Source organism: Lentibacillus cibarius (assembly GCF_005887555.1).
Lineage (GTDB): Bacteria > Bacillota > Bacilli > Bacillales > Amphibacillaceae > Lentibacillus > Lentibacillus cibarius.
On sequence record NZ_VCIA01000001.1, the window covers coordinates 2,651,297 to 2,708,967 of the forward strand.

The window sequence follows — 57,671 nt, forward strand, 5'->3', positions numbered from 1 at the left end:
AGACAATGGTTCAGCAGCTCCGTAGAAAACAAGTCCGATTCCCATCCCGGCCGAGAAAAGCATAGCAACCCATGTTGGTGTGGAGAAATCGGGTTCCTCATTGTCTTTGCCAAGACGAATTTGCCCGTATGGACTAAGTGCAATGAAAATGGAAAATATGACGAGAGCTGACATTAAGAGCATGTAATACCAGCCAAATCTTGTGGCTACAAATGATTTGATGTTTCCTGTTATTTGTTCAAATTGTTCGGGAAAAACAGCACCAAAAAAAACAGTTATAATAACGAGTGCAACCGTAACGTAGAAAACTCTTGAAACTTTCTTCATGAAACCCCCTGCATAAAATGTTTGACGTGATTGATGCGCATCATGCTAAACCGAACTATGTGCAAGTAGAGGTGTTAAGTAGAGGTTGTTAAAAGAATGGTATCGCCCCTTTCTTTTTTTACTAGTTTAATATTATACTTAATTTTAAAAAGAATTCAAGCGTCATTCATTTCTTTTTTCTTCTCATTGTCTCAATGGTTCTGTAAGCAGTGAAACGCTCGCTAGGAGCGATTTCCTTTCATTGCGGTGCCTGAAAAAGGCAATTGTCAATATTGAGGGCAACGAGATTATTTGATAAAGTAAAATTTCAGTCAGTGGACGCAGAGGTATAAAATCTAAGGTATTGGAGGGAAGAGGCGTATGTGGGAATTCAAATATGTCCTTTATGCATTTTTGCTGGGAATCATTGCGTTGTTCACAGGGGAAATAGTGACATTCATCATGCTTGGGTTTATTTTAGTAACCTTGACGAATATCAATAACACGCTGAAAACGATGCGGGACGGTAAGCCAAGCGAATGAAAAAAGAGAACCTCCTGATATAGGGGTTCTCCGTTAGTTGATTAATCCTCCATCATTTTCTTCCGCTGTTGTTCTTCAGACAAGAAATTGAAGAAGGTCTGCATACTGAATTTAGGTTTGGCTTTTACACTTTCAATATATTTATCTTTTGTATAGTCGTTGACGTGCTCACTTGTTTTAATTCGTTCTATGATGTGGTCCATCCCGATTTGCCGTATTTCTTTATTCACATGTCTGGACTCTTTATATAAGGCTGCTCCAACTGCTCCGACGAAGGCATAGATACCAATCGTAATTAGCATGTCCTGTGTGTAGCCATTGACGACAAGCATGAAAAATAGGTTGATGATGGACACACTGAGCAGTGGAATGGCGATGAATGTATACTTGGAACTCTTTTTTAACTTTGGTTTCACCAATTCGTTAATCGTTTCAAGTTCCCGTTCAATGAACGTTGGCATCCCCTTAGCCATATTGTTATTCATATGCATAATCCGCTCCTCAAAAAAGTAAATGATTCCTATAATCGTCCGACAGCATTTAATGTGATGCCGGGAAAATTCAAATCGTGAAAGAGATCTTATCGCTTTCTGATAGGTCTTGATGCTAAACATATGAATCCCTTATAGGAATATATGCTTATTTTTATTATATAATGATAACAAGTTTTTGTCATTCTAAATGCTTTCTTTTTATAAGGAAAAAAAGCAGGAGTTTGCTCATGTGTGACGAAATGTATTAATAAGGTGAAATTTCAATTAATTACATTTCCGTATATAGAACGTGTTAAACGGGTGTCCATGCAGAACGTCGCACATCGGGATTTTATCCATCATATATGTAATTGGAGGAGAACATCATGGCAACATTTGAAGATTTCATGGAGCTGGATATGCGTATTGGAACTATTTTGAAGGCGGAACCATTTCCGGAAGCAAAAAAGCCTGCAATTAAATTGGAGATTGATTTTGGTACGGAGATTGGTATCAAACAATCGTCCGCGCAAATCACCAACAGATATGAACCGGATCAGCTAATTGGACGTCAGGTAGTTGGTGTTGTAAACTTCCCGTCGATGCGGATTGCCGGATTCAAATCTGAAGTATTGGTACTCGGTGGTGTACCTGAAGAAGGAGATGTTGTGTTGTTGAAGCCAGATGAACCGGTAGAAAATGGCACAAACATTTCATGATATAATAGGGAAGCATGCGAAAGTTTTTGGCCTCTCGCGCGTATGATCGAGAACGTGCAAGTTGGTATCATTATTTTCAGAAGACGATACGTGGTAATGCTTGGCGCGGGAAAGGAATGGAATAATGGTTGATAATAAAGTCTGTTTATTACAGGAGCTGCAAGCGGAATTGGCTATGAGACTGGTGCAGCATTTGCTAGAAACGGTGCAACGGTTGTTTTGTCTGATAAGAATAAGGACAAAGTGGAACAGGTTGCTAATGAATTGGTAAATGAAGGTTATAGTTGCATTGGCCTCAGATGTGATGTAACCAATGAGGAAGAACTTAAACAAGCGATTGATCAAACGGTCGAAACATACGGCAGGCTGGACGTTTTAATCAACAATGCCGGATTGCAGCATGTGGCATCTGTGGAGGAGTTCCCAACAGAAAAGTTCCAGCTCATAACCAACGTCATGCTTGTCGCGCCGTTTATGGCGACCAAACATGTTTTTCCAATCATGAAAGAACAAGGCTTTGGACGAATTATTAATATGGCCTCAATCAATGGTCTGATCGGTTTTGCTGGCAAGGCTGCTTACAATAGTGCCAAACATGGTGTGATTGGATTAACAAAAGTAACTGCCCTTGAAGGAGCGGAGCATGGCATTACCGTAAACGCTATGTGTCCGGGGTATGTAGATACGCCGCTTGTTCGCAATCAGTTTGAGGACTTGGCGAAAAATCGTAATATCCCAGTGGAAAAAGTGCTTGAGGAAGTACTGTATCCATTGGTTCCGCAAAAACGGTTGCTGCAAGTGCAAGAAATAGCTGATTATACAATGTTCCTTGCCAGTGACAAAGCAAAAGGGGTTACCGGTCAAGCAATCGTCCTGGACGGCGGGTATACGGCGCAATAAAATCATTGGAGGAGAGAAAATGGAAAGTGTACATATTCTGGAAGGGGCGAGAACTCCTTTTGGCACGTTCGGCGGCAGTTTGAAAGATGCTGATCCGACAATACTTGGTGTAACGGTAAGTAAAGAAGCAATCCGGCGTAGTGGGGTGAATGAGGAAGATATCGATTTAACGGTCATGGGCAATGTCATTCATTCCGCCCAAAATGCCCCGTACCTCACGAGACATATCGCACTAAAGGCGGGCATCCCAATGGCAAGTCCGGCGTTGACCGTGAATCGGCTGTGCGGTTCAGGGCTGCAATCTGTTGTTTCTGCTGCCCAGTCAATCACGCTGGGTGATGGTGATGTCGCACTGGCCGGTGGTGTGGAAAACATGAGTCTGGCACCTTATGCATTGCGAGGGAGTCGGTTCGGAACAAAATTGAAAACACCACAAATTGATGACATGCTCTGGGCAACGCTAACAGATGAATACATCGGCGCTGGTATGGGTGTTACAGCAGAAAACTTGGCAGCAGCGTATTCTATTACGCGTCAGGAACAGGATGCGTATGCAACTTTAAGCCATCAGCGTGCGGCAGAAGCAAGAAATAATGGAACGTTCAGCGAAGAGATTACCCCAGTCGAACTAACTACTAGAAAGGGAACTGTAACGGTTGATACGGATGAACATATCCGGGAAGATACGACCGTTGATAAACTTGGTAAGCTGAAACCTTCGTTTAAACAGGATGGCACTGTCACCGGCGGAAATGCCAGTGGAATTAATGACGGTGCGGGAGCTGTGGTTATCGCAGGGGGGAGGATACGTGCAGCGACACGGGCTCAAGTCTGTTGCGAAAATTGTTTCTTACGGCATTGCAGGGGTGGATCCGTCCATGATGGGCATTGGTCCGGTCCCGGCTATGAAACAAGCTCTTACAAAAGCAGGAATGACGTTCGATGATATGGACCTGATTGAAGTAAATGAAGCATTCGCTGCCCAGTATCTGGCTGTCGAAAAGGAATTAGGGCTGGACCGTGATAAGGTTAACGTTAATGGTGGAGCTATTTCTCTTGGCCATCCTATTGGTGCTAGTGGAACGAGAGTATTGTACACCTTAATAAGAGAGCTGAAACGGCGGAATCAAAAATATGGCATAGCTTCTCTCTGTATCGGAGGAGGACAAGGAATTGCCATGGTTGTAGAAGTATAATAAGGCCGAATGGTCATTTGTAGATGGTGCGGTTGTTGCCTGTTGGGGCAGCGACGGCACCCTTTTTTTAAAAGTCCTTTATCTCCCGCGACGTGCAGGCGCAGTCCGTACGTCGCTACGACGCACAGGACGTCGCGTTCTTAGTCTGCAAGGACGCTTGCGCCTTTGTTCTCCATCTAGTAGTTTTTGACTTTATTGACTATTGCATTAAAATTCAAGTAAATTCCTGCTATAATGGAATAGAATGGAGGTTGGACATGCGAATTAACGTAACAAGTGTATTTGTAGATGATCAGGATAAAGCGCTTCAATTCTATACAGATGTTTTAGGTTTCCAGAAAAAGAGGGATATGCCGGTTGGTGATGGTGAATTTAAATGGCTTACCGTTATATCACCGGAAGATCCGGGTGGGGTTGAATTGCTTCTGGAGCCAAATGATAACGAAGCGGCTAAAACGTATCAACAGGCCATTTATGAACAAGGGATTCCCGCTATATCGTTCGTTGTGGATGACATTTGGGCGGAATATGAACGAATGAAAAACAGAAATGTGAACTTCATAGTTGAGCCAACCGATTCCGGGCCGGTGACATTTGCCATTTTCGATGACACATGCGGAAATCTGATTCAATTATCACAGGCCAGGTAAGCAAGTGTCTTCTAATAACGTCAGAAAATATAAAATATGGATAACCTTATAAGAAATCTTCCGCGTTCTCTATAGGGCGCGGCTAGGCCTGAGTTTTTCTAATAATAAAGGGGGAGCATGTTTATGCAGGATACAGCAAAACGAATGGAGTTAGTGGAAGCATTGCAGAAAGTGCTGGCAGCGGACCGTGTGACGATGAATGAAACCATACTCGAGCAGCACAGCTCGGACGAATCTTATCATAAAGCCCATTTGCCTGATGTTGTCGTGTTTCCGGAAAACACTGCAGAAGTAAGCGAGATTATGAAGTTGGCCACTTACTTTGATATGCCTGTTGTGCCTTATGGCTATGGATCCAGTCTGGAAGCCAGTGTCATCCCGCACCAAGGTGGTATCACGATTGATTTTGCCAACATGGCTAGTGTTTTGGAAGTACGAGAGAATGACTTTTTGGTCAGGGTGCAGCCAGGTGTGACACGGTCGCAACTGGAGAAGGAATTAAAAAAATACGGTCTGTTTTTTACCGTCGATCCCGGGGCAGATGCGACACTAGGCGGTATGGCTGCAACAAATGCAAGCGGAACAACATCGGTTAAATATGGCATCATGCGTGACCAGGTTCGTGATTTGGAAGTTGTACTGGCGGATGGGTCTATCATACATACCGGCAACCTTGCAGAGAAATCGTCGTCCGGGTATAATTTGAACGGACTTTTCGTTGGCTCGGAGGGTACGCTTGGCTGCTTTACCGAACTGACGTTAAAAGTGACGGGAATTCCGGAACACATCATGGCTGCCAGGGCTGAGTTCTCTACGGTTGATGATGCGGTCAATGCTGTTATCACCATCATACAGGCGGGGATTCCGATTGCCAGAGTAGAATTAGTTGATGAAGAAGCCATCAGACAAATGAATGTATACAGTGATACTACTTATCGTGAAGTCCCTACCTTATTTCTGGAGCTCCATGGAAATGAAGCAGGCTTGCAGCATGATGTCCAATTTATGGAAGAGATTGTGACGGATATGAATTGCCGGCAGATCGAGTTTGAGACAGATACAGCCGCCCGTAATAAGCTTTGGGAGGCTAGGCACCATGCCGCATATGCGTTTATTCACAATCATCCGGGCAGAAAACAGATGGTTACCGATGTCTGTGTACCGATTTCCGAGCTGGCCGGAGCGGTGAAAGATGCGCGTAAGGCGGTTGAGGCATCAGGTCTTTCCGGGGGAATTGTCGGCCATGTTGGTGATGGTAATTATCATATTCTGCTCATGCTTGACCCGAATGACTCCATCGAGGTTGAAAAGGCAAATAAAGTCAACGAGCAAATAGTTGGATATGCTTTGGAACGTGGAGGTACATGCACTGGAGAACACGGCGTTGGTACCGGCAAACAAAAATATCAGAAACAGGAACATGGTGATGCACTTCTAGTAATGCGAAAAATTAAACGCGCACTAGACCCGGATGATATTTTAAATCCTGGGAAGATTATCGAGTAGCTACGCAAAATTGAGCGTGTCATTACTACACTTGGATTCGGCCGGCAGATCAAAAGAAAATCAATTTGTATCAATTTTTCGTATAATTTGTTAAAATAAAAGAGAGTGGTCTACCAATTAAATGGGGATGATACATTGAGTAATTTGTTAGCCAATTATGCATGGTATGAACTGGTGGGGTTGGTCACACTGGTAGTCGCGGTGCTGCTCTGTTATTGGTATATCAACACAATTATTAAAGCACCTCATTACAATGTGACAAACAAGCAGAAGACGTATTTTTTTATAGCAGTTGGTTTGTTTTACCTTGTGAAAGGAACGCCGTTTGATGTCATTGCAGATGATTATTTGATCAGTGCGCTTGTGCTGCAGCTGTCTGTCATGTCCTTTGTTGCAGTCCCGCTTTTCATCCTGAGTTTGCCGGTTGAGTATTTGTCCGTATTTTTCTGGCGCTATAAACGTGCAAAAATTGCTAGGATGATATTTGCTCATCCCTGGCCACTAGCGGTTGTGTTTAATGGGCTAGTTACGTTGTTCCTTATTCCATCGATTTTTGATATCATTCACGCCAACGCTTGGCTGCAATTTCTCTATGAAGTTCTGTTAGTTACATTCGCTTTTCTGACGTGGTGGATTATCATTCAGCCATCCAGAGATATAGCCGACCACAGTTATTTTATGCGGGTCGCGTACGTATTTTTTACAGCTCTATTTCTAATGCCGATTGGTATTTTTCTACTGGTCGTACAAGATCCACTTTATACAGCTTACATGGACGTGGCAGGCGAACTGCTCCCGGCACTGTCCGCTGTTTATGACCAGCAATTGGCAGGTGCGCTGCTAAAAGTCCTTCAGTTGTCCAGTTACTCATTTGCCTTGTTTTATCTGTTGAAAATGTGGGGATTGAATGAGTGGGAAAATGAAGGGGAAGTTGATGATGATAAACGCGTTGTACAGGGCATCGTAATTCAATTGAACGACCGCAACAAACGGAAAAAGGGAAGAAAACGATAAGGAAAATAATGCTTTATACAAACAGCTTGCAGCGGTTTTCGGCAAGCTGTTTTTTCGTTGTTGGAAAATGATAGACTTCAGTTACTGTGGACAGCAGAAGTACCAAATCCAGCCGCACCCAGCTTCGATACATCAACGGATAAGGGTTGAACATCGACGGATTAGCGGCACACATCAACGGATTAGGGTGGAACATCGACGGATTAGCGGCACACATCAACGGATTAGGGTTGAACATCGACGCTTTAGCGGTACACATCAACGGATAAGGGTGGAACATCGACGGATTAGCGTCACACATCAACGGATAAGGTAGGAACATCAACGCTTTAGCGGTACACATCAACGGATTAGGAAGGAACATCAACGCTTTAGCGGTACACATCAACGGATTAGGAAGGAACATCGACGGATTAGCGGCACACATCAACGGATAAACGGTGAGGATCAACGGACCGTACTTCAGAAGGTTGCAGTCATGGCAGGTAGGTGTTGACGGTGAATTAACGGGCCTGATCAGCACCGTTCTGGAAACGACACGAAAGAACACACTGATTAAGCACCAATGTGTTCTTTTTCTTGACTGGTATCAATGTAACTTCTTGATGTTCTCTCTTTATAGAGGTATTGTGTCCGACGGATGTTCATGTTTAATAAGACATCAAGTTGCTGGCTGCATTTGATGGTTCGTCGGTCTGCTAACCCGTACTTTTCGCCGAGTTTAATCATTTCTTTTCTTTTTTTAGAAATCGCTATCCGCAGTGCAGGCATAATTACATACTTCCCTTCAATGTACTGATATGTATATAGATAACATGAGTCGTTTGTCTTAGAAGCACACGAAAACTATTATGTCTATTCATACATAAAAATGCAAGTTGTTCAGCAAACAAAGTCAAAAGAATACATAACTCGACAAAACATTTTTTTATCATGTTTCGCTAAACTGCGTGGGTAAACAAGCTGTAAGGCCCAATGGCAATGGCTTTAATGGTTTCGTGATGAATCGACGCTTCCAAGTTGCCCCAGCTGATTGGTGCTCAAGTCCTAGATGTTGGGAATGTATTTACATACTAATTTAAAGAATAACTGGCAATTTTCGGCATACAAGAAAAAAGCTGCCTGAATTGGCGCACAGGCAGCTTTGCTTTAATTATTTTGCGAGAACATCGTCAACGGATTGAAAATCAAAGCCAAGGTCATGTGCGACTGCTTCATATGTTATTTTGCCGTTTAGGACGTTGACGCCGGTTTTGATAGCCTGACTGTCGGTAATTGCCTTTTCTACACCCTTATTGGCGAGTTGTAGAGCATAAGGAATCGTTACGTTTGTCAGTGCAATAGTCGCTGTACGTGGAACAGCACCAGGAATGTTTGCTACAGCGTAATGTAGTACACCATGCTTTTCATAAATCGGATCATCATGTGTTGTGATATGGTCAACAGTTTCGAAGTTTCCGCCCTGGTCGATGGCTACGTCAACAACCACGGAACCTGGCTGCATAGATTTAACCATGTCCTCTGTTACCAACTTAGGCGCTTTTGCTCCCGGTATTAGTACGGCACCGATGACCAAGTCTGAATCTTTAACCGATGCAGCGATATTGGCTGGGTTAGACATTAGTGTTTGCACACTTCCGCCAAATATATCTTCCAGCTGACGTAACCGGTCTGGATTTAAGTCGAGAATAGTAACGTCTGCACCAAGACCTAACGCAATTTTTGCAGCGTTGGTACCAACCATGCCGCCGCCGACAACGGTGACTTTTCCACGGCTCACTCCAGGAACACCGCTTAGCAGAACGCCTTTACCACCTTTTGCTTTTTCAAGGTATTGTGCACCAAGCTGTGATGCCATCCGACCTGCTACTTCACTCATTGGTGACAGCAGTGGCAGCGTATTGTTGACGGTAATTGTCTCATAGGCGATGGCTGTAACACCTTTTTCGGATAGCGCCTTTGCCAGTTCAGGCTCGGCGGCCAGGTGAAGATAAGTAAAGAGAATTAGGCCTTCACGGAAGTAATCGTATTCGGATGGGAGTGGCTCCTTGACTTTCATAATCATATTCGCCTTTCCCCATACGTCTGAAGCGCTTCCAGAAATTTCAGCACCAGCTGATTTATATTCGTCGTCAGTGAAACTGCTTCCGACACCAGCATTGGTTTCAACGAGCACAGTGTGTCCGGCATTCACCAGGTTATCAACCCCGGCTGGTGTGATTGCAACACGGTTTTCATTATTCTTGATTTCTTTAGGTACACCGATAATCATTATAACTTCCTCCTAACAAATAAATTCTACAATTATTATACCCCTTTTAGATAAACGATTCATTAGTTGGAAACCAAAAAAGAGCAGGGCTGTTTGTTAACATTCACAAATAGCCCTGCTTCAATCATTTATTTTTTCAATTAATAAATCTAAGTATAGTGTAATTTTTTGGTTGGTGTCTTTTAAGTCAATTTCTCCAATGTCAGTAATGCGCTTCAACCGATAATTTAGCGTGTTAGTATGGACGTGTATCTGTTTGGCCGCATTGTGAACATTACTGTCACAATCCAGGTATGCATGAAGTGTTTTTACTAGCGCGGAGCCGTTTTTCTTGTCATAGGCCCTTAATCGTTCAATCGCGTCGTTTCGGTAATTATCACGATTCCTAATAGCGTTTAGATCTTGTAAAAATTGATATATGCCAAGTTCATGGTAGCCATAGACATGCTGTAATGAATCCGGTAACTGTTCTTTTAGTTCAAGAACCTTCATTGCCTGTCTGTAGCTGTCTTTCATATTTTCGGGTGAGTCGTAAGTGAGGCCGAAACCTCCCTTAACATGACCAATGTTTAGCCTTGCTGTCAACTTTTGTATAAAGTCCTGTATCAATGTTTTCAGTTTATTATTGGGATTGGGCGTGGATTCTAGGTTTACAAGCATAATTAGTTGATTCTCGTTGAAAATCCGGCAAACAGCATACGGTTGATATAATGTTTCAATTAAGTAATAGGCATGTTTTTCAATTGTCGGGGTAATATCGTAACTAATTTCAATCATGGCAATGCACAGGGAATTACCGAATGCTAGGCCAAAGCGTTTAGCTTGTTGGCTGATTTCACCTGGTTGCTGCAAATGGCCGACTAGCAGCTGCCAAAAAAATTCCTGATAGCTTTCCTCGGATTGTTTCTTTTTGAGGTGATGCTGGTGCAACTGATTTTTAACGAGTTTGGCAGCATCTTTCATTAGCGACATTTTTTCATTTGTAATTGTTGTATCATTTGTCTGCGCCCAGATAAAGCCAAGCACGTCATGATGCTTATGGACTGACACGGCAATGCGGTTTCCCAGACCAACCTTTTCAATTGCGGGGACAAAAACGGGGTCATTGCTTTCGAACAAACGTGACATGACACCACTTTCCCAGAGACTCGTAATGACATCTTCCGGTACACTTCTCCGCATAATCGTCGCTATTCTCGCCTCATCAACATTTTTATCATGTTTGCTGTACGAAATAATCCGGTGATTGGCGTCCTCGATAGTAATCGGGCATTCCAGTATTTCTGCAATGCGATCGGCCAGTCCTTCCGGTGAATCCAGTGTATCCCGAGATGTTTTTGAGTAATCGGCAGAATGGCTCATGAATATGTCTCCTTTATTCATGGAATACCCCTCCATCATACCACGGTCTTGTTCGCAAGGAAACTTTAATATTCTGGCGGAGTCATTTGGCACAGAGGAAATTTGCATTATTTTGTGTAATTAAACAAATAATTAACGTTAAGTTTTATCTATTTACTAAACAAAAGGTGAATCTATCGTGGTATACTAAAAATAGTATAAATTTTTCAATGAAAACGTTTTACCATAGTCAACTGGTTATCGGCATCTAAAGGGGGATACGATGAAAAAAATACTACAAATTGCAAGCGCTTTTATTGGAATTATTGTTGGAGCCGGGTTTGCTTCGGGGCAGGAAATTATGCAATACTTCACTAGCTACGGCTACCTTGGGACAATAGGTGCAATCGTTGGAACGGCTTTATTTGCATTTCTTGGGATGACTATCATGAGGGTTGGTACCCGAACACAGGCAGTATCACATAAAGAAGCTGTTTACACAATTAGTGGACGCTATCTCGGGGTGATTGTGGATTATGTTCTCATTTTCACATTATTTGGCGTAGGGGTAGTGATGATTGCCGGTGCGGGTTCGATACCAAGTCAGCAATTCGGGCTACCGTCAGCTTTCGGGATTATTGTGATGACTATTTTGGTTATTGCGGTTGTCATGATGCGAATTGATAGGGTAGTTAAAATCATTGGTAGTATAACACCGTTTTTAATATTTGCTGTATTGCTTATTTCGGCTTATAGCTTATTTACAATGGAGACACCGTTCAGTGGTCTTGTAGAAACAGCTAAAGAGCAATCGTCTGCTTTATCGAGTTGGTCTACTTCGGCTGTAAATAATTGGTTTATATCGGCTGTTAATTATGTTTCGTTCAACCTTGCAGTTGGTGCCTCCATGTCACTGTTAATGGCCGGGAATGAACGCAATGAAAGGGTTTCAGCCATTGGTGGTCTCTTGGGAGGTCTCGGCATCGGAATTCTGATTGTACTCAGCCATTTAGCAGTCTTTTCAAAAGTCGATGTTGTAGCAAGCTTTGATATGCCAATGCTGAAGATTGTTGACGATATTTCTCCAGTGTTGGGTAATGTTTATGCGATTATTTTATTTGGCATGATTTTCAATACAGCGGTAAGTATGCTATTTTCGCTGACAGCACGGTTCACAAGCGTGGGGACAAGCCGTCATAAACTATTCGCACTGATCGCCGGAGCTGTTATGTTCTTCTTAAGTTTTGCCGGCTTTAAAGACCTTGTCGCTTTCTTCTATCCACTAATCGGAGCGCTTGGACTATTCCTGATTTTAGCGTTAATTGCTGCATCGTTTCGAATGCCAGCGAAAAACGAACAGCAAAAAAGAGCTTCATCTTAATAAATAGACAGCGGATCTCTGCTAAATATGGATGAACTTAACTGAAATCAAAAGGTGTACCGATACGGTATGCCTTTTGATTTGCCTAATTGTCTATTCCGGCGGACAGGTAAGTATATTGAATGATGCGATCATAGTACCGTGATTCTTCTCCTGCGAAAGACCACACCTGCTGTTAACTTCATCTGGCATTATCCCATTCTTGAAGCACGTCGCCGATTTGCCGGTGATGAATGACTTTGTCGGCAAACTTGTCCAGCTCGGTCGGTTCGCGGTTGACAATCACCAGCTTTGCGCCATTGTCTTTAGCGATAAGCGGGAATTGATTGGCTGGTGTCACGCTGAGCGATGAACCGAGCACAATGAATAAATCAGCCTTTTCAGCCTCAGTGAGCGCCGTTTGAAAGGCTTGCTGCGGTAAGGTTTCCCCAAATAGCACGATGGAAGGACGCAATATCCCTCCACATTCGCAATAGTAATCACGATCGACGTATGCTTCACTGCTGTATTTGCGTCCACACGACTGGCAATGCAACTTTTGCAAGGTCCCGTGCAGTTCAGCCACATGCTTACTGCCGGCAACCTGATGAAAACCGTCTACATTTTGTGTGATGATGGACTGTATAAGCCCTTGGTTTTCCCAATCGGCTAGAATCTGATGGCCTTTATGGGGCTTATAATCTTTCACATTAAGAACGCGCGAACGGTAAAAGTCAATGAATGCATCCACATTATTATTTAATGCGTCCGTATTGGCGATTTTACTCGGATCCTGTTTATTCCACAGGCCATGGCTGGACGAGCGGAAATCAGGCAGACCGCTTTCAGTGGACATACCAGCACCGGTGAAAATGACCGTGTATCGTGATTGATTAAGCCAATCGTTCATTATGTTCGAGCCTCCATACATAGGTTTTTAACTAAATATATCATGTTACAGGATGGTCATAAAGTTTGGCGTTTTTATCGTAAACTTTGGCGATTTGAACGCTCTACAGTCCAAACTTCCGCATTCGGTATTGTAAGCTTTGTCTGCTGATGCCAAGTTTTTTTGCGGTGTGAGAGATATTATTCTTGTTCTCGATCAGTGCTTGCTGAATATAAAATTTTTCCGCTTCGGCCATTTTTTCTTTTAATGGACGATTTTCGACACCCTCACCACTCAGGTTTAATAGGCTGCTTGGAAGTTTGTCCGCGTCTTGCTGATATTTTTTCCGGAATTTCATGGGTAAGTTACCTACAGTAATGGAATCCTCGTCAAGAATAAGGTTCATGGCGCCTTCAATAGTATGCTCTAGTTCACGCACGTTACCAGGCCAATCATGCTCGTGAAGAATCTGCCTGGCTTCGGAGCTGATACCTTTTACATCCATTTTAAATAGTTTGTTGTATTTTTCGATAAAGTGCTTTGTTAACAAGTCTATATCTCCTTTACGCTCGCGCAATGGCGGTACAAATAGAGATACCACACTCAGTCGGTAAAACAAGTCTTTTCGTAAATGGCCGCTGGAAATAGCGTCGATGGGGTCTTCATTAATAGTTGTGATAATACGGACGTCGACTTTTTTGTCTTTCAGGTCTCCAATTCTTCTGATTGACTTTTCCTGAATGACTCGTAACAGTTTTGCTTGCAGAGAGGGATCAAGCGAGTTGATCTCGTCCAGCAGCAATGTGCCGCCATCCGCTTGTTCAAAGAGTCCCGGTCGATCAGTCGCTCCGGTAAACGCGCCCTTTTTCGTGCCGAACAGAAGACTTTCCATTAGGTTATCCGGAATAGCGGCACAGTTTTGCGAAATAAAAGGTGCGCTTGAGCGTGCGCTGCCATTGTGGATACTTTGTGCGAACAATTCTTTCCCTGTGCCAGTTTCGCCGGCGACCATGACGGATGACGTCGTTCTTGTCGCCCGTTTTGCCTCGTCGATGACAGTAAGCATTGGTTCGCTATGTCCGATGATTTTGTCAAAAGTAAAGTTTGTGTTTTGTTTATTTAATACGTTTTCCTTAATAACATGTTCCAGTTGTGTTACATCACGGGCGATTTCGACAGCACCTGTAATTGTGCCGTTTTCGATAATTGGGAATGAGTTGTTGATGGTTGTGATTTCTTTTCCTTTATAGTTAAAATACGTTTGCTTCGTATTTTTGGTAGATTTACCAGTCGTTAGTGCCTGTACAAGTGTACTGCTTTGGCTATCCCTGAACTTGAAAACATCGAGTAAGTTTTTTTCAAGAACATCCTCGCTTCCCATGGATTCAATCTCCATCATTTTTTTATTATAAATAATGGTTTCACCGTTTTTATTAATGACATGAATCCCTACGTCAACGGCATCGAGCAGCTGCTGATAAAGAGCATTCATGTTAATTGGTGTCTGGACATCTCGTTGATTATTAATCGGCATGCTATCACCTCATTTATTTATAGTTTACTAGATACCTAGACAAATCGCAAAATTTATTTGCATGAAGTATCGTTAACCCCGCCTTATTGCAAAATTAATTTGCACAAAATTCCTTTTTATTTTCTGGAAATCCTACTATTACAATGTTTGATATGTTGGCATGGAATTTGCATATTATATGGTGGAAGAACATTTAGGAGGTTATGTGATGAAAGTAAATACATTCAATCAAACAGAGGAAATTATTGAACAAACTGACCAGTATGGTGCGAGAAACTATAAACCGCTTCCTGTTGTTGTATCTGAGGCAGAAGGAGTCTGGGTAACCGATCCGGAGGGTAACCAGTATATGGATATGCTTAGTGCCTACTCTGCAGTGAACCAGGGGCACCGTCATCCGAAAATTATGGAAGCCTTTAATCGTCAGGCAGGACGTGTTACACTGACATCACGTGCATTTCACAATGACCAGCTAGGGCCATTTTATGAAAAGGTTTCCAAGCTGACGAATAAAGACATGGTACTGCCAATGAATACAGGGGCTGAGGCAGTTGAAACAGCTATAAAAGCTGCACGCCGCTGGGGGTATGACCAAAAAGGCATTGCAGATGATCAGGCCGAAATCATTGCGTGTGAAGGTAGCTTCCATGGCCGGACAATGGCTGCGATTTCCATGTCAGCAGATCCGGATAACAAACGTGGCTTCGGTCCAATGCTACCGGGGATTAAAATCATTCCTTACGGTGATATTGACGCGCTGAAAGAAGCAATTACGCCAAACACCGCCGGATTTATCATGGAGCCAATTCAGGGTGAAGCAGGTATTATCATGCCCCCTGAAGGTTTTCTGAAAGAAGCTTCTGACGTTTGTCGAGAAGAAAATGTCCTGTTTATTGCTGATGAAATTCAAGCAGGTCTCGGACGTTCCGGTAAAATGTTTGCTTGTGACTGGGAAGGTGTGACACCGGATATGTACATCTTGGGCAAAGCGCTTGGTGGCGGTGTGATGCCAGTTTCCTGTGTAGCAGCGAATGAAGGGGTGTTAGGCGTGTTCAACCCTGGATCCCACGGGTCTACATTCGGCGGGAATCCATTGGCATGCGCGGTGTCCATTGCAGCACTGGATGTCATTGAAGAGGAAGAACTGGCTGCACATTCCAACCGGCTTGGAGACTATTTTCAGAGCAAACTGAAAGAGATCGATAATCCTATCATCAAAGAAGTTCGCGGCAAAGGCTTATTTGTCGGTGTTGAGCTGGATGAACCGGCGCGACCGTATTGCGAGCAGCTTAAGGAAGAAGGACTGCTATGCAAAGAGACACATGACAATGTCATTCGCTTTGCACCACCGCTTATTATCAGTCAGGAAGAGCTTGACTGGGCAATCGAGAAAATTTATCAAGTTTTATCAAACTGAAGAACAATATGAAGCAAGGAAGTGAATGGAAAAATGGCAAAAGCAATCGTGAATGAACAAGCAGAAGAATCGTTGGATTTAACAGCGTCCACACAAGTGATTATCAAAGAGGCACTGGATCACCTAGGCTACCCGGATGAAGTTTTCCAACTGCTGAAAGAGCCGATGCGCAGGCTTACTGTAAGGATACCCGTTAGGATGGATGATGGCAGCATTAAAATTTTCACCGGCTTTCGAACCCAGCATAGTGATGCAGTCGGGCCGACAAAGGGCGGTGTCCGGTTTCATCCGGAAGTTACCGCGGAAGAAGTCGATGCGCTTTCCATGTGGATGAGTCTAAAAAGTGGTATACCGGACATTCCGTATGGCGGTGGTAAAGGTGGCATTATATGTGATCCAAGAGAGATGTCCTTTCGGGAGTTAGAGGGACTAAGCCGTGGATACGTTCGCGCCATCAGCCAAATTGTTGGACCAACGAAAGATATTCCGGCACCGGATGTGTTCACCAACTCGCAAATCATGGCTTGGATGATGGATGAATACAGCCGGATCAGTGAATTCGATTCTCCGGGCTTCATTACTGGTAAACCAATTGCACTGGGTGGATCTCATGGACGTGAAACAGCAACAGCTAAAGGTGTTACTATCTGTATAGAAGAAGCAGCTAAGAAAAAAGGCATCAGCATACAAGGTGCTCGTGTTATTATACAAGGGTTCGGCAATGCTGGCAGTTATCTTGCCAAGTTCATGCATGATGAAGGGGCAAGTGTCGTAGGTATATCTGATGCGTATGGTGCGATATATGACCCGGATGGGCTTGATATTGACTATCTGCTGGAAAAACGGGATAGCTATGGTACAGTTACCAACTTATTCAATCACACAATTACCAACGAGGAACTGCTTGTCAGCGATTGTGACATTATCGTGCCAGCAGCTATAGCCAATCAGCTGACAAAGAATAACGCCAATGATATAAAGGCGTCGATTGTTGTGGAAGCAGCAAATGGGCCGACAACCCTTGAAGCCACAAAAATTATGTCCGAACGTGGCATCCTGATCGTACCGGATGTCCTAGCAAGCTCTGGAGGCGTAACTGCTTCGTACTTTGAATGGGTTCAGAACAATCAGGGCTATTATTGGAGTGAAGAAGAAGTAGCGAAGAAGTTACGTAATGTTCTTGTCAATTCCTTTGAGAAAGTTTACAATGCTTCTCAAACGCATCAGGTGCACATGCGCCTAGCAGCATACATTGTTGGTGTGCGGCGCATGGCGGAAGCTGCTCGTTTCAGAGGCTGGGTTTAAAACGAAACGTAAATGATATTACATGTGCCCAAGATGTCCGGGTATCCGGAATGATTGGGCACAATTATATTTGATATGTGTTAAGGAGAGGGGCAAGTTGCAAATAGATGCCAATACGATAAAAAACTTAGCAGACTATGATAATATTTTAGTCGTTGATAAGGAAGGAAAAACCCTTTTTTATGACCTCGCTGATCTGAATGTGCTAAGTGAACTCGGCCAGCGTCCTGAGGAATTTATCGGCAAGCATGTTACTACTTTCTATCAGGATTTAACAGAGGAGAACAGTACTGTCATGAATGTTCTGCGGAATGGGAAACCGCTCAGCCGTGTCAGACAGGAAATGACGACAATCAAAGGAAATGAAATTATATCCATCAGTTCCACTTATCCGATTACGGAAATAGAACAGGTAGTTGGAGCAATCGAATTTTCGAAGCGATATTATTTAAAAGAAAATATTCAATCCCTACATAAATATGCAGGGCATAAAGTGTACCGAAAAAATAATACCATTTATACGATTGATGATCTTATTACCGCTAATTCACGTATGGAATCTATTAAACAGCACATCCGCAAAATCTCTCGCACCAGCTCATCGGTCCTCCTCAATGGTCGAACAGGCACTGGAAAGGAAATAGTGGCACAGGCAATCCATAACTTGAGTGACCGGTATGCACAGCAATTTATTTCACTCAACTGCAGTGCTGTCCCTGAAAGCTTGATGGAAAGTACGCTGTTTGGAACAACCAAAGGAAGTTTTACGGGCTCAGAGGATATGCCGGGTGTCTTTGAACAAGCAGATGGCGGTACATTGTTTCTTGATGAAATTAACTCCCTTCCAGTACCCTTACAGGTAAAATTGTTAAAAGCAGTAGAGGAAAAAGCGGTCAGAAGAATCGGCGGAAAAAAGCCAATACCGCTAAACATCCGAATTGTATCAGCAACAAATGAAGAGCCGGACAAACTACTTGCTGAAAAGCGTCTACGTGAAGATTTATTTTACAGGCTCAGTGTCGTAGAGTTGAATCTGCCCGAGTTGGTAGAACGGAAGGAAGATATCCCTGTTCTGCTGGATTACTTTATTAACTTTTATAATACGCATATGAACATCCGAATTGACGGCGCGGAGGCAGACGTCCTTGAAACCTTTAAGCGGTATGATTGGCCCGGGAATGTCAGGGAATTGAAAAATGCAGTGGAAACTGCTTATAACAGTGTGAGTTCACGGATGATCACAATGGATGACATTCCCCGCCGTATATGTAAAGCTAAACAAATGAGTAAGCCTGCGCATACTGGTAGAGGGGCTAGTGATGTATCGCTGAAAGAAGCAGTGGAAAACTATGAACAAGCAATCATCGCAGCTCATTTGAAAGAAGCAAATGGTGTTATCGCAGAAACTGCAAGAAGACTGGATATGTCTAAACAATCGCTTAAATATAAAATTAATAAATACGAACTGATGTAAAAATAACTTTACGTAGAGGGGGGAAAATTTCCTCTCTTTTTTTATTGGTAAAAGAAAGTGCACGTTTTGTAAAAATATGAGGAAACATTTTTTACAAAAAATAAAAAGCGATACGAAAGGGCTTGCAGATGTATAAGAGATTTACTGCCACCTGTTTAAACAACATTGGCATAATTTTTGCATTTTATTTGTGCATACTATTAATTTAATATAATGAAAATTTGGAATTAATATGGGGAAATCAACTATATGCAGAGGAGAGGATCAACATGACGCAAGAGAGAGATATCATTTTTTACAATGGACGTATATTCACAGCTGATTCGGATCAGCCTTACGTCAATACGATGATTGTACGCAATGGAAAAGTAGTGTGGGTTGGAGACAATCCAGATGCAGAACGAACAGATGGAAGATGGGTGAATCTTCGTCAAAAGCGGGTACTACCGGGATTTATTGACGCGCACATGCACCCGTTGCACTTGGCGGCAGTTTCCGAGCAAATTCCATGCACACCGCCAAAGGTACATTCGATTAAAGATCTGCAGGAACAAATTAAGTGGCAGGCAGACCGTCAAGAAAATAATGACTGGATTCAGGGCTGGGGCTTTGATGAAGGGAAACTCACAGAAGGAAGAACACCAACCAGATGGGATTTGGATCATGCAGAAGCAGTCATTCCAGTTCTGTTGACACGAACGTGCGGCCATATTGCTGTCGCTAACAGTAAGGCACTGGAGATGGCAGGGATTGACAAAGATACACCAAATCCATCCGGCGGCCAGATTGACAGGGATGAAGATGGTGAACCAACGGGCGTTGTAAGAGAAACTGCTAAAGACTTGCTAGATGCGGTAGTACCGGAAACCACAATGGAAGAGGATGCAGAATTGCTAGCGTCTTCAAGTGAAAATTTACTGGCACATGGTATTACTGGCATAACCGACTTGATGGCAAGAAAAATTCCCACCGATGATGCGGATATGTACAGTCTGGCACAACGTAAAGGCCTTAAGCAGCGGGCAGTTCTTTACTATTTATGGAGTGAAATAAAAGACAATCCGAATATTGGCGTGGAGCGAAAGGACCGGCGCGAAGCAACTCATATAGGAGGCATTAAAGTTTTTTCAGATGGCAGTGTTTCCGGCCGTACAGCGTGGGTCAGCACACCATTTCTCGGTAATGATGATAACTATGGGATTTCAACTACATCGGAACCGGAACTGCTGACAGCCGCTGATGCCGCGAAGAAGAATGGCGTGCAACTGGTGATTCATGCCATGGGTGAGCAGGCAATTGCATTCATTGTTGACACATTGGAGCATGTGAATGGCTGGCTTGACGATGCGCCATCTATCCGGATTGAACATGCTTCATTCCCTTCAGGTGATATCCTCGACCGGGCAGCAGAAGCCGGTATTGGAATTGTTACACAGCCAATTTTTCTATATGCGGAGATTGAGAGCTATTTGAACAATCTCGGCTCGGGACGGACAAAGAGCTCCTATCCAATCCGCACGATGCTTGAAAAAGGCATGCAAGTAGCAATTTCATCGGACGCACCAGGCAATGCGTGGCATGATACGGTCGATCCGTTTGTCGGTCTGAAAGGAGCGGTGACTCGAAAAGCGCACGATGATACTGATGTCGGACAAAATCAGCGAATAAACCTGGAAACGGCTATAGTTCTGTACACAAGGGAAGCTGGAAAAATAACCCGTATTCCGGATGTTGGCCAATTGACTCCGGGGTATCATGCTGATTTTATGATTTTAGACAGAGACATCCTTCAAACAGGGCCAGAAGAACTTGACAATGTGCGTGTCCTACAGACGTATATGGGCGGCGAGTTAGTCTATGAAGAAGAAACTGCAGGGCATAAAGGATAAAAAGAAATCTTTTTATGCGTCGATACTGAAAGCGTATACATGATCGTAGTAATTTAACTGAATAAATAAAATATATGGGGGGGAACGGAATGGAGGCAATAATGGATACCATTGCCGTTATTTCAGAATATACTGCTATTCCACTTATCTTATTGATTATTGGTGGTGGTATCTTCTTAACAATTCGGCTGGACTTTTTTCAATTTAGGTATTTTCCGCATATTATAAAACGAACAGTTGGAGGTATATTCAGGAAGACGGAAGCTGGAGAGGGGACAGTCACTCCGTTTCAAGCAGTATCCAGTGCACTAGCATCAACAGTAGGGTCAGCCAATATTATTGGTGTTCCAGTCGCGATTGCTTTCGGAGGTCCTGGGGCAGTCTTTTGGATGTGGCTTGTCGCATTGATTGGCATGGCAACGAAATATTCGGAGGTAGTCCTTGGCATTACATATCGTATTGTCAATAAAAAAGGCGATTATGTCGGTGGTGCGATGTATTATATGGATAAAGGATTGGGATGGAAGGGATTTGCGGTCATGTTTGCGGCGATACAAGTAATTTTTGTATTCGCCAGTACGTCCGTTCAGTCTAATTCATTGGCAGTTACAATGAAATCTTCCTTTCAAATTCCGACGATTGTAACCGGAATTGTTATCAGCGGAATTATCTTATTAGTGATGCTGGGTGGAATCAAATCGATTGGTCAATTTGCAGAAAAATGTATACCTACTATGGTTACTGTATATATGTTAGCGGCCTTAATTGTTATTGTTGCTAATATTGATGCCGTTCCGCACGCATTTTTTATGATATTTAAACATGCATTCACGCCAATTTCTGCGATGGGTGGATTTGCTGGAGCGGCTATTGCGGCCATTATCCGTTGGGGTGTAGCAAGAGGTGTTTATTCCAATGAAGCCGGTATGGGCAGTGCTTCAATAGCCCATTCGGGTGCGAAAAATGAGCATCCGGCAACGCAAGGTTTCTGGGGTGTCTTCGAAGTATTTGTTGATACAATTCTGGTGTGTACGGTCACAGCACTGGTTATTTTGACAACAGATGTATGGACAGTTATTGATGCGGAGAATGCTGCCTCCATGACAATGGCGGGCATGGCGGATGTATTTGGTCAAGAACTTGCCGGTATTATTGTCAATATATGTTTGTTTTTCTTTTCTATTACAACGATTCTTATGATTGTCTATTTTGGAGAAAAACAATCAGAGTATCTGTTCGGTCACAAAACATCATTAATATTCCGTTATGTTTATATTGGTGCCGTATTATTTGGCTCAACCGGCAGTCTGCTACTTGTTTGGTCATTGCTGGATGTTCTTATCGCATTAATGGTTGTACCGAATATGATAGCGCTTATTTCTCTAAGTGGAAAAGTCAGAGAAATAACAAGAGATTATTTCACTAGACATTACAAAGAAGCTTCGAACTTTGATAACAGTAATGAAGAAAAAAGTGTATGATACTGTGCTAAAACTAATAGTTAAGCAAAAACCCTCTGTGATTGGAACTGCATCACGGAGGATTTTTTTAAGGGACTCTGATATTTCATTATGTAACTTTTTATTAGCAGAGACCGACAGTATTGACAACAAAACTTTTTCTTAGATACGGGGGTCAAGTATGAAAAAAAGACTTTTTATGTTTATTGTCATTACTGTCAGCATGTTGATAGCTGGCTGCAGCAATGAATCAGGGAACAATGATTCGAGCGCTGATCGGGCGAGCGAGGAGCAAGCCGTTGATAAAAATGAATCTTTTACAACAGTTGATGATGCTTCCAGGGGACAAAAGAAAGCCGGGACTGAACAGGAAAAGGGCAACGACAGCAAAGACAAAGCAGCATCAAAATCTAAAAAGACTGCCGATGCCGATCGGAAAGTTATTTATCATGCCAATCTGCATATCGAAGTGAACAATTATGAAAAAGCAGCAGCTGATATCAGGAAACAGGTGAACGAACGGGGCGGCTATATCGTTGAATCAAGTATGCAAGGCGGTGCTGAGGATGGGGCAGCGAGTGGACAGATTACGGCACGAATTCCACAGAAACACTTTCGGGAATTTATCCAGCTGGTGGAAGACGGCAGCAAAAAGGTCGTAAACAGCTCCATTTCCGGTCAGGATGTGACAGAGGAATATGTTGATTTGAAATCGCGACTGGAGTCCAAACGAGTCGTGGAAAAACGGCTGCTTTCCTTTATGGAACAAGCCAAGAAAACAGAAGATCTGCTCGACATTTCAGAGGATCTGGCAAAAGTACAGGAGGAAATCGAGCAGATAACCGGTCGGATGAATTATTTACAGAATAAGGTAGACCTCGCCACCGTCACCATTCGGATGGAAGAAAAGAATGTCACTATTACAAGTGAAGAGGATTTAAATACATGGGAAAAAACGAAACAGCAGCTCATGAAAAGCATTAACTTTCTCCTATCGGCGTTCTCAGGGCTATTTGTCTTCATCATTGGCAATCTACCAGTGCTAATTATATTGGGGATTATTGGTGCGGCTGTATATTGGATCATCAGAAGGCGGTGGAAGAACAAGCGGGAAGAATAAGGTTTTATAACAGGAATTGTCTCCTTAAAATTGGATTCAGGACAACTACAGACCCCATGTTTGGCGTTTTTACAAAGAACTCTGGCGTTTTCATGTTAGTTTTTGGCGTTTTTGCAGTAAACTTTGGCGATTTCCTGCTAAACTTTGGCGTTTTTGCCAAAAGCTAGATGGATTCGTTTTCCTTCACGAACTTATGCGTTATACTGATTAGCGTCTACATTCTTTTAACGTTGGATTATGAAGGAGTATGGGAATGGATGGATTCGTTTTAAGGGGACTGCGGCTGTCTATTTTTCTGTACGCTCTCTTACACTTTATCAATTACTATTTACAAATCAATGTCATATCGACTATACATGCCGGCATCGGTCTTGTCATGCTGGTTCTGGCGGCGACGTATTTAACACTGCATCGTTTCAAATTGCCGCTTTTCCTTCTCACAGGCGGCGTTGTCATTTTGGTGCTGACCGGCGGATTTAATGTCGGGAATATGCGTAACGGCCTGCTGCAAATGAGCGATATTATCGGTTTGCTCGCGGTAGTTCCGATGATTGGCTGGGTATTGCGCCAGGAGCCTTATATTGAGGAATTGATTGGTCTTGCTCACAAGCTACTAGATTCCAGCCGAAAGTTTTATTTTGTCATGGTTTTATTCACACATATGCTTTCGTACTTTTTATTATTTGGTGTCATTCCGCTGATGTATCAATTTGTAAGTAACATTTTGCAACATCAGCGGGGAGAGGCGTGGGAATATTTTAAAGGATCGGCGCTGCTGCGTGGATTTGCGTTGTCAACCATGTGGATCATTAGCATACCAAGCTTTGCCTTTGCGGTTGATGCGTTAAATGCACCACTTTGGAAGGCTATTCTGCAAGGCTTTTTTGTTGCGGCAGCTGCTTTAATGATGGCTGTTTTATTTTCCTATTTTGAAGAAAAACGTTATGGGATTGACTTTACTTCTGAAATTAACACAGAAATAGCGGCAGTACTTGAGCGATCGTCTGACAAAAGAGTGCAGCTGCGCATGGCGATCGAATTTACTTTCCTGTTTATTACGTTATTCGGGACTATTTTTCTATTATATGAAATGCTTGCTGTTAAGCTGATGCTGCTGATTCCGTTTGTGATTATTGTGTGGGCCAGTATGTATTTCTTCGTAAAACGTAAGCCGAAAAATATGCTCACTGAAATGAAAGATTACTATGTAAATGGTCTGTCATCGAAGGCATATCAGTTCAGTGTGCTGACATCAGCTGGTGTGATTATATTTGCCATGAACCAGAGCGGAATCGGTGAGACGCTTATTAATGGCATCTATTCGTTTCAGGAAGTTGTTCCGTTTTTCAATATGCTATATTTCCTGCCATTTATTGTGATTATTCTTGGCTTTATGGGGCTCGGGCCACTGACGGTTATGGTGTTGGTGGCAGGTATTCTGGAAAGCATCTCACTTCCGTATTCACCGGAATTGATTGTGCTTGCGGTCACATCGGGAAGTGCAATATCGATTCTATTATCCCCATTGATCATGCCAGTCATCATCCTGAGTGGAACTAATGGATTAAGTGCATTTAAAAACGGGCTGAAATTTAACTATAAGTATGCAATCGCTCTATATGTCATGGTACAATGTTACATTCAATGGATGGTGAGCTAAGGATTGTTTTCCGGCTCGGTGCCGTAAAAAGGAGGCGTTCACATGCGGATAGTCGTTACAGCGGACACGCATATGCCGAATAAAGGCAAACAGCTACCGGCCCGATTAACCAAAGAGCTAACGAAGGCTGATCTGATTATTCATGCAGGCGACTGGAAGACGATGGATGTATATGAAGCATTGTGCGAATACGGAGAAGTAATCGGTGTTTACGGCAATGTGGATGATGAAGCGGTGAAAAAGCAGTTACAAGCGAAGGAAACTTTTTCTATAAACGGATATAACATTGGTGTCGTTCATGGCCACGGGGAGAAAAAGACGACGGAGAAGCGGGCAATTGAAGCATTTGATGGAGAAAATATGGATGTTATCATCTTTGGTCATTCGCATATCCCGTTAGTTCGCTATGTTAAGAAACAGCTGCTTATAAACCCTGGGTCACCAACGGATAAACGGTCGCTTCCGCATTATTCATTTGCCATTCTCGATATTGCTGAAGACATACATGCTGACCTCATTTTTTTCCGGGACAAAAATTGAGGCCAGCCTGCGAATAAGAAACCGGACAGACCGGCGTTCAATTCTTTTAATTGTTCGTAGCCATACGGCCGAGGGGGCCGGTTTCACTGATGATATCTTGTAGCTCATAAACGGAAATCGGAAATATCGGAAACCCGAATGAATGCGGCGTGTACTCAAAAAGCTGGAAATAAATGACGAGTGTTTTGTCAGCGATATAAAACGACTGATCCGGACTGATTCTAGTGAATTCATTAATGGTCGGGATATCGCGTGCGGCTATTTGTCTTTTGATGATATCCGAGATGCGTCTGGTATAGTTACTACCGGGCTTGAATAAATCTCGCAGCCGGCACTCTTTCCCGTTCTGCAGATCAAATGTTGAAGAATTCATGTAAGTTATCCCGTTTGCCGCCATGTGATATATGGCGTAGTTGGATTGTGTTAAACTTAATACCCCGCGCTGGTTGTTCTTTATCTCGAATTCGCCGACCATTTCTGCAATGCTCCCTGACATATCGCTAACTTGTTTGTTAATAAGCTCCTGTGTTTTTCGGATAATTGATTGGTTGATAAACCCTTGCAAAGACTGATTTGCCATTCTGGCCTGGGGGTAAATAACCTGTTGATTAGGCCCTCCGCTCACGCTAAATGGTTCAATTTGGACTGGTAATGAAACAGGCATACCGTCTCCTCCTTTTTATCGTGTACTGTGCCCATTGTATGCCGGAAAGGAAAATGTGTGCTGCCCGTTGTTTTAATGCAAAGATACTAATGAATGTTTAATTTTTTTCGCATTGTTTTTCATGGCATCCTGTATTATCATTGAATGTATAATTTTTATTGTGAAAGTAATCACTAATGATTCCGCTTGTAAACATGAAGACGAAATTGATTGAAAAAGGGGTATGACGACGTTGCAAATAGGTATTGATAAAATAGGGTTTTATACTCCCCATATTTATGTGGATATGAATAAACTTGCTGAACGGCGAAATGTGGAGCCGGAAAAATTTACGATTGGCATTGGTCAGGAAAAAATGGCGATTGCACCGATTACACAAGATGCTGTCACGATGGCGGCGAATGCGGCATTGGAGATTGTCGATGAAAAAGATAAGGAAGCAATTGATTTCGTTATCTTTGGAACCGAATCAGGTATTGACCACTCCAAGTCTGCGGCCATTTATGTTCATCATTTGCTTGGCTTGCATGAAAATGCTCGATCGATTGAGCTGAAGCAGGCATGCTACGGTGCCACTGCCGGCATTCAGATGGCAAAAAGTCACGTTGCACTGCATCCCGAGAGTAAGGTCCTTGTGCTTGGGTCGGATATTGCACGCTACGGATTGGAAACCTCTGGTGAAGCGACGCAGGGAGCAGGAGCAGTTGCTTTATTGATCAGTGCCGATCCCGACATCTTGGCATTAGATCATGATAGTGCCTTCAAGACGGATGAGGTCATGGACTTCTGGCGGCCGATTCATTCGGATAAGGCGCTAGTTGATGGCAAACTTTCCAATGAACAATACATTGCTTTCTTCGCGAACGTATGGGAACAATATAAGGCAAAAACAGACGCCACGTTAGCCGACTTTGAAGCAATTACTTTCCATTTACCGTATACGAAAATGGGCAAAAAAGCACTCAAAGCCGTACTTGACGAGGGTGCAGATGAGGATACGGAGCGCTTGATGACGAACTATCAAATCAGCGCGGAATACAACCGGATTGTTGGCAATATTTATACCGGATCGCTCTATTTAAGTTTGCTTTCACTGCTTGAGAACAAGGAAGACCTCCAGCCGGGAGCGCGAATTGGATTGTTCAGTTATGGCTCCGGTGCGGTCGGTGAATTTTTTGCTGGTACCTTGCAGTCCAACTACCGGAAGCAGTTGCCTTTAGGTAAACACAATCAATTGCTGGAATCCCGGACTGAAGTGAGTGTGTCGGAATATGAGGCGATTTTTGAAGAAACACTGCCAACCAATGGATCAGACGTCACACTGGACACGGCCGGTGACCCGGCGGAGATATGTCTGGCAGGCGTGAAAGATGATATGCGGCAGTATGTTCGTAAAGGTTAGTAGGACTAGCGAGCGTGATGGATATAAAAATGGGTGCCCAACCTTGCTAAGGATTTCATTTTTGGTGGAGAAAAACTGAATGAATAAGAAAGTATCATACCGATTAACATAGCAATTGTAATTGGTATGATATTTTTTTGTTGACATGATTAAAAGTCTAATTATAATCATTGCTAGGTTAAGTGGTTTTATAGCGTGTACGAAAAAATTTTTTCAAAAAAGATACTAGAAACGTAAGTAGTTCCGTTTCTGTGGAGAAAATTTGAAATACCATAATAAATAGCAGACCAAATTGCATAGTTATTTGGTCTGCTATTTTACCTTGTACATCAACACTGAACTTTTTAAACCAATAAGGTTATTGTTATTTTATGTTAAAATAAAAGTAGCGTTTGTTAAAACTAACTGGCAATTTAGTGCAATAGCAATGATTAACTGATATTCAACGAACGGAGCCATTTCATTGATTTACTAAGGTTGTGAATTGGTGAACTTAAACTAACGGTGCAGGTTTATGTAATAAGAAAGTGATAAAATAAGGAGAAAGGAGAGATGTTGAAATGGTTATACAATCGAATATGTCACCAGCAGCAATTGTTGATGTTTGGAAAGAAACGGAATATGTTTTTATGAAACATAAAATACCACTTACTAAACAATCATTAGAGACATTGGTTGAAAATAAACGTCTACCTTCGCTACTACAAGAATTGAATTCAGTTGTTGGTAGTTCTACCGCAACTTGTATAGAAGGTGGCTGACAAATGCCAATTAAAAAGGAGTAGGTTACTCCTTATATTACTAAAATGAACAGTCGAAAGCACACACCATTGCGAGTGCTTTCGACTGTTTTATGTGCTTCTACGATTCGAAATAAATAATAAAAGCTGAGATATGATAGCCAGAATAGGCAATTCCAATAATGGACCTATAACTAACGTTAAAGCGATTAAAGGTTGGTCTGGGAACGCAGTCATAGCAATCGCTAAAGCGATTGGAGAATTTCTTGCTAAAGTAGTTAAGCTTAAACTTGTTCTGTTGGAGTTAGGAAACCTCATAAGCTGTCCAACCTTTTGACCAACAAAGAAGTTTATAGTGAAAAACAAAAGAATAGGTATGGTAATTTGCCACATTAAATCTAAATTATCCAGCAGTAATTGCCCTTGTGAAGCAAACATGGCAACGATTGCAAGGCTTAGAAAAATAATTGGTAACACGCTAAGGTTGGATATAAGGTTCTCTCTTAGCTGCTCCTTGTTTCTCAAGATCATTTTTGTTAAAACAGCTAAAACTAAAGGTATGAATAAAACAATTAGAATACTTTCTACTAGAAACCCAAGTTCTATAACTCCAGTAGTTCCGCCAAAAATAAGAAGATAAATAGGCAACAAAATGACTTGTAAAATTAAGTTTAAAGGTAAGATTGCTGTTGATAACGCAACATTTCCTTTTGCTATCCCTGTAAAGATTAAGTACCAGTCAGTGCATGGTGTAACCATGAGCATGATAAATCCAATATACAACGCTGGATTATCACCTAAAAATACCATTGCTAGCAACCATGCTAGGATAGGTGTCCAGACAAAGTTTATAATGACTGAAGTATATGTAAACTTGATGTTTTTAAAAGCTTTCTTTATTTCTTCAATAGGAATTTGTAAGAAAGTAATGTAAAGCATCGCCACTAATAAAGGAACAATAAATCTTTCCGCACTATCTTTTATTAGTTCTACTTGTCCTATACCTATACCAATTATTACTGCTAAGAAAATAATAAGTGTATATAGTTTTTCAAATAAGTTCGTCGTTATCACCACCTACAAAGAATAATATAATGCCATAAATAATTTTACCATACATTGACTGTTTTGCTTATTAAACAATACCAGCCAATAGCAGAAAATGACTATTCCAGAATCGGGCTGTGACTGCTAAACTAAAGTAGACAGATATTGCTAAATAAAAATGAACACTTTTGGGGGGGCGTTGCATTGGGCAGGCCCCGGCCGGGGCCTGCCCAATGCAACGGTAACTGAATCTCCTTTTACATGTTTTCATTTTGATTCTGTCAACGATTCATTTGCACCTTGAAAATTGAATATTTTTTAAATGTTGGAGGGCGTAGCTTCGTAATGAGCATTTGCTTGCGGAGCAAGCTAATGCGAATGAGAAGGAAGCAAGCGTGAGCGCGGTAGTCTACATGCTCTATTTTAAAAAGACGCACGCCATTTCGATATGATAGGTTAATAGATATCATCAAAGAAATGGAGTGTATGGAAAGGTGGACAAGTTCAGAGTGTACACGGACATACGGCAGCTTTACCAGCAGGGGTTTAAAGTTGCTCAGATCGCCAGAAAGCTTGGCATCTCACGAACAACTGTTTATGATTATCTGAATCGGGAGCCTGAGGAAATGTCTATTTGGGTTGCCGGCACAAAGGAACGCTCTAAAAAGCTTGATCCTTATGAAAATGAGATCTTTTCCTGGTTGAAAAAGCACCCCGACCTTTCGGCCGCGCAGATACAAGATTGGCTCTTAGAGAAACACGGAAATATGGATGTTGCGGCCAGTACCGTTCGCAATTATGTCAGCCAATTACGAGGGCGGTATCATATTCCTAAAGTATTACATGTGCGAGACTACGAGGCCATTCCCGATCCCCCCATGGGGCAACAGGCACAGGTTGATTTTGGTGAGACAAAACAACAGACGACGAAAGGAGAGGAAAAAAAGCTTTACTTTATCTGCCTTGTCCTGTCGAATTCACGGTATAAAACAGTGATGTGGTGGGATCGGCCGTTTACGACGAAAGACGTTATCCAGGCGCATGAGACATTCTTTGAACAACTTGATGGAATGCCTGAAGAAATCGTTTATGACCAGGATCGTGTCATTCTTGTCGATGAAAATGCCGGCGACCTCATTTTTACAGCAGACTTTCAGAAGTATCGAGAGGAACGGGGATTCCGGGTTTATATGTGCAAGAAAGCTGATCCGGAGTCAAAAGGACGAGTTGAAAATGTTGTGGGATTCGTCAAAAATGGTTTTGCCAAACATCGTGTTTTTGACAACATTGATAAATGGAACGAGACGTGTCAGGAATGGCTGGATCGAACCGGTAACGGCAAAATACACAATACAACAAAAAAGAAACCGGACACGGTGTTTCAAATAGAAAAGAAACACTTGCGCCCAGTCATTCCTAAAGCAAATATACTTAAAAAAGATGATTTTAGTATAACAGTAACGGTGAGGAAGGACAACACTATCCTATACGATGGCAATCGTTATTCCGTGCCACTTGGTACCTATCAACATGGGGAGTCCAATCAGGTTCATCTTTTAAATAAAGGTGAGATACTGACCGTGATTGACGGAAACGGCGAGATCATCGCTGAACACAAAATCGATAACCGAAAAGGAGAACTCATTCAAGCGTCTAATCATCGCAGGGATCGTTCAAAGGATATTGAAGCCTATATCCAAAGCTTGGCTTCACGTTTTGAAAATCCGAATCGGGCGACGACTTATTTGGGGGAAATTCGTAAATGTTACCCACGTCACGCTAGAGACCAGCTCCAAGTCATAGCGAAATGCACGAAAAACAGCGATAGCCAGCGAATGGAACAGGCATTAATAATGTGTGTGGATAATAGATTATATTCCGGAAATGATTTTCGAGACGTCTTAAACCACCTGCATCAGGAGGAATCAGAGAGCACAGATCAGGCAATGGAGAATGACGTTTCTTCACCCGTTCATAAATCTTATGAGAATTGTCAGCCAACGACTAGGGCTTTGACCGATTATATCAGCATTCTGGAAGGAGGTTCTTCTACATGACATCAACAGGCCATCTTGAACAGCAATTGCGCACATTACGGCTTTCAGAAACGGCACAACAACTCCCTGAAATGATTACGGAGGCGGAGAAACAAGACGCCTCCTACCAGGAGTTTCTTGCCCGTTTATTGAATTACGAACAAAAACGCCGAGAGGAGAAACGGATTGAGCGCAACATGAAATGGGCGGCATTTCCTTTTCACAAAACGTTGGAGGAATTCGATGTTCATGAACAAACAGCGTTGAGTCAAAAACAGCTGAATCAACTAAAAGAACTAACGTGGCTGGACCAACTATATAATTTAATTCTGTTGGGGCCACCCGGCGTAGGGAAAACCTTTCTGGGTGTTGCGCTGGGGATTGAGGCCATTTATCGGGGTTACCAGGTTTCGTTCCTGCCAATGGGCGAATTGGTTCATATTCTTAAAACAGCAGATGTCATTCGCAAATCGCAAACAAGAAAAAAGCGTATCCTTAAGTCGGATCTCGTTATCATTGATGACTTAATGTATATGGCCATGAATCAACAGGAGGCGAATCTGTTTTTCCAACTGATTAATGAATTATATGATCAATCTACCATCATTTTCACCTCAAATAAGGGGCCGAAAGATTGGGGAGACCTTCTTGGGGATCCGGCCACTACCACGGCCATCCTCGATCGTATTTTACATCGCGCGGAGGTAATCCAAATGGATGGGGAAAGTTACCGAATGAAATACAGAAAATCCATTTTTGGCGAAGAAAATGAACAGGATAAAAGTGTTCAAAATTAATTAGCAAAAAGTGTTCAATTTCACTTGACGCTCACACGGGCGCAATCGCGGCATAAATCATTGCGTCTTTAACGCCATATAAGGGCTATATTGTGAAATAATGAGGAGGGTTTATCATTTCAATTTCTTTATTATTTTTAATTTTGATAGGCGTTATTGTGCTTTTAATGTGTGTTGTTCCCGCTGTTATGGCTGACAAAAATATCGAGGAAGGGAAGAAGCCATACAAAGTTTCTTGGGCTATTTTAGGATTATTAGTTTTAAATTGGTTGCTATTCTTAACTAACTCATATTCTTTAATGCCAGTTAGTATTTCAGATTTAATATTTACTCCAGTGTGGGTGATTTTGTCTGTTGCAGGGATTATTGCTGTGGTTTATGAATTTAAAAAGAACAAAGGCTTTGCCGTTTCACTGGCGGGATTAACTGCAATAAGTTTATTGTTTACTGTGCTTTCATACGGTATAGGTAAAATGTAAACAATTGGACGCGTTAATCTAATAATTTTTTTTCAGACGTGAGGAGGGGTGAAATGCCAACTTGTCAAAACTGCCATAATAAGTGGAAGTGGAAGCAGACTATGAAAAAGATGTTCACCTTAGATACCGGAATGAATTGTCCCTATTGCGGAGAAAGACAGTATCAAACAAGGGAATCAAAAAAGAAAGCAGGTATTTTAAACGCTTTTGTTCTCTTGCCCTTGTTGTTAAATATCTTTTTTGAGATCCCAGCAGCTATTTTGTTAAGTTTATTTCCTATTTTGTTCTTTGTAATTATGTCGCTTAACCCGGTCATAATGCATTTAAGCAATCAAGAAGAGTTTTTAATCTAAGAAATAGAGTTTGAACTCTTCCGGAAAAGGGCGCACTTCCTCCAGAAGTTAAGGAACGGATATATACTTTTTGTACTTGGAAGTATTATTTAATTAAAAGAAGAAGCCCTCTAAAAATATTAAAGGGCCTCTCCGTTAATTCCTGAAAATGTTATAGGCAGTGCTAGACGTTTTGGTTTGCGAATTGTTTTGAAAGCTGTTCCAGCAAATCAGGTTTGTCATCACGATGCATCACAACTTCAATAAGCGTTAAATAGTCGTGGTTGTTTTCTGCTGCTTTTAAGGCGTCTTCAAGTTCAAGCTCCGTTTTTACTTTATAGGTTATACTTTTTCCCTCAGGGCTAAATACCTCTGGCAGCTTCTTATAATCCCACATTGGAATATCATTGTAGGGCTGATTTTCTCCGTGAATCGCGCGTTCTACGGTATAGCCATCATTATTGATTAAGAAAATAATAGGTTTGATTTTCTGAGTGAGCATGCCGAAAAAGTAAAGCCGATGGATCCCCACAGTGGCTGACCAATAAACATGGTATCTTTCGGTATTGGCATCGTCGCAGCACCATAGTAAGAAGTCCCTTGTTCTGCCAACAATATATCTCTTTCTTTCATAAAATAAGATAAGCGTTCAAAGAAACGGTTTTGCTTCATGTTTTCTTCTTTTGCTTCATATGGATCCTGATTGATTTGTGACTTAAGCGGGATGATATTTAGCTCCTCAGGATTTTTTGGGTAATTTTATCACTTAGTGCTACTAACGCATCTTTCATTGTAATTGGCGCATATTTTTTGTTTGTGGCGTTCACAGAAAATGGTGTAATCTGAATCACATTTTTTTTCGAAAAGTCATAGGAAAAACCACCTGTCGTTGAATCGGTAGGTTTAGCACCAATTTGAATAATGCAATCCGCTTCATCTACGCGCTGTTGTAAATAAGGAGCACTTAGTTCGCCATTGTAGACACCAATAAATTGCGGGTGTTTTTCGTTGAAAGCACCTTTCCCACCGCTTAGTATGGTTACAGGAATACTCGTTTTGTTAGCGAATTCCAGCAATTCTTCCCGGTTTTCATAACGGTTTACCTCATAACCAGCTAATATGACGGGCTGTGTTGCATCGTCAATCATAGGAGTCAGCTCAGAAAGCATTAGGCTTAATACTTCGTGATTGCTTGTAGCTATTTCCTCATGTAAAGGACTCTCTGGCTTGTTCGCTGGCTTATTATATACATCAATTGGCAACGTGATGTGAACAGGGCGTTTTTCTGTAAGACAGGCAAGCAGCACCCGGTCAATTTCTTGTGCAGCATTTTCTTGTGTTAATAAGGTTTGAGCCACAGTCACCTCTTGAAACATTCTGGAAAAGTGATCAAACTTACCGTCCCCTAATGTATGATGAACATATAAGCCATTGTCCATAACTTTTGTTGTTGGTGCGCCTGAAATCTTAACAACAGGTACATGTTCAGCATAGGAACCAGCAATTCCGTTGATTGCACTTAATTCGCCAACACCAAATGTTGTGGCTAAGGCGGCAAACCCGTTGATACGAGCATAGCCATCGGCAGCATAAGCGGCGTTTAATTCATTACGATTTCCAACCCAATTCATTCCCTCATAATTAATCACATCATCTAAAAAAGCCAAGTTATAATCTCCAGGTACGCCGAACATATGACGAATGCCTAGTTCCGATAAACGATCTAATAAATAATTTCCAACTGTGTATTCATATTTCATCATTGACACCTCAAATCAGTATTTTTGTCCCGTATGTAACTGGCAGTAAGCCCCTCGATTTCAATTGTTCGAGTATACGATAAAGATTAGGTGGGGGATCAACTACCAGTAAAATGTCGATTCGTTCGGGCCTGCACGATGCAGTCATAAAGGCGTTGCAACAGGATGTTGCGATTTTAGCCTTTGTTCCTCTACAATCAGTGAGGGAAGAAAGAAAACCCCACTGATTGAAGATTCACTTTATCTTGTTTAGGTTTAACATTTATAAACTTTCTATTCTATGACTGGTGAGACTTCAGGAGAAAGATAATAAAACTTGTGTGACACGCCTTATGCTTGTTAGGTCAACTGAATTGACCTTCATGAGAGGGTAACATCAGATTTGCTTTTTTTTAGTGTTAATTCGCTCTCTATTCATTTTATTATTATAGCTACTGTTTTTTGGTGGGAAATTTTTTATTTCATCAATTTCGAAAAGAAACGTATGCTTTGACGGAACGATTTATCACTTTACGGAAGGGATGGGCTCCAGGTATCGGAAAATAACGGAAAACCATGACGACATTGGAAGTCAGTTTATTATAGACGTGATATAATTAGTGAATAGCGCTAAGCACCATTCGCTTGCAGATAAACTGATGGAATAGAGGGGAATTATGGTTTCTTCAGCAACTCATAGGAAAACAAAAGCGAATCATCGAACGGTTTATACCATTTTAGTGATTCTCGGCATATGTCATATGTTAAATGATACTTTGCAGGCTGTTATTCCTGCTATGTTTCCTATTTTGGAAGAGTCATTGGGCTTAACATTTACCCAGCTCGGTCTGATTACTTTTACATTAAATATGGTAGCTTCCGTGATGCAGCCGGTGGTAGGGTTATATACGGACAAGCGGCCAATGCCATTTGCTTTGCCATTGGGACTGGCGAGCAGTATGTTCGGGATACTGGGGTTAGCATTCGCTCCTAATTTCTGGATGATCCTTATCAGTGTTCTGTTTATTGGACTGGGATCAGCAATTTTCCATCCGGAGGGATCCCGTGTAGCCTATTTGGCAGCAGGTCCACGTCGTGGTACTGCACAATCTATTTATCAGGTTGGTGGGAATACGGGTCAGGCATTGGCACCTGTTATAACCGCATTCGTACTCGTACCATTGGGACAATTTGGTGTAATATGGTTTACGGCAGTTGCCGGCCTGGCGGTGATTTTTCTGATTTATATTGCCAGGTGGTACGCGTCGATGACTCCCGCTGTTGCGAAAAAGGAAAAGCCGGGGCAATCGGAAAAAGTCAACAAAAATGTTTCCAAAGCAATACGACATGCGCTTGTGGTTCTTATATTTATTATTTTTGCTCGTACATGGTATGCCAAAGCAATATCCAACTTTTATGCTTTTTATGCAATTGAGAATTATGGCTTGTCTATCGCAGAATCGCAATATTATATATTCACATTCTTATTGATGGGGGCGATTGGGACGTTTCTTGGCGGCCCGCTGGCAGATCGCTTTGGTAAGAAAAATGTCATATTATTCTCGTTGCTGGCCGCTTCCCCATTGGCCTTGCTGCTCCCACATGTAGGTGCAACTGGTGCGATTATTCTGCTTGGCTTACTCGGACTCATTGTTATGTCGAGCTTTTCGGTAACCGTTGTCTATGCTCAGGAATTAGTCCCGGGTAATATTGGTGCCATGTCGGGTTTAACAGTCGGACTTGCTTTTGGCATGGGGGCGATTGGTTCCGTTGCCTTGGGCTCATTAATTGATTTTATCGGACTGACACCGACCATGGTTGTCATTTCGTTGTTGCCGTTGCTTGGAATGGTTACATTCCTGTTGCCATCGGATAAAAAGGTTAGCGAATGGCATGTGGACAGGTGAAGGAGTAGCAGTTCTTTGTATGGTCGCTATTTGTGATACAACAATCAAGCGTATTGTGGAAGAAGACAAAACAAAAAACGCTTGAATAAATCTATAACTTATCCAAGCGTTTTCACTTGTAACGTCAGAAAGTACAAATTTTTGGAAGACCTTATAAGAAAAAGCTTCGGCACTCGCTATAAGGCGAGGCGAATGCCGAGTTTTCCTAATTAATCGCTATTTTCTGCTTCACTGTCTGCACCATCACCGATCGTGATCGATTTCTTCGGCATGGTGTGCATGTCACGTGCGGTGGTGTGGGCATATATTTCATAGACGCCATCCTGGTCAAAAGTCACTTCAGCGGTATAGGTTCCATCACCATTGTTTGTCGAATCGACCATGGTGCTGTCATCTTGTTTCCCTTTTTCCCAGTATTCGAATTCCATTTCTTCCGCATCTGTCACTTTTTCATCACCATAGGTCACGGTTGCTTGCAGGTTGACGGTTTCTCCTGCTTCGGCGGTTTCCGGTACGTCAAAGTCAACCTCGATTGCTTTCAGTTCTTCTTCAACGTTATCGGAACCCTGTTCGGTGTTATTGTTATCGCCGCTGCCACACGCCGCAAGTATGGCCATAGCCAATATAACCAAAATTGTCCAGATAGTTTTCTTCATTCTTTATTCCCCCATATATTTATTAGTTGAGGACGATTTTTAAATCATCAAGTACTTTTTGTACTACTTCTGATTGCTTACCATTGTAGTTTTTAATAACTTTCCCCTCTGGATTGATCAAAAAGAATCTGATGCCGTGGGTTATTTGGTCAGATCCTTCCGGTGGTCTTTTTACCAATGACTTAAATGATTTGATGGAAAACTCTTTAATCGTTTGAAAATCATAGCCGGTTAAAAAGGTCCAATTACTTAGGTCGGCCTGATATTTTTTTGCATATTTTTTCAGGGCTTCTGGTGTATCACGCTCAGGATCAACACTGAAGGAAACAATTTGAGCGTCAAGGTTTTCTTCCTTCATTTTCTGCTGCAGTTCCGCCATGTTCATCGTCATCGGTGGGCAGACAGTTGTACAGCTAGTAAAAACAAAGTCTGCTATCCACCATTCTCCTTCCAAATCACTCTTGGAAAGTGTTCCATTGTCTTGTGTGGTAAATTCAAAGTCACTAACATCTTTGGACATATTTGTGTCAATTTCTTCCCCGCACGCTGTAAGGAAAAGCGTTAATAGCAATGCCGGCAGGGCCAACGTCTTGAATCGTTTCAATATATTTCATCCTTTCTATCGGTATAGATGTTGATGTACTAATGATGTCTGCTAGAGCAGCTGTCATTTCCGTTCATTTTTTGGAAAATGGCTTCCATAGCTTCTGCAAGGTGATAAATCGTTCCACCAAAGCCTTTTACGAATTTATCTGCATCTTCGCTTCGTTCAAATGTCAGCACTTGCGGATGGCAGCATCCTATTTCAACGGAAGTATCTATCACATAAAGGGCTAGTTGTGCACTCAGTGTTGTTTGACGAAGAAAGTCAGGACAAATCGCTTGGATCACATCATCACCGAGCTGACGATGCCGCAAAAGTCCGCAATGTGCACAGCAGGCCGTCTCCGTTCGATTATTTGACAGAATTAGCCGATATGCAAGACGCTCATTCGTGCTGCGGCCGCAAAAAACACAGTCTTTGCTGGCAGGTTTATGGTCGTTCTCTTTTCCGGCAATAGATACTCCACCGAACGTCTTAAGAACGGCACCATCGTCAATTAATGGCTTTAAATCACGGTGGATTGTCATTTCGGAAACGCCAAGCTCTTGGCTCAGTTCGGAAATTTTCATATTGTGATGTTTATTTAACAATTCCTTGATTTTATGTTGTCGTTCAATTGGCAGCACCCGACCAACGCCTCCCTATGTATGATATCGTATAACACATTCAAACAATCTCTAACACCATCATAATCGGGAGCGGGGGTTTTTTCAATGACGTTAATGTGAACGAATCGTGAATGATTTGTGAAAACTTAGATGTTGTACTTTTAATACTCAAATGCCCATTTGAATATTATTGGTTGACTTCATGTATGCAGCGTCATATACTATAAGAAATTATTCAAATAAACGTTAGAATGAAGGTGAATCATGTGAGTGAAAAGACACTAATAAGAACCAATAAAGATACATGTGATACGTTTTGTTACGATGAAGCGCTTGTTGAACGAATGCAACCGGAAGTCGAAAAAGTGAACGGCGTAGAATTGATCTTTAAGGCATTATCAGATGCAACACGAATGAAAATTGCCTATGCGCTAACGCTGGAAGATGAGCTTTGCGTTTGTGATGTAGCCAATATTATCGGCTCAACAACCGCAACAGCTTCTCATCATTTACGGTTATTACGTAACATGAAATTAGCTAAATATCGCAAAGAAGGAAAGCTGGTCTTTTATTCTTTGGCTGATAATCATGTTCATCAATTGGTGTCGATCGCATTACTTCATGCAAAGGAAGACTAGGGGGGAATATAAATGAGTAAAGCAGCGAAAGTGGAATCATCATGCAGCTGTTGTAGTGATCAGGATATAACAAAAACAGCCGATTCCTGCTGTTCCGGGGAGGAAACGGAAAAAGGAGAAAACGAAGAGGAAGAGGGAACAGATGCTTCCGCTTCTTGTTGCAGCAGTGAGACACAACAAGAAGCAACTGTTTCATCCTGTTGCAGCAGTGAGACACAACAAGAAGTAACCGCTTCGTCCTGTTGCAGCGGTGAGGCACAACAGGAAGTAACCGCTTCATCCTGTTGCAGTACAGCTGAAAGTAACAACGACATGCAGGATAATAAAGAAGAAAAGCAGCATATTGTAGAGTACACCATTCAAGGGATGGATTGCCCGTCGTGTGCAGCCACCATTGAAAAAGGCTTACGCAAGACCACCGGAATTCAATCCGTACAAGTCAGTTATGGAACGGGGAAAATGACAGTGGGTGCGGAAGAGGCTTCCATTCACAATCAGATTCCCAAGCAAGTACAAAAATTAGGCTTTGAAGCCGAACCACTTCATGCAACGAAAGACGTGGAAACCTATCAAATTGATGGCATGGATTGTGGTTCTTGCGCCATGACAATTGAAAAGCATCTAAGCAAAAATCCCAACGTGCAAGAAGTGAGTGTGAATTTCTCTACTGGCAAAATGCAGGTAGATCACACAACCGATCCAAAAGAAATTGTAAAGGAAGTTCAACGTGCAGGCTTCGATGCCTCATTAGACACTTCTGAACAACAAACAGATCAAGAACCTAAGAAGAAAAAGGTAGGAACCTCTACGACAACCTTATCCGGAATCTTTTTGGGCCTTGGCTTTTTGGGGTCATTCACAAGTATTAGTCCAGCTGTCATTACCGCTTTGTATGCAGTGGCCATTCTTATCGGTGGCTATAAGCCGGTGAAAAGTGCCTTCTATGCGATTAAAAGTGGTTCCTTGGATATGAACGTTCTTATGGCATCAGCGGCGGTTGGAGCTGCTTTAATCGGTGAATGGTTTGAAGGAGCAATGGTTGTATGGCTGTTTGCCTTGGGAAATACATTGCAAAACAGATCAATTGAACGGACACGGGAATCTATAAAAAGTCTAGTAAATCTCACACCGTCTGAAGCTACCGTTCGATCGGGTGAACAACTTATCCGTAAAGCTGTGGAGGAAGTAGCGATAGATGATGTCATCGTCGTCAAACCAGGGGAAAAAATACCTCTGGATGGGGAAATCCTAGCCGGCTCGTCTAGTATCAATCAGGCCCCGATTACCGGGGAATCCTTACCTGTTGACAAACAGCAAGAGGACACCGTTTATGCAGGTACGATCAATGAAAGCGGGTCATTAGATATACGGGTAACGAAACTGGTGGAAGATACAACGATTGCCAAGATTATCCATTTAGTGGAAGAGGCGCAAGAAAAGAAAGCCCCAAGTCAAGCGTTTGTCGATCGTTTTGCCAGTATTTATACACCAATTGTTTTTGCGCTAGCTCTTTCCGTGATGGTAGTGCCTCCGTTATTTGGGTTGGGCACTTGGGGAGAGTGGCTCTATAAAGGGCTTGCGCTATTAGTTGTAGCTTGTCCGTGTGCGCTCGTCATCTCCACACCGGTATCGATTGTATCGGCGATTGGAAATGCCGCTAAGAATGGCGTGCTAATTAAGGGCGGTACGTTTTTAGAAAAGGCTGGAGTCGTTCAAGCAATTGCTTTTGATAAGACAGGGACGTTAACGGAAGGGAAACCAAAAGTTGCGGAAGTGTTGAGCGTTAAGCATGATAGAGATGAACTGATTGCTATAGCACGAACTATTGAAGCATATTCCACTCATCCCATTGCTCAAGCGATTACAACGTACGCCGAAGAACGTGCAATTGATATGAAAGAAGGGGAAGCATTTCAAGCGATTGCGGGTAAAGGCGCCCAAGCTACTATTGATGGGGTGGAATACTTTGCGGGGAATCCTGCGTTGTTTAATGAATTAAATGTTTCACTTCATGAAATAGAAGAGCGTCTCGATTCTTTGCAACAAAACGGAAATACGCTTGTCGTCGTTGGTACCCGTACCGAAGTTCTCGGAATCATTGCTGTTGCTGACACGATTCGCCCTATTACAGTTCAAGCGATTCAGGCACTAAAGGGAATCGGAATGAATGAGATGGTCATGCTAACAGGAGATAATGATGGCACGGCGAAAAAAATCGCCAGCGAAACAGGCGTTGATCGCCATTTTGCTGACTTATTACCAGAGGACAAAGTGACGGTTATCAAACAACTGCAAGATGAAGGTAAACGTGTAGCAATGATTGGTGATGGCATTAATGATGCACCCGCGCTAGCTACGGCAGATCTTGGTATTGCCATGGGTGGTGCTGGGACGGATACAGCGATGGAGACCGCCGACATCGTGCTCATGGCGGATAATCTGGAAAAATTGCCGCACACGATTCGTTTGAGCCGCAAAGCACTAAATATCATAAAGCAAAATGTCTGGTTTTCCTTACTGACCAAATTAGCAGCACTCGCTCTCATATTCCCGGGAATATTAACATTATGGATGGCTGTTTTAAGTGATACCGGTGCAGCAATCCTTGTTATTCTCAACAGCATGCGATTGTTAAGGCAGAAATAAGAAAGGGATGCGGTCACAGGCTTATGACCCCGTGCTGCTCCCCCCCCGATAGTGAGGATATTTAACAAAAGAAACAGCCCCGTCCTGCATTAAGGGACGGGGCTGTTTCTAAGATTAAATGATTAATCTATGCCGCGCATAAACGCGTGTATTTTTTTAGAGAACAGCCACAAGACAATTCCAATAATAACGGAGACAACCCCGATAATCATGAAGTAGTTAACTTGCGTGTCGATGCTGTAAAATTGGACCAGCTGCGCATTGATTGCCTGAGCGGAGGCATTGGATAAATACCATACACTCATCGTTTGTGAAGCGAATGCCGCTGGAGCTAGTTTGGTTGTAGCAGATGCACCGACCGGAGACAGAAATAGTTCTCCCATTGTTACGAGAAAGAAGCTGAGTACAAGCCATAGTGCACTAATTTGTCCGCCGTTTGCCGCTGTGAATGGTATGAGCATAACAAGGAATGAGAATCCTGCTAAGATAACACCGATGGCAAACTTGACCGGAGTGATTGGTTGTTTTTTCCCTAACTTTGTCCAAGCAACGGCAAACAATGGTGCGAAAAAGACGATATAAAACGGATTAATCGATTGGAACCATGTTGATTGGATATGAATCCAGCCCAAGTCCAATTTCGCTTGTGTATCGGCAATTTGCGCAAAGATAGTTGACCCTTGCTCTTGAATGGACCAGAACATGATAGCTGTAATAAATAATGGTATATAAGCAAGCAACCGAGATTTTTCCACATTCGTTGTTTTTTTACTGAAATACATCACAAGAAAGTATGCGGTTGGGATTAATACCCCAAAGATACTGACGATATTAACAAACACATCGATGGTTAAAATATTGGTTGGAATCGTTATTGCCAATAAAGCAATAATGACAATAGCTCCTATGGAAAACCATCGTATCAATTTTTTCTTTTCGGTAGCTGTTATTGGGTTTGGAACATAGCGACCAGCTTCGCCAAGTGATTTACGGGAAGTAACTGCATACCAGATTAAGCCAATAACCATTCCGATTGCTGCTAAAGAAAAGCCGTAATGAAAGCTATAGGTTTGCCCGATTGTTCCGACAATTAATGGTGCTATAAGCGCTCCGGCATTCGCACCTGTGTAGAAAATACTGAATCCGGCATCGCGCCGATAGTCTTCTTTAGAATACAAGTCACCAACAATATTGGATAAGTTTGGTTTCAAAATACCTGAGCCCAATATAATCAATGCCATGGAAACGAATAGCGCTGTAACACTTCCTGGAAAAGATAGCGCTAAGTGACCTAATGCAATTAATATACCACCAGAGATAATTGTTGCTCTTCCGCCGAAAATTCGGTCCGCAAGCCAGCCACCAAGAATGGTTGACATATAAACGAGCGAGCCGTAGATTGACATGATCGAGGCTGCGGTCGTTTTATCAAGTCCGAGACCACCTTGTGTTGTTTCATAGTAAATGTAAAAAATAAGTACCGCACGCATGCCGTAATAGGAAAAACGTTCCCAAAATTCAATTGAAAATAGGGTAAGCAACCCCTTAGGATGACCAAAAAAACCTTTCTGGGGTATGGTTTCCAATATTTCTTCTTTCCTGCTCTTCATCTGTAGAACCTTCCTTCTGTCTAATCTAGCTGTATGAATTGAGTGAAAATTAAATCAACAGTGTGTATATATTTAATTGCAATAATCATAGAATACGCGACGTTTTTTATCATTTCAAGGATATGAAAAAAAGTTTATATTACATAAAGAGTATGAATTATATGTAAACGGGCGTGGGACGCAGGGACAGGTTTGCTGGTCCACGCCAGATTTCGGGAGTTGGGAAAGGTGTTGGGATAGTCTTACGCGTCTGAACTGGGGTTCTGTCATTGTGTTTCTAATCTATTGTGCAGGAATTAATATTTATACCCCAATAGTCGCTTTTTAAAATAATACGGCTAGGAATAAATTTAGGTATTATTTTGTTAAAAAATGAAGCCAAATAAGTGATATATCCGTCTAGTATGAAGAAGTATTTTCAAGGAAGTAGGTGAGTCATATTAGGAAATTAGTAAAAAAAGCGCAAAGAGGCGATGGGAATGCTTTTCTGACATTGTTTCAAAGGTATGAAAACGACATTTATCGGGTGGCGTTTATGTATATGAAAAATAAAGATGACGCGCTTGATGTAATTCAGGAAACTGCTTATCGCTCGTTCAAAAAGATAAGCACATTAAAGAATCCGGCCGTGTTTAAATCGTGGCTAATAAAAATAGCGATAAACTGTGCGACAGATTTGTTAAGAAGAAAAAAGAAAATCATTTACTTGAATCATGACTACGAAAATCTTCTTGATTCAAATAATGAAGACATTCCACTTTCCTTATCGCTGGATGATTTGATAGGGACGTTAAATGAAAGCGAAAAAAGTATTATTCTCTGGAAGTATTATTATGGATATACGCTTAAGGAGATTGCCAAGATTGAGGGAAGCCCTTTGGGAACAGTGAAATCAGTATTATATCGCTCATTAGCAAAGCTTCGAAAGCAAGTAAGGAGGGACGATATGTATGAATAATCAAGTTAAGCGCGAATTAGATAAAATTGAAATCCCTGACGAAGTACATGAGAGGGCCAAGCTGGGGGTTAAAAAGGCGAAAGCAGAGTTCGGTTCTAACAAAAAGAAGTCCGGAAAAAAAAGCATCGTTTATAAACGGTTATCGATTGTTGCCGTCTCTTTCCTGCTTGTCGCGTCCATTTTTATGTTTACACCGGCATTGGCAGCTGTTCAAGAGGTGTATGATAAAATCTTTTCAAGTCAGCATATTGACGATGCAGGGGTGAGGAAGGCACTTACTTCAGGAGAGGGTCAGGCACTTGAACAAACATATTATGATGAAGCCCGCGACATAACGGTAAATTATGAAACTGTGCTGACGGATGATAAAGAAACGAAACTTCTCCTGACTTTCCAAAGTGACTCAACGAATTTGGAGAATTATTATATCGATCTATTTGAAGGCGTAAGTTCCATAAGCCTAATTACGGAAAACGGGGAAAAGAAGGCATTAGATAATGTTGGATGGGGAAGCAGATATTATAATAGTGAAGCAAATCAAGTGGCTGAAGCCTTATCATTTGAATCCATTAAAAAATATGAAGGGCAAAACATTCGTCTCGAAATTGAAAATCTGACATTGTATGAAGATAATGAAAAGGGTAAAGTAGAGACAGTTTGGCCGCTTGAATTAAACCTTGAACAATCTGCTATATCAGATAGAAAAGTGGTGGAAGTAAATAAAGAATTCACATTTAACGACATAACCTATACAATTAGACGGGTGGCGTTTTCTGCATTGGAAACAAGGGTAGTTATCGCCGGTTCTGATACCAAAGTTCTTACCGATGAAAACGGTATGAAATACGAAGTGATGAGCGAATTGGAAAAACAATTCCTCCATGCGAGAGAAATAAGTGAAGAATATGGATATACCTTTAATGAGGAAAAATCCGGTGTGTATATAAAGTCAGCCGGTGAACAGATTGTCCCAGTTTTCAGCAAAGGAGAAGTAATGGCTGGTGAGGACGAATATGTAATGACTTTCGCTCCCGTGGAAGACCGCGAGGATTGTATTCTTGTGGTTGAAGAGAATATTGAGGTACCATTGACGAAATAGAGTGGCTGGAATAGGCATGGACAGATTACTGTCCTACGCCTGATTCCAGCAAATTGAATTTCCTAAAACGGATGAGAAAATCTGGTGTTGTATAACGAAGGAGTGAAATGGAATATGCCGGGAACGAGAAAAGAACATATGAAAATAGGACAAAGCGTGCGTGTTGTACAAAAACAGGACCAGCGCTCCGGTAAATTGACAGAAGGGGTCGTGTCCAAAATACTGACCAATACTGCTACCCATCCACACGGGATTAAGGTTATGCTGGAGGATGGCACTGTAGGAAGAGTGAAAGAAATTATAAACGAATGATATGTCTAGTCAAATATTCTCGTCATTACTAACACGACAGGAACCGGGTGCAGCACATTTTACTGGCTGGGTTTCTCCTTAAAAGGCGGCCAGTTGAATAGGATATTGAAACGAATCCATTTGTGATTGGCTAAGGAGGTTGACATTGTTATCATTGATATGAATACTAACTAGATTTGTCTGTGATATGATAAATAATATTAATAAAACATTCTAAATTTGGATATACTGCCATATATATCGGGTATATATTTGGTAGGAGGTTATCCAATGCGAAAAAAAAGGGTGCTTTCAAGTTTCAACAAGGCTGTGAAAGCCAATGGTAAAGCATTGGAAAAACTCAGTAAGAACTAATGAACGTAGAGTACCTAGATCTACAAGATGTGATAGATTTGCACAGTTTAACACTCGAAAGGGATGGGGGATTGGAAGGTCGTGAACCTGGAAAGCTAGAAGCTAAGTTAGCACTACCTATGTCTGGTTATGGCGACTTTGAAAAATATCCATCAATTGAAGAGAAAGCAGCTGTCTATCTCTACGAACTTTCTAGTGGTCATTGTTTTGTAGATGGAAATAAAAGAACTGCATATTTATCTACCTTTGTAGAAGGTGAAGAAGTAATTGATTTTGTTCCAAAAGTAGCGAACAATAATATAAGACCGCCTTTTACTGAAACTGTCTTTTGGATTCTACGACACGCATATAAGAAAGAAGAGTAGCTGTTCTTATAGTCTGTACAAACTATAGGAGCAGTTATTTTATATTCATTGAAGTAAAGTGAGATAAATTGAACCAATGCCCCTTTCAGATTAGTAAATCGCGACTTTCGGCCGGTTCCGCGCGAGTTTCCAGATTTTCGCGCGAGTTTCGGCTCGTGCCGCGCGACTTTCCTGGTTTTCGCGCGAGTTTCGGCTCGTGCCGCGCGACTTTCCTGGATTATTTAGTCAGTTTTTTCGACAACGGGGTGATGCCAAGGCTTTGCACCACAAGAGAAATCAATACGGCTGCAAATGATAGGGATATAATCATGTCATTGTCGCCGGAACTTCTGGATTGCAGCTGGAGAATAAGGAAAACAGACATAGATCCTTTTAACCCAGCCCATGAAAGCAAAGTGGATTCGCGCCAGCTGATTTTTTTCCTCCATGCTGGAAAGATTTGTGTTGTTCCTGCGATAATGATGAAACGAATGAACAAAGAAGCGGCAAATATCATGAACGCAAATCCCCACGCATTAAACGCAAGGTAATTGGAAGACTCAATCCCAATCAATAAAAATAATAGCGCTAATACAGATAGTTCCGCGATGTTCCAGAATCCATCCAGTTTGTCTTTTAAATCATTTTCTTTAATGGTTCTCCCGTATTCAAATGAAAGCATAATGCCAGCGAAAACAGTCGCCAAAACACCTGACACACCAACTTGCTCGGCAAAATTAAAAACCCCGTATGCAAGGACGATGCTCAACATAACCTGATATTCCCTGTTATGGGTGATGTGCACTGCTTTACTCATGAGCCAGCCGAAAGCAACTCCGATAAGCGTTCCACCGATGGAGACAATTAGAAAATCTTGTAGAAAACTCATCACCGTAAATGACTCGTTCTCAATCAACATGCCAGCGATAAATGTGAAAATCACGATGCTCGTCCCGTCGTTAATTAGTGACTCTCCTTCGACAACACTGGAGATTTTCTTACTGTTACCTGACTGCTCAAGTATCGATACGACAGACACCGGATCCGTCGGTGTCAAGATTGATGCAATCACCAGCGCGCCAACAAATGACATGGATATGAACGGACCGCTTATCGCATAAATGACCGAACCAAGAATGGCTACTGTTGCCATAATCCCAATCGTAGCAAGGAATGTGATAATACCGGCATTTTCCCTGAAATGATCGGATGAAAAACGATAAGCAGAGGAAAACAGCATAGGCGGCAAGAATATATGATAAATCATCTGACTGGTCACATGAATCGATGAGAAATAAGGAATGAACGATAAAATGATTCCCGTCACTACTAACACAACAGGAACAGGAACATAATTCTGCTTTTTGTCAAGTGTGAAAACAAGATAGCCAATAAATAATAATAGAACAATTTGTGAGGAAGTCATTGTTTATTCTCCTTGTATAAGCTAAGTTTAATAGAATATTTCCCAGCGTGACAAATAATAAACGCTGTGGTCTTGCAGATGGAGAAAGTCGCCCCGTTCGGTAACTCATTAGAGAAATGAGTGCCCTTTATCGCGAGAAATCGCTATATTCGGTAACTCATCAGAGAAATGAGTGCCCTTTATCGCGAGGAATCGCTATATTAGGTAACTCATTAGAGAAATGAGCGCCCTTTATCGCGAGGAATCGCTATATTGGGTAACTCATCGTTGAAATGAGTGCCCTTTATCGTGAGTAATCGCTATATTCGGTAACTCATCGTTGAAATGAGCGCCCTTTATCGGAAGGAATTGCTTTATTATGTAACTCATCAGAGAAATGAGTGCCCTTTATCATGAGGAATCGCTATATTGGGTAACTCATCAGAGAAATGAGCGCCCTTTATCGTGAAGAATCGCTATATTAGGTAACTCATTAGAGAAATGAGTGCCCTTTATCGCGAGGAATCGCTATATTCGGTAACTCATCAGAGAAATGAGTGCCCTTTATCGCGAGGAATCGCTATATTAGGTAACTCATTAGAGAAATGAGCGCCCTTTATCGCGAGGAATCGCTATATTAGGTAACTCATTAGAGAAATGAGTGCCCTTTATCGTGAGGTGCTGCTTTATAAGTAAGTAAAGGATGAACATGCCACTCACGTTCATCACGGATCGGTTCAATTCACTTACTTTATGGCAGTTGCATAATCTGTTGGCATGACAATTATCACTGAAAGGATTGACAGCTGTGGTCACACGCTTAATGGATTATAAAAACCCCGATTCACATTATTCTTATGATTTGAAACAAAGTAGATTCTTCACCAAAAATAAAGCCAATTATATTAATGTACTTGGTCCTGAACAATTGCGTACAATCGGCGATGTGTTTTTACTTGACGTGTTTCTTAGTGCCGGCAATGTTGTTGAACCGCATTACCATTCGAATGCATCTGAGTTAATTTATTGTATTTCCGGTGAAACAATTGTTTCTATGATCAATCCATCCACTAATGAACTGAAAAATATACGGATTCACCCTCAGCAAGTAGTGACTATTCCACAGGGATGGTGGCATTATTTTGCGGCAAATGTGGATAATACACACGTCCTTACAATTTATGATACTTCTGAGCTTGATACTGTTTGGGGTTCCGACGTTCTTCGCTTGACGCCGCCCGAGGTGTTTGCCCATACGTATTGCCTTGATAAAGGGCAGATTCAACAAGCGTTACAGTCGATAGGGGAGACGGTTATTATCGGGCCGCCTGTGGATTGTAAGCAAAAAGGTGGATACAGTAAGGAGCAGGCTTACTATCAACCTTATTATCCTCCAGGTCCATACTACACAAGACCAATGGCTCCTCCATATAACTAGACTTGAAAATGGATCAGATAGTTTGAGGCATAAAAAAGGTTTCTCTATAGTTTGATTGTTACACACTGGATTAAATGGACGCCTGTTCTGAATAGGGGGCGTCTTTTATTGCTTATATCCCGACCGGTGTCTTTCCGGATAAGATGTCATTCTTCTAAGGCGGGTCATTTGCGGAATAAAAGAAGGAATTACCGATGCGGTATTGAATTAATTAGCATATAAAACTTTTTTAAGTGAGGGTTTAAAATGAATGGGCTAATTAATTCAATCTTTGTTGTCGACGTCGCCGGGAGTCTACCTGTTTCGGTTCAATCAGTCCGGGCTGTGCCGGGTAAAGGTTTGGAAGGTGACCGATATTATCATAAGGCCGGATATTGGTCGCACAATGGTAATCTCCCCCGGGATGTTACACTTGTTGATATCGAAACATTGGAGCGGATTGAAGCGGAGTATAATATTGCTATTGAGCCAGGGGAACATCGGAGAAACATCGAAACGAAAGGAATAGACCTAACCGCATTAGTTGGCAAGAAGTTTCAGATTGGGGAAATTACCTTGCAAGGTATTCGTGTTTGTGAACCGTGTGCACATCTGGTTGAACTTACTGGAAAAAAGCAGCTTTTAAGAGGGTTGGTTCATAGTGGTCTGGTTGCAGAAATCTTGACAGACGGGGTAATCCATGTTGGAAATCAATTGAAATAGTCGTTGTCAGCGAAAGACTAAAATTTTCTATGAAACTATGTCGTCATTCCGCTTCCTTTTGTACAGGGGGGGAGCTAAGTTGTCTATTATTTTAGTACAAAAGAATACATAGCATAAAATGACGGCAATTATCGGAATATTTAATAAAGTTGAAATGAAGTCATTATTTTCCGGAAAACTGGACGTGTTTGGGTTATTTTTCCCTGTTGCCAGTTTTCCGTTGTTGGTCTTAAATAAATCCTAAAGCTAGTTCTCTTCCATAGCCGCAAGCACTAATTTTGCATATCTTCTTACGGTTTCTTTTTTTTCTTGTGTAGTTAATTTATTAAATGGTTGTTCGTTGGGGAGTACAACATAGCTTAAAAATATACCGCCCAACTGTCTCGCGCAAAAGTCTGTATCAACGGATTGATTTTTAAGTTTAAAATGATATTCTATCCCTTTTTTTAAACTCATGAAAATTATTTCTGGCAAGTTAATTTCTTTTGGTAAACTCCCTTTTAAGCTTTCGGATAAAAGCATTTGTACTAGCTTATGATTTTTCGAGAGTATTTCTAATCTATCCTCTATAATGCGCATGAAAAATATTTCGGTTTCTTTATTTGCCATTTCCAAAACATGCGAATGGAATTTTTTCTCCAGAACATCTTTGAGTACGGTGATAAAAAGGTTCTCTTTCGTTGAATACCGTCGATAGAGTGTTATTTCAGCAACTCCAGCTTCTTTTGAGACTTCCTGTGTCGTTGCTTGTAGCTCTTTTTTTTGAAAACAGAGATGGCTCCCTTAAAGATTTTTTTGTTCTGTTTTATCTTGCAAATTACCCAACTCGCTTTCTTTACTTTTACTTCACATTGCTTATTATATACCTTTTAATCCAATCTATTGTACCGTTTTTATTTAAAGATATCATGATCCCAAAGTTATTCAGGATCACAAAATCGGAAACAAGTAACGCACTAAATCCACCAATTGTAGTTAATGCGGATGCAAAGATAGCTTTACCAATTTGTTTATTTGTTGTTTGAATGGCATCTAGTCTTCCTTTTCCCTTTCTTTTCTCCTAATCGGTGTATACATACCATCCTATGAATAATTTTCGTTCACAGATAAATAATAACTGATTAGAACGTAAACGGGGGAGTATGATGGTATGAAATTCTCTAATGTATTTGGAAAGGTAATAAAAAGGTCCCTAAAGTCCGAGCAGGATGCAACCTCTGACGTAGAATGGAATCCATTCTCAACTAATCTTCGGGAAAATGAAAAGTTACTGCAAGAGCAAATGGGAGACAGTGCGGATATAATGTTCACCAAATTTACAATGCAAATGAAAAACAACGATACTGATACGGATGCATTATTAGTTGTTGTTGATGGTTTAGTGAACGAGGAAACAAAGCGGAATAACATTCTTAAGCCTTTGCAAGAGCATCCAATTAGTATTGAACCTAATGAACATTTAGATCAGGTTCAAAATAGACTTTCTATTAAACATATTGCCGTTGAAAAAAATGTAAATAAAGCTGTATTTAACATATTGAATTCAAAAGGTTTATTGATCATTGATGGGGTTGATCAAGGGTTAATTCTTGATATGGAGGGGTTCGAGACACGAACAATTGCGGAGCCATCAAATGAAAAGACCGTTCGTGGATCACATGAGGGCTTCATCGAAACAACGTCCACTAATATGTCCATGCTACGCCGCAGAATTTCTCATCCTGCCTTGCAATTTGAACAAAAAACAATAGGGAAGTTCACACGGACAAATGTCACGATCGCTTATATGAAACATATTACAGATCCTGAGCTTTTACAGCGTGTCAGGGACAGGCTCGACCAAATTGAGGTCGACAACATTGATAGTTCCGGAAATGTTGAGCAATTTATTGAAGATCATCCTTATTCTATTTTCCCGACCATTGGAAATACGGAACGTCCTGACTTGGCGGCATCCTTACTAATGGAAGGCAAAATAGTAATTATGGTGGATGGGGATCCCGTTTCTCTATATGTTCCCCTGTTATTTGTTGAGAGTGTCAAAAACATAGAAGATTATGAATCCCGACCATTTTATGCATCGTTCCTTCGCTTACTTCGTGCGTTTGCCTTTATTGTTAGTGTTACATTTCCAGCAGTGTATGTTTCGGCTCTTAATTTTAACAAAGCAATGATTCCAACTGATTTAATCGTTCCGTTATTTCAAGCAAGGGAAACGGTGCCATTTCCGCTAGCGATGGAGGTTTTTTTTATGATTCTCATGTTTGAAGTTGTTAGGGAAGCGGGTGTTAGGCTGCCCGAGACTATTGGATCTGCACTTAGTATCGTGGGGGCTCTGATTCTAGGAGAAGTATCCGTATCCGCTGGTCTTGTTGGGGCGCCTACGATTGTAATCGTATCATTATCCTATATTGCTTCATTCATGATTACACCGATTGCCGATGTGACGGCTTTGCTTAGGTTAGGATTCGTCATTTCAAGCAGTATTTTTGGAATGTATGGAATCATTGTACTATGGCTGGGGATTTTGACACACATGGTATCTTTAACTTCGCTCGGTGTTCCCCATATGGCCCCCTTTGCACCGTTTTATTTCCGTGACTGGAAAGATGCCATTATTCGTGTCCCGTTAAGGTGGATTAAATACCGGCAGAAAAGTGTTCCGCATCAACAATCAAGGCGAATTAAATCTTTGCCGAAAACAGGTGGAAAACAATGAGATATCGGCTACTTATTATAATGTTATGCGGACCTTTGGTTTTAGCCGGATGCTGGAGTAATCAGGAACTTGACGATACAGTATTGGTTGAAGGTGTAGGAATTGGTAAGGGGACAAATGGTGATTTACAGCTGGTTGTAGAACTCATTAAACCAACAGGGCAAACAGGAGGCAGTGAAAGTGAGGAACAGGGCAGTGAACTAAGTCTTGTTTTAGATAATACTGGTGATACATTATTGGAAATTGCCAGAGACTTTATTCGGTATTCTAAACGACGGTTAAACTTCACACACTCCTTGATATGGATTGTTGAGAATGATTTGGCCAAAAAGAAAGAATTCACGAAAGCACTTGATATACTACGTCGTGACAAAATGCTTCGTTTAAACAGTTTTTTATTTATTTCGGAAGCGGATAGTGATCTCACGGACATTTTAAGCACACCAACGTTATATGAGGATCTGACATCTACCGAGCTTGTTTCAGCTCTAGAGCAAACTCAGTTTAGTATGCATTATGCTACCATCAAACTTCGGGAATTTTACGAGTTATTGGAAGAACCCATTAATAGCGCTTATGTTCCTGTCATTAAGACGAAACAAGTCGGTGAGCAAACCATTACAGTGATAGAAGGTACGGCTGTGATTCGGGATAATCGAATGATTGGCAAATTGAATCTTAGGGAAACAATAGGGTTAAAATGGCTACTGGAACGTGTGAAAGGCGGCACGGTCAGTGTTTCGACAGGAGAAAAAGGAAAAAAAGCTGGAATCGAAATTTCGGATACCAATACAACGTTAAAAACCCGAATGGAAGAAGGGCAATTACAGGCACAGGTTAATGTAGAAGTTGAAGGAACGTTGTCTGATAATATGACAGATGGGAATATTAACGAGGCTTTCTTTAAAGAAGTGGAGCAAAAAGTCTCCAAAGATATTAAACAAACCATACAGGATACCCTTGACACATTACAAAATGACTTTAAAGCAGATATCACCGGAATTGGGGTTAAATTGTACCAGACACATCCCAAACAATGGAATGCCGTCGCTTCCGATTGGCATAACGATATTTTTCCAAATGCTGATATATCCGTTCATGTAGATACAAATTTGACACACCAGGGTCTGATCAATGAAAGTATAGATCAGAATAGCCGAAAGCCGCACAATAATCCTTATCGGTTCGGGAAATAATAAAGGAGATTGTACCATGGTCACTAAATGGGAAACATTATTTTTATTAATCATGACGCTTCCGATTATGGGGCACATTGTGATGTTACCCTATATGTTGGACCTTGCCGGAAGAGATGCTTGGATTTCTGTTTTGATTGCGTTTCCAATTGCATGTACATTTGCCGGAGCCATATACAAGCTCCGGCTTCGATATCCGGAGATGAATATAACGCAAATACTTACCCATTTGTTGGGGAAGTGGGGGAGACGTGGATTCGTGGCCCTGTTTAGCATCTACTTTCTTTTTTTGACAATACTTTCCTGCGCTATTTTGGTTGATTTTGTTTTTATTGTTTTCTTGCCCGAAACTCCCAGATTAGCGATTTTAGGCTATTTTTTTCTTCTGTTTTTATATGGTGCTACTAAAGGAGTTAAACGGATTGCCTTAACAGCCATTCCCTTAGCATTTGTCGGTATGCTCACAGGACATTCCATTACATTTATGGACACGCCGAAAAAAGATTGGGATCAAATGATGCCTTTTTTGGAATTTGGTTTGAGTCCTGTGCTTTGGGGCGTTTTAATCGTTTTAAGCATCTGGATGGAGCTTTTGTTCTTATTATGCCTGCCAATAAAAAATATTAATGAAAAACGAACCCTCACATTGTGGGTTATCGGTGCCGTGATTAATGTTTTTACTATGTTATCCACGATGACTGGTGTAATAACAATATTTGGATTGAATCAGGCGGACAAATTTGTGTATCCGGCAGAAGAAATTGTCAGAACCATCAATTTAGGTTTTATTGATCGGTTTGATGTATATGGTATGATTTTATTATTGTTTGGCGTGTATATCCGCTGCGGTTTATATTTTCGACTCGCTTATGAAATGACTATTACAGAGAATATGTCAGCATGGTTTAAAAGGGGGATTTTTTCAGCTTTTGCTTGTGTTGTGTTTTTTATAGCTTTGTTCATTGTTAAGGAACACTTTCGATTAGATACCGCGGTGCAGGTTTATACGTATATGATTGTTTTATTCCCGATACCGTTTTTATTATTGGGTATATCTTATAAAAGAGGGAAAGGTTAAATACGATATAACAACTATATTTAAAAACATCTTATCTTAAATGATTCTACTACTTTACGAGAAAATTTATCTATTGGTTTGACAATATACGCTAGGGGGTATATACTAAGTGTAGTCCTTTTGAAATGGTGTAGTAACAATAGAATAAAACCGATCAGAATGCGGAGGATGGGTGAGAAATGCCCCGTTAGTCCATTCATAAAAAGCAGATAAATAAAAGGTATTGACATTTGCAATGGTTTTTATTAATGTGATAATAGGTTAAGTAAAATTTACTTACCTTTTTTTATCACTTTATATATACCCCTACCCCTATTGGTAATATTGCATAATATAGAACGAAAGCATATAAAAAACGTTTAGGGAGGCAACATAATATGAAAGAAATTATGACGAATGAACTCATGGAAAAAATAAAAAACAACGAGAATGTAAATGTTATTGATGTGCGCGAGGATGATGAGGTTGCACAGGGCAAGATTCCCGGGGCAAAACATATTCCGCTTGGGGAAATACCCAACCAACTCGATAAACTAGACAAAAATAAACATTATTACATGGTCTGCCGTTCGGGCGGTCGAAGCGGTAAAGCTTGTGAATTTCTTGAGCAACAGGGTTATAATGTTACGAATGTCGATGGTGGCATGCTCGCCTGGACAAAGGACGTTGAAAAATAACAGGGAGGTAATAATTGTGGGAATTACAGTGAATGAAACCTTAGATGCAAAAGGCTTCGCTTGTCCGATGCCGATTGTTAAAACAAAAAAAGCCATTGCTAATTTGGAACCGGGGCAGGTCATGGAAGTGCAGGCAACCGACAAGGGATCGACCGCTGATATTAAAGCTTGGGCGGAAAGTACCGGCCATCAGTACCTTGGCACCGTTGAGGAAGGAGAGGTATTGAAGCATTATTTGCGTAAAGCAAGTGACCACGAGGCCAACGAGGAAACTAAATATGAAGAAGTGATTGATTTAAGAGAACTTCGTCAAAAAGTTGATGGTGGGGAAGCTATAATTATTCTTGATGTCCGTGAAAATGCTGAGTATGCCTTTAATCACATTCCTGGCTCCATCAACATTCCACTTGGCGAATTGGAGGACCGTATGGATGAATTAAAAAATGATAAAGAAATTAACGTCATTTGCCGTACGGGTAGCCGAAGTGATTTAGCATCACGAAAACTGTCAGAAAAAGGCTTTAATAATGTGAAAAATGTGGTGCCGGGTATGATCCAATGGGACGGGCCAACAGAACAATCAGCAAAATAATTTTTAGGAGGAATAGAAAATGGAAAACCAAAATACTACACGCGTAGCAATCATTGCATCTAACGGTGGTATGTTTGATGCTTATAAAGTATTCAACATCGCAACGGCAGCAGCAGCATCGGATAAAGAGGTGGGGATTTTCTTCACATTTGAAGGATTGAACTTGATTCATAAGGAAGCTCACAAGAATCTGCCGCTCCCGGAAGGAAAAGAACACTTCCAGGAAGGGTTTGAAAAAGCGAATGTACCGTCAATTAGTGAATTGTTGGAGATGGCGCAGGAAATGGGTGTGAAAATGATTGGCTGTCAAATGACGATGGACGTTATGAATTTGGAAAAGGATAATTTTGTAGATGGTATTGAAGTCGGTGGTGCAGCTTCGTTCATTGAATTTGCGAAGGACGCCGATATGTCACTGACATTTTAAAAAGGGAGGTTTCTGTTATGTCACAAAGTATGACGACGAATGAACTTGCAAGACGTGTAATCAATCGTGAGGAAACGCTTATTCTGGATGTTCGGAATACCGATGAATTTGATGACTGGAAGATAGAGGGTGATAGCGTTGACGTCATCAATGAGCCCTACTTTAACTTGCTTGATGGTGTCGAGACGCTTAGTGAGAAAATAAACAAAGACCAGGAAATCATCGTTGTGTGTGCAAAAGGCGGATCGTCCAAAATGGTTGCCGAAATGATGGAAGAAGCAGGCTTCACGAATGTCTATGATCTAGAAGGCGGTATGAAAGCGTGGAGTGAACATCTGGAGCCTGTGAAAATTGCTGATTTGAATGACGGTGGCAGTCTTTATCAGTTTGTTCGCCTCGGTAAAGGATGTCTTTCTTATATGGCTATATCTGAAAATGAAGCTGCGGTAATCGATGCTAACCGCATGACGGATATTTATGAACGTTTTGCTGGAAAGAAAGGTGTCACCATTAAGCATACAATCGATACACACCTTCATGCAGACCATATTTCAGGTGGCCGTCAATTGGCAGAACGCACTGATGGGACGTATCATTTGCCGCCGAAAGATGCAGATGACGTAACATTTAATTATACGCCGTTAGAAGAAGGTAATGATATAACGGTTGGCAGTACAACCATCAGGGTACAACCACTTTATTCACCGGGCCACACAATTGGAAGCACGTCGATTATTATCGATGACCAATATTTGTTGACAGGAGACATCTTATTTGTAAAATCAATCGGCCGTCCAGATTTAGCCGGGAAAGCGGACGACTGGGTTGGTGACCTACGCGAAACGCTATATAGCCGCTACAAGGCACTGTCTGATGATTTAGTGGTGTTGCCGGCAC

Annotated in this window: 52 protein-coding genes and 5 pseudogenes (2 of these 57 running past the window's edge); 38 read left to right on the forward strand and 19 right to left on the reverse strand. The window is 41.6% G+C overall.

Annotation, left to right across the window (positions count from 1 at the left end; genetic code table 11):
* Window positions 1-327 carry the start of a glycine betaine uptake BCCT transporter gene (locus FFL34_RS13015; RefSeq protein WP_138603801.1) on the reverse strand. Its footprint begins 1,164 nt before the window's first position, so the window shows 327 of its 1,491 coding nt (coding positions 1-327); the start codon lies at window positions 325-327; its stop codon lies beyond the left edge, outside the window.
* Between the two features lie 360 nt (window positions 328-687).
* Between FFL34_RS13015 and FFL34_RS18295 the strand changes: the two genes are divergently transcribed.
* Window positions 688-849 carry a hypothetical protein gene (locus FFL34_RS18295; RefSeq protein WP_171046369.1) on the forward strand — a complete coding sequence of 54 codons (162 nt, stop codon included), beginning with the start codon at window positions 688-690 and terminating at the stop codon, window positions 847-849.
* A 41-nt stretch (window positions 850-890) separates the two neighbouring features.
* Here FFL34_RS18295 and FFL34_RS13020 read toward each other — a convergent pair whose 3' ends face one another.
* Complete coding sequence (locus FFL34_RS13020; RefSeq protein ID WP_138603802.1) at window positions 891-1,334, reverse strand: YwnF family protein; 444 nt, start codon at window positions 1,332-1,334, stop codon at window positions 891-893.
* A 374-nt stretch (window positions 1,335-1,708) separates the two neighbouring features.
* Between FFL34_RS13020 and csaA the strand changes: the two genes are divergently transcribed.
* The 6 genes and pseudogenes from csaA (at window position 1,709) to FFL34_RS13050 (ending at window position 7,307) form a co-directional block, all read left to right on the forward strand.
* A complete protein-coding gene (gene csaA, locus FFL34_RS13025; RefSeq protein WP_138603803.1) occupies window positions 1,709-2,041 on the forward strand; it encodes a chaperone CsaA in 333 nt (110 codons plus the stop codon).
* A gap of 124 nt (window positions 2,042-2,165) precedes the next feature.
* Window positions 2,166-2,941: pseudogene (locus FFL34_RS13030) on the forward strand (3-hydroxybutyrate dehydrogenase).
* Window positions 2,942-2,960: 19 nt separating this feature from the next.
* Window positions 2,961-4,137: pseudogene (locus tag FFL34_RS13035) on the forward strand (acetyl-CoA C-acetyltransferase).
* Window positions 4,138-4,394: 257 nt separating this feature from the next.
* Window positions 4,395-4,787 carry a VOC family protein gene (locus tag FFL34_RS13040; RefSeq protein ID WP_138603805.1) on the forward strand — a complete coding sequence of 131 codons (393 nt, stop codon included), beginning with the start codon at window positions 4,395-4,397 and terminating at the stop codon, window positions 4,785-4,787.
* Between the two features lie 123 nt (window positions 4,788-4,910).
* A complete protein-coding gene (locus tag FFL34_RS13045; RefSeq protein WP_138603806.1) occupies window positions 4,911-6,293 on the forward strand; it encodes an FAD-binding oxidoreductase in 1,383 nt (460 codons plus the stop codon).
* Between the two features lie 135 nt (window positions 6,294-6,428).
* The gene (locus tag FFL34_RS13050; RefSeq protein ID WP_171046370.1) at window positions 6,429-7,307 is read left to right on the forward strand and encodes a cytochrome c oxidase assembly protein; all 879 of its coding nucleotides are present in this window, start codon (window positions 6,429-6,431) and stop codon (window positions 7,305-7,307) included.
* Between the two features lie 13 nt (window positions 7,308-7,320).
* On the opposite strand, the gene FFL34_RS13055 is transcribed toward FFL34_RS13050, so the two are convergent.
* The 4 genes from FFL34_RS13055 to FFL34_RS13070 all read right to left on the reverse strand — a co-directional run bounded on the left by FFL34_RS13055 (window position 7,321) and on the right by FFL34_RS13070 (window position 10,962).
* Window positions 7,321-7,857, reverse strand: coding sequence for a hypothetical protein (locus tag FFL34_RS13055; protein WP_138603808.1), 537 nt, complete (start codon window positions 7,855-7,857; stop codon window positions 7,321-7,323).
* Window positions 7,858-7,862: 5 nt separating this feature from the next.
* Window positions 7,863-8,078: an aspartyl-phosphate phosphatase Spo0E family protein gene (locus FFL34_RS13060; RefSeq protein WP_138603809.1), complete on the reverse strand. Its 216-nt coding sequence runs from the start codon at window positions 8,076-8,078 to the stop codon at window positions 7,863-7,865.
* Window positions 8,079-8,460: 382 nt separating this feature from the next.
* Complete coding sequence (ald, locus tag FFL34_RS13065; RefSeq protein ID WP_138603810.1) at window positions 8,461-9,579, reverse strand: alanine dehydrogenase; 1,119 nt, start codon at window positions 9,577-9,579, stop codon at window positions 8,461-8,463.
* A 120-nt stretch (window positions 9,580-9,699) separates the two neighbouring features.
* On the reverse strand, window positions 9,700-10,962 hold the full coding sequence (locus FFL34_RS13070) for a PucR family transcriptional regulator (RefSeq protein ID WP_234031498.1): 1,263 nt from the start codon (window positions 10,960-10,962) through the stop codon (window positions 9,700-9,702).
* 241 nt (window positions 10,963-11,203) lie between these two features.
* Here FFL34_RS13070 and FFL34_RS13075 point away from each other — a divergent pair, with 241 nt between their 5' ends.
* Complete coding sequence (locus FFL34_RS13075) at window positions 11,204-12,301, forward strand: YkvI family membrane protein (RefSeq protein WP_138603811.1); 1,098 nt, start codon at window positions 11,204-11,206, stop codon at window positions 12,299-12,301.
* Between the two features lie 181 nt (window positions 12,302-12,482).
* Here the strand turns inward: FFL34_RS13075 and FFL34_RS13080 are convergent, their stop codons facing one another.
* Together FFL34_RS13080 and FFL34_RS13085 are read right to left on the reverse strand one after the other, a co-directional pair.
* Window positions 12,483-13,193, reverse strand: coding sequence for an NAD-dependent protein deacylase (locus FFL34_RS13080; RefSeq protein WP_138604747.1), 711 nt, complete (start codon window positions 13,191-13,193; stop codon window positions 12,483-12,485).
* Window positions 13,194-13,293: 100 nt separating this feature from the next.
* Window positions 13,294-14,703 carry a sigma-54 interaction domain-containing protein gene (locus FFL34_RS13085; RefSeq protein ID WP_234031499.1) on the reverse strand — a complete coding sequence of 470 codons (1,410 nt, stop codon included), beginning with the start codon at window positions 14,701-14,703 and terminating at the stop codon, window positions 13,294-13,296.
* A 208-nt stretch (window positions 14,704-14,911) separates the two neighbouring features.
* On the opposite strand from FFL34_RS13085, the gene FFL34_RS13090 reads away from it, so the two are divergent.
* The 8 genes from FFL34_RS13090 to FFL34_RS13125 all read left to right on the forward strand — a co-directional run bounded on the left by FFL34_RS13090 (window position 14,912) and on the right by FFL34_RS13125 (window position 25,568).
* Window positions 14,912-16,120: an ornithine--oxo-acid transaminase gene (locus tag FFL34_RS13090; protein ID WP_138603812.1), complete on the forward strand. Its 1,209-nt coding sequence runs from the start codon at window positions 14,912-14,914 to the stop codon at window positions 16,118-16,120.
* A gap of 33 nt (window positions 16,121-16,153) precedes the next feature.
* Window positions 16,154-17,425: a Glu/Leu/Phe/Val family dehydrogenase gene (locus FFL34_RS13095; RefSeq protein ID WP_138603813.1), complete on the forward strand. Its 1,272-nt coding sequence runs from the start codon at window positions 16,154-16,156 to the stop codon at window positions 17,423-17,425.
* A 97-nt stretch (window positions 17,426-17,522) separates the two neighbouring features.
* Window positions 17,523-18,899, forward strand: coding sequence for a sigma-54 interaction domain-containing protein (locus tag FFL34_RS13100; RefSeq protein WP_171046371.1), 1,377 nt, complete (start codon window positions 17,523-17,525; stop codon window positions 18,897-18,899).
* A 269-nt stretch (window positions 18,900-19,168) separates the two neighbouring features.
* Window positions 19,169-20,788: an amidohydrolase gene (locus tag FFL34_RS13105; protein WP_138603815.1), complete on the forward strand. Its 1,620-nt coding sequence runs from the start codon at window positions 19,169-19,171 to the stop codon at window positions 20,786-20,788.
* Between the two features lie 89 nt (window positions 20,789-20,877).
* The gene (locus tag FFL34_RS13110; protein WP_138603816.1) at window positions 20,878-22,269 is read left to right on the forward strand and encodes an alanine/glycine:cation symporter family protein; all 1,392 of its coding nucleotides are present in this window, start codon (window positions 20,878-20,880) and stop codon (window positions 22,267-22,269) included.
* A 160-nt stretch (window positions 22,270-22,429) separates the two neighbouring features.
* Window positions 22,430-23,368, forward strand: coding sequence for a DUF4349 domain-containing protein (locus FFL34_RS13115; protein ID WP_138603817.1), 939 nt, complete (start codon window positions 22,430-22,432; stop codon window positions 23,366-23,368).
* 253 nt (window positions 23,369-23,621) lie between these two features.
* On the forward strand, window positions 23,622-25,028 hold the full coding sequence (locus tag FFL34_RS13120; RefSeq protein WP_138603818.1) for a hypothetical protein: 1,407 nt from the start codon (window positions 23,622-23,624) through the stop codon (window positions 25,026-25,028).
* Between the two features lie 42 nt (window positions 25,029-25,070).
* On the forward strand, window positions 25,071-25,568 hold the full coding sequence (locus FFL34_RS13125) for a metallophosphoesterase family protein (protein WP_138603819.1): 498 nt from the start codon (window positions 25,071-25,073) through the stop codon (window positions 25,566-25,568).
* A 46-nt stretch (window positions 25,569-25,614) separates the two neighbouring features.
* Here FFL34_RS13125 and FFL34_RS13130 read toward each other — a convergent pair whose 3' ends face one another.
* Window positions 25,615-26,232 (reverse strand): RsiV family protein, encoded by a 618-nt coding sequence (locus FFL34_RS13130; RefSeq protein WP_138603820.1) that lies wholly within the window; start codon window positions 26,230-26,232, stop codon window positions 25,615-25,617.
* Window positions 26,233-26,464: 232 nt separating this feature from the next.
* On the opposite strand from FFL34_RS13130, the gene FFL34_RS13135 reads away from it, so the two are divergent.
* Together FFL34_RS13135 and FFL34_RS13140 are read left to right on the forward strand one after the other, a co-directional pair.
* The gene (locus FFL34_RS13135) at window positions 26,465-27,634 is read left to right on the forward strand and encodes a hydroxymethylglutaryl-CoA synthase (protein ID WP_138603821.1); all 1,170 of its coding nucleotides are present in this window, start codon (window positions 26,465-26,467) and stop codon (window positions 27,632-27,634) included.
* Between the two features lie 560 nt (window positions 27,635-28,194).
* The gene (locus FFL34_RS13140; RefSeq protein WP_138603822.1) at window positions 28,195-28,395 is read left to right on the forward strand and encodes a hypothetical protein; all 201 of its coding nucleotides are present in this window, start codon (window positions 28,195-28,197) and stop codon (window positions 28,393-28,395) included.
* Window positions 28,396-28,485: 90 nt separating this feature from the next.
* On the opposite strand, the gene FFL34_RS13145 is transcribed toward FFL34_RS13140, so the two are convergent.
* Window positions 28,486-29,448, reverse strand: a complete 963-nt coding sequence (locus FFL34_RS13145; RefSeq protein WP_234031500.1) for an arsenic resistance protein — start codon at window positions 29,446-29,448, stop codon at window positions 28,486-28,488.
* Window positions 29,449-29,915: 467 nt separating this feature from the next.
* Here FFL34_RS13145 and istA point away from each other — a divergent pair, with 467 nt between their 5' ends.
* The 4 genes from istA to FFL34_RS13165 all read left to right on the forward strand — a co-directional run bounded on the left by istA (window position 29,916) and on the right by FFL34_RS13165 (window position 33,086).
* Window positions 29,916-31,478 (forward strand): IS21 family transposase, encoded by a 1,563-nt coding sequence (gene istA, locus FFL34_RS13150; RefSeq protein WP_138602606.1) that lies wholly within the window; start codon window positions 29,916-29,918, stop codon window positions 31,476-31,478.
* The gene (gene istB / locus FFL34_RS13155; RefSeq protein ID WP_138600698.1) at window positions 31,475-32,254 is read left to right on the forward strand and encodes an IS21-like element helper ATPase IstB; all 780 of its coding nucleotides are present in this window, start codon (window positions 31,475-31,477) and stop codon (window positions 32,252-32,254) included. Before istA ends, istB begins: the two co-directional genes overlap by 4 nt.
* Window positions 32,255-32,442: 188 nt before the next feature.
* Window positions 32,443-32,733, forward strand: a complete 291-nt coding sequence (locus FFL34_RS13160) for a hypothetical protein (RefSeq protein WP_138603824.1) — start codon at window positions 32,443-32,445, stop codon at window positions 32,731-32,733.
* 53 nt (window positions 32,734-32,786) lie between these two features.
* Window positions 32,787-33,086 carry a TIGR04104 family putative zinc finger protein gene (locus tag FFL34_RS13165; protein ID WP_138603825.1) on the forward strand — a complete coding sequence of 100 codons (300 nt, stop codon included), beginning with the start codon at window positions 32,787-32,789 and terminating at the stop codon, window positions 33,084-33,086.
* A 163-nt stretch (window positions 33,087-33,249) separates the two neighbouring features.
* On the opposite strand, the pseudogene FFL34_RS13170 reads toward FFL34_RS13165, so the two are convergent.
* Window positions 33,250-34,825: pseudogene (locus FFL34_RS13170) on the reverse strand (alpha-keto acid decarboxylase family protein).
* Window positions 34,826-35,481: 656 nt separating this feature from the next.
* Between FFL34_RS13170 and FFL34_RS13175 the strand changes: the two are divergent.
* Window positions 35,482-36,711 carry an MFS transporter gene (locus FFL34_RS13175; RefSeq protein ID WP_138603826.1) on the forward strand — a complete coding sequence of 410 codons (1,230 nt, stop codon included), beginning with the start codon at window positions 35,482-35,484 and terminating at the stop codon, window positions 36,709-36,711.
* A 209-nt stretch (window positions 36,712-36,920) separates the two neighbouring features.
* Here FFL34_RS13175 and FFL34_RS13180 read toward each other — a convergent pair whose 3' ends face one another.
* From FFL34_RS13180 to FFL34_RS13190, 3 genes are read right to left on the reverse strand one after another with little or no spacing between them, the layout of a single operon-like run.
* Window positions 36,921-37,367, reverse strand: coding sequence for a FixH family protein (locus FFL34_RS13180; protein ID WP_138603827.1), 447 nt, complete (start codon window positions 37,365-37,367; stop codon window positions 36,921-36,923).
* Window positions 37,368-37,389: 22 nt separating this feature from the next.
* Window positions 37,390-37,971, reverse strand: a complete 582-nt coding sequence (locus FFL34_RS13185) for an SCO family protein (protein WP_138603828.1) — start codon at window positions 37,969-37,971, stop codon at window positions 37,390-37,392.
* A 38-nt stretch (window positions 37,972-38,009) separates the two neighbouring features.
* On the reverse strand, window positions 38,010-38,597 hold the full coding sequence (locus FFL34_RS13190; protein WP_171046372.1) for a DeoR family transcriptional regulator: 588 nt from the start codon (window positions 38,595-38,597) through the stop codon (window positions 38,010-38,012).
* A gap of 233 nt (window positions 38,598-38,830) precedes the next feature.
* Between FFL34_RS13190 and FFL34_RS13195 the strand changes: the two genes are divergently transcribed.
* Window positions 38,831-39,217, forward strand: a complete 387-nt coding sequence (locus FFL34_RS13195) for an ArsR/SmtB family transcription factor (protein WP_138603829.1) — start codon at window positions 38,831-38,833, stop codon at window positions 39,215-39,217.
* Window positions 39,218-39,229: 12 nt separating this feature from the next.
* Complete coding sequence (locus FFL34_RS13200; protein WP_138603830.1) at window positions 39,230-41,863, forward strand: heavy metal translocating P-type ATPase; 2,634 nt, start codon at window positions 39,230-39,232, stop codon at window positions 41,861-41,863.
* 122 nt (window positions 41,864-41,985) lie between these two features.
* On the opposite strand, the gene FFL34_RS13205 is transcribed toward FFL34_RS13200, so the two are convergent.
* Entirely contained in the window at window positions 41,986-43,473 is a 1,488-nt protein-coding gene (locus tag FFL34_RS13205) for a peptide MFS transporter (protein ID WP_138603831.1), read from the reverse strand.
* A gap of 541 nt (window positions 43,474-44,014) precedes the next feature.
* On the opposite strand from FFL34_RS13205, the gene FFL34_RS13210 reads away from it, so the two are divergent.
* The 4 genes from FFL34_RS13210 to FFL34_RS13225 all read left to right on the forward strand — a co-directional run bounded on the left by FFL34_RS13210 (window position 44,015) and on the right by FFL34_RS13225 (window position 46,561).
* Window positions 44,015-44,431, forward strand: coding sequence for an RNA polymerase sigma factor (locus tag FFL34_RS13210; protein ID WP_318279626.1), 417 nt, complete (start codon window positions 44,015-44,017; stop codon window positions 44,429-44,431).
* The gene (locus tag FFL34_RS13215; protein WP_138603833.1) at window positions 44,424-45,530 is read left to right on the forward strand and encodes a hypothetical protein; all 1,107 of its coding nucleotides are present in this window, start codon (window positions 44,424-44,426) and stop codon (window positions 45,528-45,530) included. Before FFL34_RS13210 ends, FFL34_RS13215 begins: the two co-directional genes overlap by 8 nt.
* A 114-nt stretch (window positions 45,531-45,644) precedes the next feature.
* Window positions 45,645-45,842: a YwbE family protein gene (locus FFL34_RS13220; RefSeq protein ID WP_138604750.1), complete on the forward strand. Its 198-nt coding sequence runs from the start codon at window positions 45,645-45,647 to the stop codon at window positions 45,840-45,842.
* Between the two features lie 353 nt (window positions 45,843-46,195).
* Window positions 46,196-46,561 carry a type II toxin-antitoxin system death-on-curing family toxin gene (locus FFL34_RS13225; protein ID WP_138603834.1) on the forward strand — a complete coding sequence of 122 codons (366 nt, stop codon included), beginning with the start codon at window positions 46,196-46,198 and terminating at the stop codon, window positions 46,559-46,561.
* A gap of 217 nt (window positions 46,562-46,778) precedes the next feature.
* Here FFL34_RS13225 and FFL34_RS13230 read toward each other — a convergent pair whose 3' ends face one another.
* Window positions 46,779-47,966, reverse strand: coding sequence for a cation:proton antiporter (locus FFL34_RS13230; protein WP_138603835.1), 1,188 nt, complete (start codon window positions 47,964-47,966; stop codon window positions 46,779-46,781).
* Between the two features lie 787 nt (window positions 47,967-48,753).
* On the opposite strand from FFL34_RS13230, the gene FFL34_RS13235 reads away from it, so the two are divergent.
* Entirely contained in the window at window positions 48,754-49,383 is a 630-nt protein-coding gene (locus FFL34_RS13235; RefSeq protein ID WP_234031502.1) for a cupin domain-containing protein, read from the forward strand.
* A gap of 246 nt (window positions 49,384-49,629) precedes the next feature.
* Window positions 49,630-50,085, forward strand: coding sequence for an MOSC domain-containing protein (locus tag FFL34_RS13240; protein ID WP_138603836.1), 456 nt, complete (start codon window positions 49,630-49,632; stop codon window positions 50,083-50,085).
* Between the two features lie 246 nt (window positions 50,086-50,331).
* Here FFL34_RS13240 and FFL34_RS18680 read toward each other — a convergent pair whose 3' ends face one another.
* The 3 genes and pseudogenes from FFL34_RS18680 to FFL34_RS13250 form a co-directional block, all read right to left on the reverse strand.
* Entirely contained in the window at window positions 50,332-50,694 is a 363-nt protein-coding gene (locus FFL34_RS18680; protein ID WP_234031503.1) for a hypothetical protein, read from the reverse strand.
* 63 nt (window positions 50,695-50,757) lie between these two features.
* Window positions 50,758-50,841 (reverse strand): annotated as a pseudogene (locus FFL34_RS18840) (TetR family transcriptional regulator); the annotation flags it as partial.
* An 85-nt stretch (window positions 50,842-50,926) separates the two neighbouring features.
* Window positions 50,927-51,127 (reverse strand): annotated as a pseudogene (locus FFL34_RS13250) (MMPL family transporter); the annotation flags it as partial.
* 108 nt (window positions 51,128-51,235) lie between these two features.
* Here FFL34_RS13250 and FFL34_RS13255 point away from each other — a divergent pair.
* From FFL34_RS13255 to FFL34_RS13285, 7 genes are all read left to right on the forward strand, one after another.
* Window positions 51,236-52,804 carry a spore germination protein gene (locus FFL34_RS13255; protein WP_138603837.1) on the forward strand — a complete coding sequence of 523 codons (1,569 nt, stop codon included), beginning with the start codon at window positions 51,236-51,238 and terminating at the stop codon, window positions 52,802-52,804.
* Window positions 52,801-54,000 carry a Ger(x)C family spore germination protein gene (locus tag FFL34_RS13260; protein WP_138603838.1) on the forward strand — a complete coding sequence of 400 codons (1,200 nt, stop codon included), beginning with the start codon at window positions 52,801-52,803 and terminating at the stop codon, window positions 53,998-54,000. The genes FFL34_RS13255 and FFL34_RS13260 overlap by 4 nt, the downstream gene beginning before the upstream one ends.
* Window positions 54,001-54,016: 16 nt before the next feature.
* Window positions 54,017-55,078: a GerAB/ArcD/ProY family transporter gene (locus tag FFL34_RS13265; protein WP_138603839.1), complete on the forward strand. Its 1,062-nt coding sequence runs from the start codon at window positions 54,017-54,019 to the stop codon at window positions 55,076-55,078.
* Between the two features lie 377 nt (window positions 55,079-55,455).
* Window positions 55,456-55,755 (forward strand): rhodanese-like domain-containing protein, encoded by a 300-nt coding sequence (locus FFL34_RS13270; protein WP_138603840.1) that lies wholly within the window; start codon window positions 55,456-55,458, stop codon window positions 55,753-55,755.
* A 67-nt stretch (window positions 55,756-55,822) separates the two neighbouring features.
* Window positions 55,823-56,347: a sulfurtransferase TusA family protein gene (locus FFL34_RS13275; protein ID WP_234031569.1), complete on the forward strand. Its 525-nt coding sequence runs from the start codon at window positions 55,823-55,825 to the stop codon at window positions 56,345-56,347.
* A 19-nt stretch (window positions 56,348-56,366) separates the two neighbouring features.
* Entirely contained in the window at window positions 56,367-56,774 is a 408-nt protein-coding gene (locus FFL34_RS13280; RefSeq protein ID WP_138603841.1) for a DsrE/DsrF/DrsH-like family protein, read from the forward strand.
* A 17-nt stretch (window positions 56,775-56,791) separates the two neighbouring features.
* Window positions 56,792-57,671: the 5' portion of an MBL fold metallo-hydrolase gene (locus tag FFL34_RS13285; protein ID WP_138603842.1), read on the forward strand. It continues 251 nt past the right edge of the window; the window shows 880 of its 1,131 coding nt (coding positions 1-880); its start codon is at window positions 56,792-56,794; the stop codon falls past the right edge of the window.

Excerpts from the sequence above, each read along its gene's own strand:
- FFL34_RS13130 (WP_138603820.1), bottom strand. The coding sequence starts at position 26,232 with ATGCCTGTTTCATTACCAGTCCAAATTGAACCATTTAGCGTGAGCGGA.
- FFL34_RS13260 (WP_138603838.1), top strand. The coding sequence starts at position 52,801 with ATGAGATATCGGCTACTTATTATAATGTTATGCGGACCTTTGGTTTTA.
- FFL34_RS13265 (WP_138603839.1), top strand. The coding sequence starts at position 54,017 with ATGGTCACTAAATGGGAAACATTATTTTTATTAATCATGACGCTTCCG.
- FFL34_RS13090 (WP_138603812.1), top strand. The coding sequence starts at position 14,912 with ATGAAAGTAAATACATTCAATCAAACAGAGGAAATTATTGAACAAACT.
- FFL34_RS13140 (WP_138603822.1), top strand. The coding sequence starts at position 28,195 with ATGGTTATACAATCGAATATGTCACCAGCAGCAATTGTTGATGTTTGG.
- istB (WP_138600698.1), top strand. The coding sequence starts at position 31,475 with ATGACATCAACAGGCCATCTTGAACAGCAATTGCGCACATTACGGCTT.
- FFL34_RS13040 (WP_138603805.1), top strand. The coding sequence starts at position 4,395 with ATGCGAATTAACGTAACAAGTGTATTTGTAGATGATCAGGATAAAGCG.
- FFL34_RS13200 (WP_138603830.1), top strand. The coding sequence starts at position 39,230 with ATGAGTAAAGCAGCGAAAGTGGAATCATCATGCAGCTGTTGTAGTGAT.
- FFL34_RS13070 (WP_234031498.1), bottom strand. The coding sequence starts at position 10,962 with ATGAATAAAGGAGACATATTCATGAGCCATTCTGCCGATTACTCAAAA.
- FFL34_RS13120 (WP_138603818.1), top strand. The coding sequence starts at position 23,622 with ATGGATGGATTCGTTTTAAGGGGACTGCGGCTGTCTATTTTTCTGTAC.
- FFL34_RS13180 (WP_138603827.1), bottom strand. The coding sequence starts at position 37,367 with ATGAAGAAAACTATCTGGACAATTTTGGTTATATTGGCTATGGCCATA.
- FFL34_RS13115 (WP_138603817.1), top strand. The coding sequence starts at position 22,430 with ATGAAAAAAAGACTTTTTATGTTTATTGTCATTACTGTCAGCATGTTG.
- FFL34_RS13060 (WP_138603809.1), bottom strand. The coding sequence starts at position 8,078 with ATGCCTGCACTGCGGATAGCGATTTCTAAAAAAAGAAAAGAAATGATT.
- FFL34_RS13075 (WP_138603811.1), top strand. The coding sequence starts at position 11,204 with ATGAAAAAAATACTACAAATTGCAAGCGCTTTTATTGGAATTATTGTT.
- FFL34_RS13125 (WP_138603819.1), top strand. The coding sequence starts at position 25,071 with ATGCGGATAGTCGTTACAGCGGACACGCATATGCCGAATAAAGGCAAA.
- FFL34_RS13215 (WP_138603833.1), top strand. The coding sequence starts at position 44,424 with ATGAATAATCAAGTTAAGCGCGAATTAGATAAAATTGAAATCCCTGAC.
- FFL34_RS13280 (WP_138603841.1), top strand. The coding sequence starts at position 56,367 with ATGGAAAACCAAAATACTACACGCGTAGCAATCATTGCATCTAACGGT.
- FFL34_RS13255 (WP_138603837.1), top strand. The coding sequence starts at position 51,236 with ATGAAATTCTCTAATGTATTTGGAAAGGTAATAAAAAGGTCCCTAAAG.
- FFL34_RS13240 (WP_138603836.1), top strand. The coding sequence starts at position 49,630 with ATGAATGGGCTAATTAATTCAATCTTTGTTGTCGACGTCGCCGGGAGT.
- FFL34_RS13195 (WP_138603829.1), top strand. The coding sequence starts at position 38,831 with ATGAAGGTGAATCATGTGAGTGAAAAGACACTAATAAGAACCAATAAA.
- FFL34_RS13105 (WP_138603815.1), top strand. The coding sequence starts at position 19,169 with ATGACGCAAGAGAGAGATATCATTTTTTACAATGGACGTATATTCACA.
- FFL34_RS13020 (WP_138603802.1), bottom strand. The coding sequence starts at position 1,334 with ATGAATAACAATATGGCTAAGGGGATGCCAACGTTCATTGAACGGGAA.
- ald (WP_138603810.1), bottom strand. The coding sequence starts at position 9,579 with ATGATTATCGGTGTACCTAAAGAAATCAAGAATAATGAAAACCGTGTT.
- FFL34_RS13230 (WP_138603835.1), bottom strand. The coding sequence starts at position 47,966 with ATGACTTCCTCACAAATTGTTCTATTATTATTTATTGGCTATCTTGTT.
- FFL34_RS13095 (WP_138603813.1), top strand. The coding sequence starts at position 16,154 with ATGGCAAAAGCAATCGTGAATGAACAAGCAGAAGAATCGTTGGATTTA.
- FFL34_RS13275 (WP_234031569.1), top strand. The coding sequence starts at position 55,823 with ATGCCGATTGTTAAAACAAAAAAAGCCATTGCTAATTTGGAACCGGGG.
- FFL34_RS13160 (WP_138603824.1), top strand. The coding sequence starts at position 32,443 with ATGGCTGACAAAAATATCGAGGAAGGGAAGAAGCCATACAAAGTTTCT.
- FFL34_RS13110 (WP_138603816.1), top strand. The coding sequence starts at position 20,878 with ATGGAGGCAATAATGGATACCATTGCCGTTATTTCAGAATATACTGCT.
- csaA (WP_138603803.1), top strand. The coding sequence starts at position 1,709 with ATGGCAACATTTGAAGATTTCATGGAGCTGGATATGCGTATTGGAACT.
- FFL34_RS13220 (WP_138604750.1), top strand. The coding sequence starts at position 45,645 with ATGCCGGGAACGAGAAAAGAACATATGAAAATAGGACAAAGCGTGCGT.
- FFL34_RS18295 (WP_171046369.1), top strand. The coding sequence starts at position 688 with ATGTGGGAATTCAAATATGTCCTTTATGCATTTTTGCTGGGAATCATT.
- FFL34_RS13175 (WP_138603826.1), top strand. The coding sequence starts at position 35,482 with ATGGTTTCTTCAGCAACTCATAGGAAAACAAAAGCGAATCATCGAACG.
- FFL34_RS13210 (WP_318279626.1), top strand. The coding sequence starts at position 44,015 with ATGAAAAATAAAGATGACGCGCTTGATGTAATTCAGGAAACTGCTTAT.
- FFL34_RS13165 (WP_138603825.1), top strand. The coding sequence starts at position 32,787 with ATGCCAACTTGTCAAAACTGCCATAATAAGTGGAAGTGGAAGCAGACT.
- FFL34_RS13270 (WP_138603840.1), top strand. The coding sequence starts at position 55,456 with ATGAAAGAAATTATGACGAATGAACTCATGGAAAAAATAAAAAACAAC.
- FFL34_RS18680 (WP_234031503.1), bottom strand. The coding sequence starts at position 50,694 with ATGGCAAATAAAGAAACCGAAATATTTTTCATGCGCATTATAGAGGAT.
- FFL34_RS13225 (WP_138603834.1), top strand. The coding sequence starts at position 46,196 with ATGAACGTAGAGTACCTAGATCTACAAGATGTGATAGATTTGCACAGT.
- FFL34_RS13045 (WP_138603806.1), top strand. The coding sequence starts at position 4,911 with ATGCAGGATACAGCAAAACGAATGGAGTTAGTGGAAGCATTGCAGAAA.
- FFL34_RS13205 (WP_138603831.1), bottom strand. The coding sequence starts at position 43,473 with ATGAAGAGCAGGAAAGAAGAAATATTGGAAACCATACCCCAGAAAGGT.
- FFL34_RS13085 (WP_234031499.1), bottom strand. The coding sequence starts at position 14,703 with ATGCCGATTAATAATCAACGAGATGTCCAGACACCAATTAACATGAAT.